This window comes from Bradyrhizobium sp. SZCCHNR1017 (assembly GCF_032381375.1).
In the GTDB taxonomy this organism is placed as follows: Bacteria; Pseudomonadota; Alphaproteobacteria; order Rhizobiales; family Xanthobacteraceae; genus Bradyrhizobium.
The window spans coordinates 283,725-325,287 of sequence record NZ_JAUHIR010000009.1 but is presented as its reverse complement, the minus strand read 5'-3'; the positions used below and the strand labels follow the sequence as shown (position 1 = coordinate 325,287).

Here is a 41,563-nt window from a genome sequence, read left to right as displayed (position 1 = left end):
CCGGCATTCCCTGCGCGACGGTCTTCACGCTTATACGCAGTCTCCCTGGTGCGCCGGGCTTGTTGGCCACCATTGCGCATGACGCTTGCGCATCAGCGCGTGATACCAGCGTCGGGGTATCAGGACGCTGCGACTTCACGTCCGCAAGCGATCGTTCGTCCGCGCCTTCGTGAGAAGACGCTGCGATCTCTCGCGGCCATCGCATCCCCGCCTCGCGTGTCGTGACGATCGCGCGCTACGCCCCTCTGCGGTGAGGCGGGATGCGGGGAGATAATCATGATTTCCGATAAATCGCAAGCTTTTTTTATTTTTCGGAACATGCGCAACCCCTCTCCCGTTGTCGGGCAGGCTATCTGGTGGCATGACGAGCAACTGGTTGAGGGCTATGCGCGTCGCAAAGTAGATGATCGTCGTCCTCGATGGCCGGCCTAACCGGGAGCGGACGCAGCAAGAAATTCCTCCGCCTTGGCTCGGCTCGAAAACCGCCCGAGCTCTTCATAGGCAGGCTGGTCCTCTGCGTCATCAGGCGAGCGCAAGACGACGAAGCAATCCTCGTTGCTCAGGATCAGCTCTGTCAGGTCCTCGCTCCGGGATGGAGACATGTCGCGGGCGCCGCAATGAGGACACTCGTCGTCGCACATGCACGACCATTCATCGCTCCAGGCCTGCGCGCAACGTTCACAGCGATAGAAGTTCAAGAACCAGGCCATTGCCGGACCTCATGTCTTCAAACGATAGCGGCCGCGCGCTACGAACTCCAGGAATCCCTGATCGCGCAGGAACTGGAGCTGCTGGCGGATTTTCGGCCGAACGTTCTGGTTGCCGGGATAGAGCAGGCTGAGATGGCGGTCGAAAGCGTAGACATCGTCGAGCGTGAATTCCGGCTTGCCGAGCGACTCGACGCATTTCAAGACCTCGATCAGCCATCCGCGTGCATCCAGGGATTCCTTGCGGAGGAAGAGCGTCCTGCTCCACTCCTGCAGCACGACCTCCTTCGCGCGGACGACGCGATTCCGGACGATGTGAATCTTGCCCGACTCGGGAACGCGATCGAGAAGAATGTTCGAGCCGACCCACCCTGCACGGCGCGCGGTCGCCGCGAGCGGCTTGCGCTGCTCGATGATGTCGCGAACAAAGAAATGCTTCGGCACGACGAAGAGGTTGATGACCGACCGGGTGTCACGGTCATAGTTCATCAGCAGGAGATTGGGATTGTTGCTGGCGGCCAGCCGCTCGCACTTCGTCCCATAGGCGCCGTCGGCGACCTTGGCGCCGAATGCCTTCTTCTGGCTCTTCAGCTCGAATTCTTCGCTGCAGGCTTTACAGAGAAAATCCGCCAGCGGGCTGTTGTTGGGAAACTGCGTCATGTTCGACTGGCCGCAGTTCGGACAATAGGCTTGCGAGCCAACCCACGCCTCGGTCCACGCCCGCGCCTTCTGCGCGCCGCTGGTGTAGGCCGTCTGGGGTTCTTCGAAGCCGAGTTTCATGTGAGCAGAGTAGCTCAACATGATTTGTTTTCCAGTCGAGATCGCGGGGCCGGAGGTCATTGCGAGCGAAGCGGCGAAGCGAAGCAATCCAGATCAGGCCAAGTGCATGGACTGGATTGCTTCGTCGTTGTCGCTCCTCGCAATGAGGCGGCGAGAAGGTTTACACCTCACCGCTTCTTCCACCCGCCGCGCTTTCCCGGCGCGCCACCCGTCGAGCGTGGCGCCGGACCGAACTCCGGGCCGGACTCGCGGGAGTTGGTGGGCTGGATGATCTTGCTGCTGCTGCCGAAGGGCTTTGGCGGCAGCTTGGCGTTGGGGCGGTAGGGCAGGGACTCCGGGCCGTGCATCTCGTCGAGATGCGGCTTGTGGACCTTGGAGGTGGAGGGAGTCCCCGTGGGGCGCCCCTCACCGCGACCCTCTCCCCGTGAAGAATGGGGAGAGGCACCGTCCTCGCGGCGCGAGCCGCCGCTGATGATGTCGTCGAGGGACGGCGCGAGCGGGGCGCGGGGCTTCACCCCACCCCGGCCGCCTTTGGCGGCCGACCCTCCCCCTCCAGGGGAGGGTGAAGAGGAGCCGCCAGCGCGTGCCGCAGCGCCACGGCCCTTCATCGCCGTGGTCGGGAGATTGGCGGCGTCGCCGTATTTCTTGGCGCCGGCGTAGCTGCCCGCCTTGCTCTGCACGGTGCGCTGCTTGGCGGTGGGGTCGTCGACCACGGCAAGCTCGGTGGCGCGGAGGCGCTTGACCTCGTCGCGGAGGCGCGCGGCCTCCTCGAAGTTCAAATCGGCGGCGGCCTCGCGCATGCGGGTTTCGAGGTCGGCCAGCACGGCCTCGAAATTGTGGCCGATCGAGATGACGTCGTCGGTGGTGGTGCCGCCGCCGGTCTCGATCAGCACGTGGTCGCGCTCGTAGACCGAGTTGAGGATGTCGCCGATCGACTTCTTGACGCTCTCCGGCGTGATGCCGTGGGCCGTGTTGTACTCGACCTGCTTCTCGCGGCGGCGGTTGGTCTCGGCGATGGCGCGCTCCATCGAGCCGGTCATCTGATCGGCGTAGAGGATCACCTTGCCGTCGACGTTGCGCGCGGCGCGGCCGATGGTCTGGATCAGCGACGTCTCGCTGCGCAGAAAACCTTCCTTGTCGGCGTCGAGGATCGCGACCAGCGCGCATTCGGGAATGTCGAGGCCCTCGCGCAGCAGGTTGATGCCGACCAGCGCGTCGAACGCGCCGAGGCGCAAGTCACGGATGATCTCGATGCGCTCGATGGTGTCGATGTCCGAATGCATGTAGCGGACGCGGATGCCCTGCTCGTGCAGATATTCGGTGAGGTCCTCGGCCATGCGCTTGGTCAGCACCGTGATCAGCGAACGATAGCCGGCCTGCGCGGTGGCGCGGACCTCGCCGAGGAGATCGTCGACCTGGGTGCGGGCGGGGCGAATGTCGACGGGGGGATCAATAAGCCCGGTCGGGCGGATGACCTGCTCGACGAACACGCCGCCGGCCTCGTTGAGCTCCCAGCCGCCGGGGGTCGCCGACACCGCCACCGTCTGCGGCCGCATCATGTCCCACTCCTCGAAGCGCAGCGGACGGTTGTCCATGCAGGAGGGCAGGCGGAAGCCGTATTCGGCCAAGGTCGCCTTGCGGCGGAAGTCGCCGCGGAACATGCCGCCGATCTGCGGCACCGTGACGTGGCTCTCGTCGGCGAACACCAGCGCATTGTCGGGGACGTATTCGAACAAGGTCGGCGGCGGCTCGCCGGGCAGCCGGCCGGTGAGATAGCGCGAGTAGTTCTCGATGCCGGCGCAACTGCCGGTCGCCTCCATCATCTCCAGATCGAAGGTGGTGCGCTGCTCCAGCCGCTGCGCCTCGAGCAGGCGGCCCTGCGCATGCAGCTGGTCGAGCCGCATCTTCAACTCGGATTTGATCGACTTCATCGCCTGCACCAAAGTCGGGCGCGGCGTTACATAGTGCGAATTGGCGTAGACCTTGATGAACTCCAGTTCGTCCTGCTTGTGGCCGGTGAGCGGATCGAACTCCTCGATGTTCTCCACGGTGTCGCCGAACAGGTTCACGCGCCAGGCGCGGTCCTCATAGTGCGCTGGGAAGATGTCGATGACGTCGCCCCGCACGCGAAAGGTGCCGCGGGTGAAATCGTGTTGGGTGCGCTTGTATTGCAAAGCGACGAGGTCGGCGATGAGCTGGCGCTGGTCGATGCGCTCGCCCTTCTTCAGCGCGAAGGTCATCGCGGTGTAGGTCTCGACCGAGCCGATACCGTAGATGCACGACACCGAGGCGACGATGATGACGTCGTCGCGCTCCAGGAGCGCGCGCGTCGCGGCGTGGCGCATCCGGTCGATCTGCTCGTTGATCGAGGAGTCCTTCTCGATATAGGTGTCGGTCCTGGGGACGTAGGCCTCGGGCTGGTAGTAGTCGTAATAGGAGACGAAATACTCGACCGCGTTGTCGGGGAAGAAGCTCTTGAACTCGCCATAGAGCTGCGCGGCGAGCGTCTTGTTCGGCGCCAGGATGATGGCCGGGCGCTGCGTCGCCTCGATCACCTTCGCCATGGTGTAGGTCTTGCCGGAGCCGGTGACGCCGAGCAGCACCTGGGTGCGGTCGTTGCGCGCGATGCCCTCGACCAGCTCCTTGATCGCCTGCGGCTGGTCGCCCTTCGGCTCATAGGCCGACTTGATCTCGAAGCGGACGCCGCCTTCGGACTTCTCGGGGCGCGGCGGCCGGTGCGGCGTCCACACTTTGAGCGAGCCGTCGTCCTTGCGGAACTCGGGACGGCCCTCGCGGATCAGCGACTCCAGCGCTTCCGCCGTGGCCTTGACGCCGAGCGCCTCCATCTTGTTGCGCGGTGGCCGGGCGAGCGCCTCCTCGTCGTCCTCGGCGGTGGGCAGGCCGAGCTGCCGCGCCAGTTCCGGATCGAGCGTCGGGATGGTGGCGGCGGTGCCGTAATTGGCTTGCGGCGCTTCGGCGAGTCCGGAGGCTGAGGCGGCGTCATCCGCCCCGAGGGGGTGATGCTGCGGAGGGAGGCCCCCACCCTGGCCCTCCCCCGCACGCGGGGGAGGGGACGCTAGCGGCGCAGTCTCGGCATCATCGCTGGCGCCGGCACGCGGCGCCTGCCGCCTGGAGCCCTCCCCCGCGTGCGGGGGAGGGTTGGGTGGGGGCGGGCCATGCGACGGATCGTTGTTTGACGATGAACGTCCACCCACCGGCTGCGGATTTGGCCGCAGCGGGATCGGGCGATCGGACGTGTCGCGGGCCGCAACCTCAGCGCTCTTGCCGCGCGTCGACGCCCGCGCGCGGTGCGCGGCGGCCTCGCCGCCGCTGCGGCGGTCCCAGGAATTGTCCGGCGGCGGCTTCAGTCCCGTTGAGGAACCGATGCCGCTCTCGCCCCGGTTGATGGCGGGATTGAGCAGCTCGGCGAGCGCGGGCGCGATCGGCTGCACGTCGGGCCGGTGCGCTTTCGATTTCGGGGTTCGGCCTGGCTTCTTGGGAGTGTCGGGGGTCTTCGCCATGGCCCGAATATGGGACGGATGGCGCCGACTTGAAAGAGTGATCGGGCGCCGCGCACCAGCCTTGCTGACAGCATGGTGGCAGCAGCAGGCATCGAGACGCACGTGCTCCCGAAAGGCCACACGAGATCAGCGGGCGACTCGCGAGCCATGACGCGCGCGATGGCGTTGCCGCGACGCCACGCTGCCGTTCAATGCCGCGTCGGCTGCTCGACGATGTCGAGATGCACGCCGTGGCAGGCGACGCATTGCAGGGCCCAGTACTCGGAACCGCCGCGGCCGTTGATGACGCTCAGGACGCTCAGCTCCGCATCGCAGTCCGGGCATCGCGTACGCACCGAAAAAGCGAGGTGTTTGACGGCAGGCTCAGCCATGAATTGCAGTCCGCATTACGAATACACTCGGCATTTCGAATTGGCGTTTGATGTTGGCTTGGAACCGTCTGGCCGCGCGGGGGGACTCTCGGGGACTTCACTCTCGGAGATTGTTCCACGTCGCGCTATCCGTCTTTTCCCGGGGGTCGGTCGATATCCTCCGTCGCGTGCTTCAAAGTGCTGCGATTCGGTCTGCAGGTGTCAGCGCCACCGCTTGCGAAAGCGGTCGATATGGCTTTTCGCGTCGGCAATCGCCATGTCCGCATCGGACCAGGCGAAGCCGACTTCGAGCGAGGGGAACGAAACGCCATTGATCACCACCGGGGTCATGTCCGCGCGGCGGATCCGCGCGTGCCACAAGCCGCGTCCTGCTTCGAACGGCTCGATGGCGAAGTCCTCGTACAAATACGTCATTGCGCAGTCCTGATGTCCCGAACGGCAACGACAGCATGAATTGGTCCGGGCATTTGTGAACAGGTTCACACGTCAGCGTCTTTTTTGATGGCGTCCCTGCGCTGGGAATTCCGGGTCGCGGGCTGTGACGCCGCGCGCATGATCCAGCGTCGGAACGCGGCGAAATCACGTTGGCCGGCCTGGAAATGGCGGTAGACAAGATACCAGCGCTCGCCTTTTGGGACGGTCAATGCGAACGGTGCAACCAGGCGTCCCGCCGCGAGGTCGTCGTCGATATAGGGACGGATGCCCATGGCGACGCCGAGCCCGTCGATCGCAGCCTGCAGCGCATGTCCATAGTACTGGAACTCGGTGCCGCGCGCGCTGACGCGCGTGATGCCCGCGGCCTTCAGCCACAACGCCCAGTCCTCGGCGGCATGCGACACCCGCAGCAGGCTCGAGCCCTTGAGATCGGCAGGCTTCTTCAAGGTCGCGGCGAGCCGCGGCGTGCACACCGGCACGAGATCCGCGGCGAACAGCGGCTCGGCGACGAGGCCCGGCCAGGCGCCGTGGCCGAGCTTGATGCCGCAGCTCCAGTCGTCGCCGAACGGCACCGCCGCCCCGCCGGTGGTGATGCGGACCTCGATGTCCGGCTGCTCGGTGCTGAAATCGGCCAGACGCGGGATCAGCCATTTCATCGCGAACGTCGGCCCGACGCCGAGCGTCAGCACCCGCATCGATGACGGCGCCATGATCTGCGCGGTCAGGCTCGACAGCGCATCGAAGATCGGCGTCAGTCCGCTCTGATAGGCGCGGCCGGCGGCGGTGAGCGCCAGGCGGTTGGCCTTGCGCTCGAACAGCACGACGCCCAGCCGCTGCTCGAGCAGGTTGACCATGCGGCTGATCGCGGCCGCGGAGACGTTGAGCTCGCTGCCTGCCGCGGCGAAGCTGCCGGTGCGCGCCGCCGCCTCGAACGCCTTGATGCCGTTGAGGAACAGCAGCCGTCTCATCGCGCCCTCAGGAAAACTGATGGAGGGCAAGATAACTCGGTTTGTGCGGATATCGCCAGTGCGACAAATTGCATGGCGAGGAGATCAGCCATGACACCCGCCCTGATTGCAGCGCTCGGATTGCTGATGGTGGCGACGGCGTTCCTGTCGGGCCTGTTTGGCATGGCGGGCGGGCTGATCCTGATCGGCGTGCTGCTGGCGATCATGCCGCTGCCGGCGGCGATGGTGCTGCACGCGGCGACGCAGATGGCGTCCAATGGCTGGCGTGCGGTGCTGTGGCGCCGGCACATCCGCTGGCGGCCGGTCGCGGTGTATCTCGTCGGCTGCGCGCTGGCGCTCGGCCTGTGGGCGCTGGTGCGCTACGTACCGGACAAGCCGGCGGCGCTCTTGCTGCTCGGCGTCACCCCGTTCATGGCGCGGCTGATGCCGGCCGGCCTCAAGCCCGATCCAGACAGCGTCTGGCAGGGCGCGATCTACGGCACGATCTGCATGGGGCTGATGCTGATGACCGGCGTGTCGGGGCCGCTGCTCGACACGTTCTTTCTCGGCGCGCGGTTCGACCGCCGCTCGATCGTCGCCACCAAGGCGACGTGTCAGGTCGCGAGCCACCTCACCAAGCTGATCTATTTCGGCGGCATCATCGATCAGGCCGCGAGCCTCGATCCGGTGCTCGCGCTCGTCGCCGTCGGAGCGTCGATGCTCGGCACGAGCCTGGCGCGGCGGCTGCTCGAGGCGATGAGCGAGCAGCAGTTCCGCACCTGGGCCAACCGCATCATCACGGCGGTGGCGAGCTACTACATCCTCTATGGCGGCTGGCTGCTGCTGGCCGCGCAGAGCTCGGCGGCGGCAGAGTGAGGCGAGCATGGCCGGATCGGCAGACCCCCTGGTGCTGGACTTCGTCGAATGGGTCGCGCGCGCGCCGCGCAGCCATGCCGAAGTGGTCGCGACCTGGCGGACGAGCTGCCCGCGGCTGACGGTGTGGGAGGACGCCGCCGATCTGGGCTATGTCACGCGCGAGGCGATCGCGGGCGCCGGCCTCTTCATCATCGTCACCGATGCCGGTGCGCGGCTGCTGCGCGACAACGGCCGCGTCGTGCGCTAGAACGGTCCGGACTTGGAGGAAGGACCGGGAATGGCCGTGAAGCTGTATGAACTCGTCGGGACCGATGCGGGCCGCCCGTTCAGCCCCTTTTGCTGGCGCACGCGGATGGCGCTGGCGCACAAGGGGCTGAGCGCTGATACGATTCCGTGGCGCTTCACCGAGAAGAGCGCGATCGCGCCGCATGGATCGGAGAAGGTGCCGGTCATGCTCGACGGCGACCGCGCGGTGGCCGATTCCTGGGCGATCGCCAACTACCTCGAGGACACCTATCCGGATCGGCCCTCGCTGTTCGGCGGCGCCGGCGGCCGCGCGATGGCGCGCTTCCTCAATGCCTGGGGCGATATCGCCATCGTCGGCGGCATCTTTCCGCTGATCATCGCCGACATTCCGAAGAACCTCGCCGCCGAGGATGCCGACTATTTCCGCAAGTCGCGCGAGGCGCGGTTCGGCAAGAGCCTCGAAGAGGTCATGGCCTCGCGCGACCAGGCGGTCATCGGCTTCCGCAGATCGCTGGAGCCGCTGCGGCAGACCCTGAAGACGCAGGCCTTCATCGGCGGCGACGCGCCCGACTATGCCGACTACATCGTGTTCGGCGGCTTCCAATGGGCGCGCGTGGTGAGCCCGTTCCGGCTGCTCGAGGAGAACGACAGCGTCCATGCCTGGCGCGAGCGGCTGCTCGATGCATTCGACGGGCTGGCGCGCAAGTCGCCGGGCCATCCGGTCTAGCAACGCGGCGGCCGGCGCTCGCGCCAGGCCGCCAGCCCGTCCGCGAGATCGCGGCTGCCGACGAGGCTCGCGAACTGTTCACTCTCGACCTGCAGCCCTTCGCCGATCGCCATGTTGAGCCCGCGCGTCGCGGCGGTGATGATGCCGGCGACGGTGTCCGGCCCGTGGCGGATGATGCGCTGGGCCAGCGCGCGCGCCGCCGGCAACAGCTCGTCATGCGGCACGACGGCGTTCACGAGGCCGATCTCCAGCGCGCGCGGCGCCGGGAAAGAATCGCCGGTCAGCAGCAGTTCGAGTCCGCGCTTGCGGCCGACCAGCCGCGGCAGCCGTTGCGTGCCGCCGAAGGTCGGCGGCATGCCGAGCCTGATCTCGGGCTTGGCGAAGCTGGCGCGCTCGCTCGCGACCGCAAGATGCACGGCCTCGGTGATCTCGCAGCCGCCGCCGAAGGCGAGCCCGTTGACGGCGGCGATGACCGGCTTGCGGAACGCCTCCAGCCGCGCCGTCATCGCCTGGCCGCGCCGGACGAAGTCGCGCAGCGCGGCAGCGCGCCCCTGGCGGACGCTTGCGGTGAATTCGTCGATGTCGGCGCCGGCCGAGAAGGCGCGTTGTCCCGCACCGGTGAGGATCACGGCCCTGACGCCGGCATCGGTCTCGATGCGGTCGAGCGCGCCCATCAATCGATCGATCAGCGCGTAGCTGAGCGCGTTCAGCCGCTGCGGCCGGTTCAGCGTGATCACGGCGATGCGGTCGGAGATGTCGAGCAGGAGGAGGTCGGTCATGGCGTCTCGCAGGCTGGCGGTTGGAGCAGGCGAAGACTAGGCGTCGCGGCAGCTAAGGTATATTCACTGGTCAGTATACATTGACCGAGACCGAGCGCCGCCATGCCCCGATCCTCCGATCCCACGCCCGCCCGCATCATCGCCGCCGCGAGCAGGCTGTTCTATGCCGAGGGCATCCGCGCCGTCAGCGTCGACGCGGTGGCGGAGAAGGCGGGGGTCACCAAGAAGACGCTGTACTATCATTTCCGCAGCAAGGACGATCTGGTCGCGGCCTATCTTGCCGCGCGCGACCAGCCGAACCTGACGCTGTTCAAGCGCTGGTTCGACGAGACCGAGGGCGGGCTGCCCGACAAGATCGCCGGGATCTTCAACCAGCTCGCGCGCGCTGCGCGACATCCGAAATGGCGCGGCTGCGGCTTCCTGCGCACCACCGCGGAGCTCGCCAATCTGCCCGGCCATCCCGCGATCAGGATCGGCGCCGCCCACAAGAAGAAGTTCGAGGCCTGGCTGCAGGCGGTCTTCGAGGAGCAGGGAATTGCCGAAGCAGGCGGGCTCGCGCGGCAGATGCTGTTGCTGCTCGACGGCGCGTTCGCGGTCGTGCTGCTGCATCGGGACGCCAGCTACATGGAAACCGCGGGCGCGGCGGCACGGACGCTGGTCGCAGCGGCGCTGCCAAAGGGAAGGCGATATGCTTCCCGCAGCACCGTCAGCCGGCGCAGCCGCGTCCCCTGACCTGCTCGCCGCGAACGATCGTCGCGACCATCCGGCTCGCCATGCCGTCGAAATCGGATGGCTTGATGTAGCCGGCGGCGTAGGCTTCCTGGGTGAGCCGTTCGATCCTTCGATCCTCGGCGGTGGTCCATACGCCGGCGATATAGGCGGCGCCGGCCGGACCATAGGTCTCGGGATAGCGCTCGTTCTGGTTCTGCCGGTGATAGTAGTAGTGGTTGAGGCCGCTGATGAAGCTGTCGCGCTTGGCGCCGCAGCGGTCGCTCCAGGCGAGGTCGAGCGACTTCAGCGCGTCTTCGCGCTGCGAACGCCGGGCGTCCTCGGTGTATTTCTCGTGGTCCTGAAACTCCGCGCCGGTGACGGGCGGAAACGCCGCCGCGGTCGGCGCTTCGGTCAGGAACAGGCGTCCGCCAACCTGCCAGACGACGATGGCCGCAATGATGAAGATCAGCCGGTTCATGGCAGCGCTCGTTTGCTATCGCCGGTCCCGTTGCGCCTGCCGCGTCCGGCACACCGCCGACTCGTCGGACCAGAAAGCGGGTCCGGCGAATTGCGGGACCTCCTCGCGCACATCGGCCGGAAAGTCCGCCTTGGTGATCCCCTTCTCCTCGAAGGCTTCGAACAACGCCTCCTTCACGCGCTGATCGAGCGGCGTGCCGACGCTGTCGGCCGCCTCCTGGAGCGATTTGTCGGTGCAGATCTTTGCGCCCCAGAACTGCCGCTTGCAATCCAGCTTGGCAACATAGGCGCGGGTGTAGGCCGTCAGTGCGTCCACCAGGTTCTGCTTCATGGTCTTGTCGCACGGCGACAGCTTGTAGGCCGTGGCGGCCTGCAACGCGTCCATCCGCAACGCGTCGAGCTTGGGATTCTTGTCGCTCTGCGAGGTGTGCTGCGCGAGCCACGCCTTGCGGTCGAACTCCTTTGCCTCCGGGCCGCCGAAGGTCATGTCGACCGTGGGGGATAGGGGAGCCACGACAGCCACGCCCCCCGGCGCCGGCGCAGCAAGGTTCGAGACCGTTTCAATCGAAGCTGTCCGCATCATGCCCCGCCACGGTCCATCCGGAAGCGGAAATCCCCTGGCCGCCCAACTCACACCTGCGAACGCAGCCAAAAATGCCGCACCCGCGGCGCCAATGAATCGCAACATGAAATGAGCCCATCCGCCAACGCCCAGCAAAGTAGTGCGTGCGGGTTAATGCATCCGATAGGACTGCGGACGGCGCGCAACGACGTGAACCTATCGTGACCGTGTTCGGCCGCGTTTGAAGAAAATGGCTCATGAGAAGGCTGCACGGCGATTCACGGCCTGCCGAGGTGACGTCACGTCCTGACGGGCAACACCGAACGGCGCGCGAGCAGCGCGATGGCGGCATCGAGATCCGGCAGCACGGCCGCCGCATTCGCCCGCGAATGATCGTTCGGCGGCACGATGTCCGGCACCATCAGGGTGATCGCGCCGGCGGCGTGCGCCGAGGCGACGCCGGGATTGGAATCCTCGATCGCGACGCAGGCCGGCGCGTGCGTCCGCAGCCGTTCCGCGGCGAGCAGATAGAGGTCCGGATGCGGTTTGGCGCGGGCCACGTCGTCGCGTGTCAGGACCGCATCGAAGCGGTGATCGATGCGGGCGAGGCGGAGATGCTCCGCGGCCGTGCGGCGCGAGGACGAGGTGACGACCGCCTTGGGCAGGCCGACCGCGTCGATCGCATCGAGCAGCGCGATGACGCCGGGCTTCAGCGGCATGCCCGCCTGCAGGATCTCGACCGTCTTGGCCGCGAACAGGCGGTTGACTTCGGCCAGCGGAAAATCGTCGCCGAAATGGTCGCGCAGGGTCTGCTCGTTGTCGGGTCCGGGAATGCCGATCATCGCGTGACAGAGCTCGACGACGCCATCGCTGTAGCCGAGCGCATTCAGCGCCGCGATCGCAGCTTCGAGATAGACCTTCTCGGTGTCGAGCAGCGTGCCATCCATGTCGAGCAGGACGGCTTCGACGTGCCAGCGCGTCACGAGCCCGGCTCCGGTTTGCCCGCCAGTCTCTTGAGGCAGTTGGCGCACAGGCAGTCCTTGAAATTGCTTTGTCCGGTCTTGGGCAGCGGCAGGCGCACGGTCTCGTCGAAGCACCAGCAGGAGCCGCCCGGATCGCAGCTGAACGCCGTGCCGCACGACTCGCAGATGAGTTGCCGCGCGGTCATGTCCGCTAAACGATTTGTCACCTTCGGAACCACGTCCGACCAGCCCCTTTTCATGTCCGGTTCATCTGCCGGGGCAAGTATAGTGCGTGACAATCTGCCGCGCCATCGCAGTCTGCGGCCGCGGCAACACAGCGTTTCGGGAGCTCCCGCGATGACGGGCTCGAGGATGTGGCATGGCGCGTGATGCTCGAGCGGCTCTTGTCGCATTGAATCGCTTCGGCTTCGGCGCGCGTGGCGGTGCCTCGGGCGATCTCGTCAATGCGGCGTCGGACCCGCGCGGCTTCGTCAAGGCCGAGCTCGGCCGTCCCGATGGAGCGCTGCTGGAGGCCCCGGGTCTGCAGCCGACGGCAGCACTCGCCGCTGCCGTCTTCGCCTATCAGGACGAGGTCAAGCGGGCCCGCGAGGCCGCGAAGTCGGAGGCTGCGCCGCAGGAGCAGTCCAGCCCCACGCGCGGCCTGTCCACGAACGGCGCGGACAAAGCCATGGCCGCAACGCCCTCGGCGGCCCCAGCGGCCGGTGCCGACCCCGCACCCGCGATGCAGGGAGCGCCGGCAAAGCCCGCGCAAGCCCAGCAGCCGCCCAACGTCGTCCAGAAGACGTTCCGTGCCGAAGCGCTGGCGCGGCTGCAGCGCGCGGTGCTCGCCGACTGCGGCTTCACCGAGCGGCTGGTGGCGTTCTGGTCGAATCATTTCTGCATCTCCGCCGGCAAGGGCGAGTTGGCGCGGATGTGGGCCGGTGCGTTCGAGCGCGAGGCGATCCGGCCGCACGTGCTCGGGCGCTTCGTCGACATGCTGAAGGCGGTCGAGCAGCATCCGGCGATGCTGTTCTTTCTCGACAACCAGGAATCGCTCGGACCGGACTCACGTGCCGGCCAGAACCGCAAGCGCGGCCTCAACGAGAATCTCGCGCGCGAGATCATGGAGCTGCACACGCTGGGTGTCGGCGGCGGCTACAGCCAGGAGGACGTGACCTCGCTGGCGCGCATCATCACCGGCTGGAGCTTCGCCGGCCGCAACGCCCGCAACGCGGCGCCCGGCAGCTTCGTGTTCAATGCCAATGCGCATCAGCCGGGGCCGCAGACGTTGCTCGGCAAGGTCTATGCGGATGATGGCCTCGCCCAGGGCGAAGCTGCGCTGGCGGACATCGCGCGGCATCCGTCGACCGCGAAGTTCATCGCCGCCAAGCTCGCACGCCATTTCATTGCCGACGATCCGCCGCCCGCGCTCGTCGCGCGACTCGAAGCCGTGTTCAGGAGGAGCGATGGCGACCTCAAGGCGCTGACCTTGGCGCTGGTGGACTCCGACGATGCCTGGTCGGCGCCGCTCACCAAGATCCGCTCGCCCTATGAGTTCCTGGTCGCCGGCGGCCGGCTGCTGGCGCGCGTGCCGGAGGATCCCGGCTTCTATCTCACTTCCCTGAACACGCTGGGCCAGCCGTTGTGGACGCCCGCGGGACCAAACGGATTCGCTGATACCAATGCGGTGTGGGCCGCGCCGGAGGGCATGAAGCTGCGGCTGGACATCTCGTCGCAGCTCGGCGGCCGACTAGGCAACAATCTCGATCCGCGCGAGCTGCTCGAGCTCGTCGCCGGCGATGCTGCGTCGACTGAGACACGCCGCACCATCGAGCGCGCGGAGTCGCGCCAGCAGGCGCTGGCGCTGCTGCTGATGTCGCCGGAATTCCAGAGGAGATGACGATGGACCGGATCGCGACCTCGCTGTCGACCTCGCGACGCCACTTGCTGCTGGCAGGCGCGTCATTCGCCGCGTGGGGCTATTTGCCGAAATTCGCCCGCGCCGCCGACCAGCGCGATCCGCGGCTGATCGTCGTAATCCTGCGCGGCGCGCTCGATGGTCTCGCCACCGTCGCGCCGGTCGGCGATCCCGACTACGCCGGACTGCATGGCGCGATCGCGCTGACGACGACGGGACCAACTCCGGCGCTGCCGCTCGACTCGTTCTTTGCGCTGCATCCGTCGATGCCGGAATTCGCGCGCATGTATCGTGACAAGCAGGCTGCCGTGGTTCACGCGGTCGCGACACCATATCGCGAGCGCTCGCATTTCGATGGCCAGGACGTGCTCGAAAGCGGCTTCGCCGGTCCCGGCCGCGTGCAATCGGGCTGGCTGAACCGCGCAGTCGAGGCGCTGCCGCGCGGCCCCCGCGTCACGGGCGCGCTCGCGGTCGGTCCGACGGCACCGCTGGTGCTGCGCGGCGCAGCGCCCACCGTCGGCTGGGCGCCGGTAACCTTGCCGCAGGCCGATGACGACACCGCGACGCGGCTGGTCGACCTCTATGCGCATCGCGATCCCGCATTGGCGGCTGCGCTGTCGCAAGGGCTGAAGCTCGAGAAGGTCGCGTTCGGTGACGACATGAAGCCCAAGCCGGGCGGCAACCAGATCGCGGCGATGCGCCAGGTCGCGCGCGGCGCGGCGAAGCTGATCGCGGCGGATGATGGTCCGCGCATCGCGGCGCTGGCCTTCGACGGCTGGGATACGCATGCCAATGAAGGCGGCGCAATCGGCCGGCTGGCGCAGCTCCTGTCGGGCCTCGACGGCGCGCTCGCCGAGTTCGAGAGCGGTCTTGGCCCGCGCTGGCGGGATACGGTCGTGGTGGTCGCAACCGAGTTCGGGCGCACGGCGAAGATCAACGGCACCCAGGGGACCGATCATGGCACCGGGACGATTGCGCTGCTCGCCGGCGGCGCGGTGAAGGGCGGGCGGGTGATCGCCGACTGGCCGACGCTGAAGATGGCGAGCCTCTACCAGGGACGCGATCTTGCGCCGACGACGGATCTGCGCGCGGTGTTCAAGGGCGTACTCGCCGATCATCTCGGCATCGGCGAGCACGCGCTCGGCGGCGCGGTGTTTCCGGACAGCGCGGCCGTGAAGCCGATCAAGGGGCTCGTGGCCTAGGGCTCGCTCGCGCCCTGTCCTGATCGGGGCTCTGAAGCATTCCACATCGCGGCATCAGCGGCCACCGCCGCTGGCGCATTGCACCGCGAAGTCTGCTACTCCTCGACCTGCGGCATTCACCCCTCAGGAGATCAGCATGTTCATCGCCATGAATCGTTTTCGCGTCGCCAAGGGCTCGGAGGCCGCTTTCGAGCAGGTCTGGCTGTCGCGCGACAGCCATCTCGACAAGGTGCCGGGCTTCGTCGAGTTTCACTTGTTGAAGGGACCGGAAGCGGAGGACCATACGCTGTATGCCTCGCACACGATCTGGGCGTCGAAAGCTGCGTTCGAGGACTGGACCAGGTCCGAAGCCTTCCGCGCCGCGCACCATCGGGCCGGCGACACCAAGGTGCACTATCTCGGCCCGCCGCAGTTCGAGGGGTTCGAGGTCCGCCAAACGGTGGGCAGCAAGACGTAGGACAAGGACAGAGTCCACCATTCAGACGAGATCCGTCTCCGCGGCCCGTCTTGGCTGAGCACGGCCGAGCGGACGCTTGATTTGCGCTGAACGACACGGCGGCCGACAGGACCCGGACGGTCGCCGGTCGTGCGCCCTCGGAAGCTGCTCGCGCCGGGCCTCGCCGGGCAAGCCGTACCGCCGAACCTGCTGACATCAACAAGGACGACGCCCCAGTGAAGCTCCGGCTGAGTCGCGGAGATGCGACGGTGTGCCGACGCTGACCAGTCGTCGCCGTCGGCAGACGCGCATGCGAACTCAGGCGCTCTCGGGAACTGGAGCCTCACGAGGCTGTTATCGCGTGTCTGAAACAGGAAGCCGAATGTCCGGCAGGGCGGGCAGCGCCAGCCAGCGCCCTCGGTCGTTCTGTTCTAGCGAAGGCCCGGATGGTTGCTCGGATCGAGGACGAACCTTCCGGCATATGACCACCGGCGCCGGCGACATCGTCAGAAGCTTCCCTCCGTTGCAACGCGCCACCTTCGTCGACGTTGACAGCCTGACCCCTTGAGCGACGCGCGCCGCCCTTCCTCGTTCGGAGAGAGATTCGATGATCATCAGACAGCCGCTCAAGGTCCGCACCCCAGAGGAAGTTCTCGGGCTGATCAGCGCGCTGGCCGTCGCCATTTTTGCGGTCATCATCATCGCGCTGCTGTATTTCGGTCGCGATATCCTGGTCCCCGTGGCCCTGGCCATCCTGCTCAGCTTCGTATTGGCGCCATTGGTCGCGCAACTGCAGCGGCTTCGTGCCCCGCGCGGACTGGCCGTCGTCAGCGTGGTCGTTCTCGCATTCGTCGTGATCTTTACACTGGGCAGCCTGCTCGCCACCCAGCTCACCCAGCTTGCCAGTGAGCTGCCGAACTATCAATCGACGATGAGCAACAAGATCCAGTCGTTCCGCGACACCAAAGCCGGCAGAGGGACGCTCGAGCGTGCATCGGACATGCTCAAGGATCTGGGCAAGGAACTCGACAAACCGAATGAGCCGGAAGCGGCTCGGCCGCCGAGCGGACTGCGAACGAATTCCTCAGTCCCTGTGACCCCGATCCCGGTGGAGGTCCGGCAGCCCGATCCCGGAGCGCTAGACAGTCTCCGCACGCTGATTTCGCCGCTCATTCATCCGCTGGCGACGACCGGCATCATCATCATCTTCGTGATCTTCATATTGCTTCAACGCGAGGACCTGCGGAATCGGCTCATTCGCCTTGCGGGCTCATCCGACCTGCAGCGCACCACGGCGGCGCTCGATGATGCGGCTTACAGGCTCAGCCGGCTGTTCCTCACCCAGCTCGCCCTGAACGGCGGATTCGGCGTCGTGATCGGCGTCGGCTTGTGGTTCATCGGCATCCCCAGCGCCCTCCTTTGGGGGATCCTCGCCGCAGCGCTTCGGTTCGTGCCCTATATCGGCGCCGTCATCGCCGCGGCGTTTCCGCTTGCTCTGGCGGCAGCGGTCGACCCTGGCTGGTCGATGCTGATTTGGACCTTGGCCCTGTTTCTCGTGGTCGAGCCGTTGCTCGGCCACGTCATCGAACCGATGGTCTATGGGCGCAGCACGGGCCTGTCCCCCGTGGCGGTGGTCGTTTCAGCCGCGTTCTGGACCGCGCTGTGGGGCCCAATCGGGTTGGTGCTCGCGACGCCGCTGACGGTCTGCCTAGTCGTCATCGGACGACATGTGGAGCGCCTGGAGTTCCTCGACGTCATGTTCGGTGATCGTCCAGCGCTGTCTCCTCCCGAGATCTTCTACCAGCGCATGCTTGCGAACGATCCGACGGAAGCGGCCGAGAAGGCAGAGGAGTTCTTGAAGGAGCGCTCGTTGATTGCCTATTGCGACGAGGTCGCGGTGAAGGGACTGCAATTGGCCCAAGCCGACGCCGACCGAGGGGCGCTCGCCTATGATCGCCTTGCAACGATCCGTGACGCCGTCGCCGAGTTGACCGCCGATCTTTCCGATCAAAATGATGGTCCGCTGGCGAAACGCGAGACCACCAGCGATCCGGAAGCTGCATCGGCCGTCGACAGCTCGGCCAGCAGTGGGGCAATCGACACGATACCCATCCTCAGCAAGGACAATCTCGCCGAAGGATGGCGGAGCGAGCAGCCGGTCCTGTGCGTGGCCGGGCGAACCCCGATCGACGAAGCGGCGGCGGTGATTCTCGCGCAACTGTCGTCGGTGCACGGGTTGGGCGCGAAGGTCTCAGGAGCGGAGGCGCTCTCGACGGCGAACGTCATCAAGCTCGAGCCCGCAGGTGTTGCGATTGCCTGCCTGATCTATATCGGCAATTCCGGCGTTGCACATATGCGCTACTCCGTTCGTCGCTTGAAGCGACGACTCCCCAAGGCAAGAGTGATGTTGGTCTGCTGCGCGGCCGACGTCGATCAGGAGGCCGCGAACGTGCTGCAGGAAGCCACCAAGGCCGATCTGGTCGCGGCGAGCATGGGTGAGGCTGTCAGAATGTGCGTCGAAGTCGCGCAGGCGAAGGCTTCTCAGCAGGTCCCATTGAAGCAGCAGAACACGACGACCAACGTGGCGTGAGACGCGCCACGTCCAACGACCAAGGCCAGACAAAAAAATGCGGCCCCGGTCAGAGACGGCGACTGACGGGGACCGCTGAAACGCGTGACCGGTGACGGGGGATGATCAGGCGCTCGATGGAGCGTAGGCCTGCCCCGTGACGGCGGCGTGACACCACCCGTTCACAGCGCCTTGCGGTAGACGATGAAGCCCGAGCGCTCGGCGATCTTGTCGTAGAGCGCCTGTGCCGTGGTGTTGGTCTCGTGCGTCTGCCAATAGACCCGCGGCGCACCGGCCTGACGCGCTTCGCGGTAGACCGCCTCGATCAGCGCCCGTCCGACGCCCTTGCCGCGGGCGGCCTCGCTCGTGAACAGGTCGTTGAGATAGCAGAGCGGCCCGATCGTGGTGGTGGCGCGATGAAACAGGTAGTGCGCCAGGCCGATCAACTCGCCACCGCTCTCGGCGACCAGGGCATGGACCGGCTCGTCGGCATCGAAGAAGCGCGACCATGTCATCGCGGTCACCTCGGCCGGCAGCGCCGTCGGCCCCGAACGGCCGTAGAAGGCATTGTAGCCGTCCCAGAGCGGCAGCCAGCGATCATGGTCGTCGCGCGCGATGGCGCGCACAGTGAGTGCTTCGTGCATGAAGGCTTCGCCGTCCGTTTGAATCTCGACGGACCTTCGATACGCGCAGCCGCGTTGGCGATCAATCCGGGACGGGCTGCACCGGTTCGGCGGCGGGCGGCCGTACCAGCTCGACATAGACGGACCGATCTTCCTCGGTCAGCGGCGAGAGCGAGAGCTCGCCCCGCCGCTCGATCAGGATCAGCAGTGACGCCGCCAGCAGGATCGCGAGTGCCAGGGTCACGGCAACGATTACGACCGTTGATTTCATCGCCATTTTGTGCGCGAGACAATCATCGCCTGTTGTCGCGAAAACCGCGAAGGGTTGTCAAAATGGCTTCCTGTTAAGCGGGCATCGACAAGACGGCGCGGATCGACACCACCGCGATGGTGACGCTGACACCCAACGAGAGCGTGCTGGCCGCGATCGTTGCGACCACGGCGGTGGTCAGGCTGGGCGAAAGGGTGAGCGTTGCGTGGTCGTGAAAGCCGCTGACGGGCGTACGGAGCCCTCTACGGTGGTTCGACTCCTGCGGCGACGCATGGCCGCGGACCCAACTGAACCTCGGAACGGAAGCAAGACGCCACCCGGACATGAAGTCGAAATCCCTTACCCATACATCCGCGAGCGAATCACTCGCAGAGGTAAATTCTAAGGTCGCGCTGGGCAGGATTGCGGCGGCAAATCGGAAAAAAAGGCAGGAACATGGCGCTGGCGGTGTTTGTTCCCGCCGATGCGTGTATTTTCCCCGCTGTTCTACGGACAGCCAGTAGTTTTACGGTGAATGCCTCACCCGTAGTCGGCGGCGATGCCGGCTGAATCGATCAGTGCCGGCTGCCAATCCATCGCGACGAAACCGGGTGTCTGTTCGACGCGGCGCAGCCAGTTGCGGATCTTCGGGAAGGTCGACAGATCGAAGTCGCAGCGATCGGCGACGTGGGTGTAGCCGTAGAGCGCGATGTCTGCGACCGTCAGCTGCTTCGCGGCAAAGTAGTCGTTGCTCTTGAGATGATTCTCCATCACCTGGAGCGCGGCGTAGCCGCGCTCCATCCAGTCCTCGAGCGCATGTGTCTGCAGGTCGCGCCCGCCCTTGACCAGCAGCAGCCAGAAATAGGCGGCGCCGATGTTCGGCTCCAGCGCATGCTGCTCGAAGAACATCCACTGCAGCGCTTCGGCGCGCTCGATGCGCTGCTCCGGCACCAGCGGCGTGCCGCCGGCGACATACCAGAGGATCGCGTTCGATTCGGCGATGAAGCGGTCCTCGCCGACCTCCAGCAGCGGCACCTGGCCGCTGGGATTCTTGGCGAGAAAATCCGGCGTGCGGCTCTCGCCGCGCAGGATGTCGATCTCGATCGCCTGATAGGGCGCGTTCAGAAGCGCGAGCGCAAGGCGGACCTTGTAGCTGTTGCCTGACCGCTGCATCGAATAGAGCTTGTACATCCGGCCGATTTCGAGTTCGAGGAATCAAAGGTTGGACGCATCGCACATCCAGACGCCAGATCGTCCCGCAATGCGGCCAGACAATGATGCCGATGGGCGCAGGCTGCAAGAGCCGGCGGATGGAAAAAGTCGAAATGCGCTACTGCACTGCACTCTCGAATAACAACTTTCCAATAGATTCAAACAATCGAGATCACGCCTGCGCGATGCGTGCGTGTCCACCGATCTCGACGGCGCGATCGGTGAGAGCGCGGCGCAGGGTCAGCGTGAACAGGGCCATCAGAACGATGAGGCCCAACGGTATCGTCGTCAGCCCGGCGACGCTGCGCGAGAGTAGCGGCACGATCCAGGCGGCCGCGAGCACGCTGAGCTCGTAGTCGCGAAAGCCGTTCGCGAGGCCGTGCCGGACGAAGAAGATGATCGCGACCGCGACGACGACGAGGTCGTAGTCGAGCACGTAGGGCGTCGCCAGCAGGCTCGCGCTCGCCAGTGCCGAAGCCTTGAGATCGAACGCGGCCTCGCTCTGCCACAGCCATGCAAGTCCGGCCGCGAGCGACAGCGCCAGCAGGCTCTGCAGCGCATAGGCGGACCTGATATCGGCGCCCCAATGACGCGCGGCCGAGAACACCGACTGGATCTTCTCCCAGCCGGTGCCGCCTTGCTCAAGCACGACGCTCTGTGTGAAGGTCATCGACTGGAAGAAAGCGTGCCAGACGTCGCTGCCGAGCGCGGCGAAGCTGATCGCGACCAGCGCGGCCACCGTGGCGGCTGCCGCAGCAATCGTCGGCCAGCGCGTGCCTGCGAGCAGCGCCACGGGAATGAGCACGCCGAATTGCGGCTTGTAGGCGAGCAGGCCGATCAGGAAGCCGGCCGCCCACGGCCGGCCGCGCTCCATCAGCAACAGCGCGCCGCCGAGCAGCGCCGCGGTGAAAAACGCGTTCTGGCCGTGACCGATGTTGACGAACACGGCGGGAAAGGCGGTCGCGACCAGCAGGGTCCCGGAACGCGGCAGGATTGCGCGCATGACCGCGAGGTATGCGAGCAGGCTCGACACGACCCAGAGCGCGAGCCCTCCGGCATAGGGCAGCAGGGCGGTGATGGCGGCGATCGCGAAGAAGAAGGGCGGGTAGTGCCAGCCGAAGAACGGCACGTCGCGGCCGTCGAATACGGCCTTTTCCGTCGCATGCTGCAGCGGCGGATCATAGGCATCGGCCGCCTTGCCCTGAAGGGTCAGCACGCCTGCCGCATAGACATTGGAGAAGTCGGTGCCGATCGGCTTGCCGTTGCGGTCGACCAGGCCATCGGACAGCGCGATCCAGCCGGCGATTGCCGCGATCGTGACCGCGAGCAGAATCCAGCTGTAGGACTTGATCCGCGTGGCCGTCAGCCAGTCGCCGGATCGCAGGGCGTACCCGATAGTGGTCATTTCGGCCTGAGACTCTGGATAATCGTCGGTCCACGCTAACGGGGCGGCTTTAACGTTCTCTAAAGTCTTGGGAGCCATGTGCCCAAGCTTCTTGCGATGCAGCGCTGGGGGCCCTACAAATGGGCGTTTCCCTGACATGACTGGTCGTGGCCCCGAGGGGGTGATCCACGACGCCTGCATAGGAGCTGATGATGTCCTTTCTCGCCGCTGCGCTCGACCGTGTGAAGCCGTCCGCGACCATCGCGGTCACGGATAAAGCGCGCGTCCTCAAAGCGGCGGGCCGCAACGTCATCGGCCTCGGCGCCGGCGAGCCGGATTTCGATACGCCCGACAACATCAAGCAGGCCGCGATCAAGGCGATCCAGGACGGCAAGACCAAGTATACCGCGGTCGACGGCATCCCCGAGCTGAAGGAAGCCATCATCGGCAAGTTCCAGCGCGAGAACGGCCTCACCTATAAGCCGAACCAGGTGATCGTCGGCGTCGGCGGCAAGCAGGTGCTGTACAATGCGCTGATGGCGACCATCAATCCCGGCGACCAGGTGATCATCCCGGCGCCGTACTGGGTCAGCTATCCCGAGATGGTCGCGCTCGCCGGCGGCGAGCCGGTGCCGGTGGTCTGCACCGCCGCCCACGGCTTCAAGCTGCAGCCGGAGGCGCTGGAGAAGGCGATCACGCCGAAGACCAAGTGGCTGATCCTGTGCTCGCCGTCGAACCCGACCGGCGCGGCCTACACCAAGGCCGAGCTGAAGGCGCTCACCGAGGTGCTGGTCAAGCATCCGCATGTCTGGATCATGACCGACGACATGTACGAGCACCTCGTCTATGACGACTTCGTGTTCACCACGCCGGCGCAGGTCGAGCCCTCGCTGTTCGACCGCACGCTGACCGTGAACGGCGTCTCCAAGGCCTATTGCATGACCGGCTGGCGCATCGGCTATGCCGGCGGTCCGGCGCACCTGATCAAGGCGATGGCGACGATCCAGTCGCAGTCGACCTCGAACCCGTGCTCGATCGCGCAATGGGCGGCGGTGGAGGCCCTGAACGGTCCGCAGGACTTCATCCCGGCCAACAACAAGGTGTTCAAGGAGCGCCGCGACCTCGTGGTGTCGATGCTGAACCAGGCGAATGGCATCGAATGCCCGCGGCCGGAAGGCGCGTTCTACGTCTATCCGTCCTGCGCCGGGACGATCGGCAAGACCGCGCCGTCGGGCAAGGTGATCGACAATGACGAGGCCTTCGTCACCGAGCTGCTGGAGACGGAGGGCGTCGCCGTGGTGCAGGGCTCGGCCTTCGGCCTCGGCCCGGCCTTCCGCATCTCCTACGCGACCAAGACCTCCGACCTCGAGGACGCCTGCAAGCGAATCCAGCGCTTCTGCGGCAATCTGAGGTAATCGGGCAACATCCTTCTCGAAACACCAGAAGCCAATTTCCAGGCCGAAAGGCGCCATGTTTTGAACATGGCGCCTTTCTTTTGTCGGCCGACAAGTCTGGTGGCGTAGGGTTGGAGTTCGATGCGGCTGCTTCTGCTGTCGATCGCGTTGATGGTGATGATCGTGCCGCTCGCGCAGGCCCATCAGGGGCGGCCGATGCGCGCCGGCGTGCTCGAATGCGAGGGACGAAAGACCTCCGGCAGGCTCGTGATGTCCCAGTCCCGCCTGCGCTGCGTGTTTCGCAGTCAGGGCCGCCAGCCGGAGCGCTATGTCGCCAAGGTCCGGCGTTACGGCCTCGATCTCGGCCTGACGGATGTGACCAGGATGGCGTGGGCGGTCAGCGCACCGGTCAACGATTTCGGCCGCAGCGAGCTGCGCGGGCGCTATGGCGGATTGTCCGCCAACGCTGCCGCTCTGGTCGGCTTCGGCGGCAGCTTCCTGGTGCGCGACACCGATCGCGCCGCGGCGCTGCAGCCGATCAGCCTGCAGGGGCAGACCGGCTTGAACCTCGCTGCCGGAATCACCGAGGTCGAGCTGGTGCCGCTGCTGCCGATCCACCCGAGCCCGAGCCGTTCATCGTCCTACTTCTCGCGTTTCTATCGCTGAGGCGCTCGATCGGAGAGACTCGGACACGTTCAGGCGAACGCGTCGCAATCGCTGCCTGCGTCGGCGCGCCGGCTCGTGCCGACGGCGCGCCGAATCTGGTGCGACTGTAAGGCTTGTGGCATAGACGTGGTGCCCTGTGATCGTGCGTCCGATCGACGGGTCTGCATCACACGTTCATTTCAGCCGGAGTTTTATTCATGCGCTCGACCATCCTCGCCGGGCTCGCCGCTGCGGTCGTCCTCTGCACCGGCACCGGCGCTGCCCAGGCGCAAGATCGCGTGCGGGTCGGTGTCCTCGAATGCCGCGGCGGCGCCAGTGTCGGCTTCATCGTCGGCTCGGTGACCCATCTCGGCTGCGTGCTGCGCGCCGACGGCCTGCCCGAGGACCGCTACGTCGCGACCATCCGCAAGGTCGGCCTCGATCTCGGCATCACCCAGGAATCGCTGCTGGCCTGGGTGGTCTATGCACCGGTCGCGCGGCTCGGGCCGGGCGATCTCTCCGGCGACTATGCCGGCGCCCAGGGCTCGGCCGCGGTCGGCGTCGGTGTCGGCGGCAACGTGCTGGTCGGCGGCTCCGCCAACTCGATCGCGCTGCAGCCGCTCAGCGTCCAGGGCCAGGTCGGCCTCAGCGTCTCGGCGGGGCTGCAAAGCCTCGAATTGCGCCCGGGGCGGTGATCTTCCCTTTGCCGTGAACAGCGCTCTTCCCGCCATCGTGCGGGAAGACGGCGCGATCCCCCGCACTGCAGCAACGTTTTTCGCAGGCCGCCTGCTTGCCAAAGCGGCAGCCGAGGCAGAGCATTCGGCTTTGCCGACCCAATCAAGGGCCGAGCTCCACAACGAGGAGGCGGCGAATGGGACAAGACCTGAGAAGTCCCCGAGGTCCACGGTGCATCGCGCTGGTGGGCCCTTTCCAAAGCGGTAAAACCACTCTCTTGGAGGCGATCCTGGCGCGGACCGGCGCGATCCCGCGCGCGGGCAGCGTCGACGCCGGCACCTCCGTCGGCGATGCCAGCCCGGAGGCGCGTCAGCACAAGATGAGCGTCGCCATGACGGCGGCGACCACGACCTTCATGGGCGACAGCTACACCTTCCTCGACTGTCCTGGCTCGATCGAATTCATCCACGACATGCGCGCCGCGCTGCCGGCGGTCGATGCCGCCATCGTGGTCTGCGAGGCGGACGAGAAGAAGCTGCCGCAATTGCAGATCATCCTGCGCGAGCTCGAGGAGCTGCGCATTCCGCGCTTCCTGTTTCTCAACAAGATCGACCGCGCCAATGCGCGGATCAGGGAGACGCTTGCCACATTGCAGCCGGCCTCGCGCGTGCCCCTGGTGCTGCGCCAGATCCCGATCTGGAACGGCGAATTGATCGAAGGGTTCGTCGACCTCGCGCTGGAGCGCGCCTTCATCTATCGCGAGCATAAGGCCTCCGAGGTGATCGCGCTCGAAGGCGGCGATCTCGACCGCGAGAAGGAGGCGCGCTTCTCGATGCTGGAGAAGCTCGCCGATCACGACGATTCGCTGATGGAGCAGCTGCTGGAGGACATCCCGCCGCCGCGCGACGCCGTGTTCGACGATCTGGCGCGCGAATTGCGCGAGGGATTGATCTGCCCGGTGCTGCTCGGATCGGCGTTGCGCGAGAACGGCGTGCTGCGGCTGATGAAGGCGCTGCGCCACGAGGCGCCCGGAATCGCCGAGACCGCGCAGCGGCTCGGTGTGAAGGACACCAAGGAGGCGCTCGGCTATGTCTTCAAGACGCTGCATCTGCAGCATGGCGGCAAGCTGTCATTGACGCGGGTGCTGTCCGGCCATCTCGACGACGGCGCGACGCTGCATGCCGCCTCGGGCGAGGCGGCGCGCGTGTCCGGCATCCTGGCTGCCACCGGCGCCTACGACAGCAAGCGCGCGGGCGCCCAGGCCGGGGACACGGTGGCGCTCGGCAAGCTCGATGCGGTCAAGACCGGCGATACGGTTGCGACCGGCAAGACGGCACCACCGCCGCTGGCAAAGGTGGAGGCGTACCCGCCGGTGCTGGCGCTCTCGATCGCCGCCGTGGACCGCAAGGATGACGTCAAGCTCGGCCAGGCCTTGCAGCGGCTCCACGAGGAGGATCCGTCGCTGACCATGGTGCAGAACCCGCGCACCCACGACACCGTGCTGTGGGGGCAGGGCGAGATGCATCTGCGCGTCGCGCTGGAGCGGCTGCGCGACCGCTTCGGCGTCAACGTCAAATCGCACCAGCCCGCGATCGGCTACCAGGAGACCATCCGCAAGCCGATCACGCAGCGCGGCCGCCACAAGAAGCAGTCCGGCGGCCACGGCCAGTTCGGCGACGTGGTGCTCGACATCAGGCCGCTGCCGCGCGGCGAAGGCTTCCGCTTTGCCGAGAAGGTGGTCGGCGGCGCGGTGCCGCGCAACTATATCCCGGCGGTGGAGGAGGGCGTCGTCGACGCAATGGCCCGCGGCCCCCTGGGCTTTCCGGTGATCGACGTCGAGGTGACGCTCACCGACGGCTCCTATCACAGCGTGGATTCGTCCGACCTCGCGTTCCGCACCGCGGCGCGGGTCGGCGTCGGCGAGGGGCTGCCGCAATGCCAGCCGGTGCTGCTGGAGCCGATTCACACCGTCGAGATCGTCTGCCCGACGGAGGCGACCGCCAGGATCAATGCGATCCTCTCGGCGCGGCGCGGCCAGATCCTGTCCTTCGATACCCGTGACGGCTGGCCGGGCTGGGACTGCGTCCGGGCGATGATGCCGGAGGCGGAGATCGGCGAGTTGATCGTCGAATTGCGTTCGGCGACGGCCGGCGCCGGCAGCTTCACCCGCCAATTCGACCACATGGCCGAGGTGACCGGCCGCGCCGCCGACCACATCATCGCCTCCCATCGCGACGCCGCCTGAGCCGAACGCTCCGCGCCGAACAGCGCCGGCCCGTCATCCTCTCTCGGGATGGCGGGCCGGATCGCGTCGGGACCTTTGCTCGCGCGCGCAGGGAACAAACGGCGAGGGCCGGGTTCCAGCTTGCGTCCGAGATCAGTTTGTGATGTATTTTACATCATTGTCTTTGTCTCAGACATCATTTATGGTGTCTGCCACGTGAGGCCAGCGTGATCACGTCGTTCCAGATGCGGGCAGCGCGAGCGCTGCTCGGGATAGATCAGAGAACCTTGGCCGAGCTGGCCGGCGTGTCGCTGCCGACGATCCAGCGGATGGAAGCCTCCACGGGCAACGTCCGCGGCGTGGTGGACTCGCTGACCAAGGTCGTCGATGCGCTCAATCGCGCGGGCGTGGATCTGATCGGTGAGCATTCCCGCAGCGAGAACGGCGGGCGTGGTGTTCGCCTGAAGGACCCGGGGCCGCCCCGCCGCATGGGCCGTCAAACTGACATCGCGCGCGATGACGCAAGCTAGGCTCATCGCGCGGGCACGGGGCCCCTGGGCGCTTCGTGTGGGACGCATCGTCGGCTGCGCCGCGGCCCGATGAGGCGACGGGAGCGTGATGGGCATGAGCATCGCAAACGAACACCGTTCGCACGGGCGGGTCGGACATCATGAGCCGACCTTCGCCGAGCTTTATTCCCCCAAACTCCTGACGGTCTTGCGCGAGGGCTACGGCCTCAGCGACTTTCGCGCCGACGCGCTGGCGGGCCTGACGGTGGCGATCGTGGCGCTGCCGCTGTCGATGGCGATCGCGATCGCCTCCGGTGTCTCGCCGGGGCGTGGTCTCTACACCGCCGTGATCGGCGGCTTCCTGGTCTCGCTGCTCGGCGGCAGCCGCTTTCAGATCGGCGGTCCCGCGGGTGCCTTCATCGTGCTGGTCGCTGCGACGGTCGATCGCCAGGGTCTCGATGGCCTGCTGATCGCGACGATGATGTCCGGCGTGATGCTGGTGATCGCCGGATATCTGCGGCTCGGCACCTACATCAAGTTCATTCCCTATCCGGTCACAGTCGGCTTCACCGCGGGCATCGCCGTCATCATCTTTGCCAGCCAGCTGAAGGATCTGTTCGGTATCACGCTTGCGGGCAAGGAGCCGGGCGAGCTGCTTCCGAAGCTCACGGCGCTCGCGCATGGCGCGCCGACCGCGAGCATGTCTGCGGTCGTGACGGCCGCGCTGTCGATCGCGATCATCATCGGCCTCAAGCATCTGCGGCCGACCTGGCCCGGCATCCTGATCGCGGTGGTGGTCGCGGCCATCATCACCTTCGCGCTGCAGCTTCCGGTCGAGACCATTGGGACGAAATTCGGCGGTATCCCGCGCGAGCTGCCGGCGCCGGCGTTGCCGGCGTTCTCGCTCGCCAAGGTCCAGGCGGTGTTCCCCGACGCGATCGCCTTCGCACTGCTCGGAGCCATCGAATCGCTGCTGTCGGCCGTCGTCGCCGACGGCATGACCGGCCGTCGCCATCGCTCCAACTGCGAGCTGGTGGCGCAGGGCTTTGCCAATGTCGGCTCGGCCTTGTTCGGCGGCATCTGCGTCACCGGCACCATCGCGCGCACCGCCACCAATGTTCGCGCCGGCGCCCGCGGACCGGTGTCGGGCATGCTGCATTCGCTGTTTCTTTTGGTGTTCATGCTGATCGCGGCGCCGCTGGCGAGCTACATCCCGCTGTCGGCGCTCGCCGCGGTGCTCGTCGTTGTCGCCTGGAACATGGCCGAGAAGCACGAGTTCGCCACCCTGATCCGATCGTCCTGGGGCGATGCCACGGTGTTGCTCGCGACCTTCGGGCTGACGGTCTTCCGCGATCTCACCGAGGGCATCCTGGTCGGCTTCGCGCTCGGCGCCGTGCTGTTCATCAACCGCATGGCGCAGATGACCGGCGTCGAGGACGGGTCGCCTCTGGTCGCAAAGGACCGCGCCGACTTCGAGGATGAGGCGCGGGTGCCGTACAATCCGAAGCTCAGCGCCGACAAGGACGTGCTGGTCTATCGCATCACCGGTGCGTTCTTCTTCGGCGCCGCCTCGACCGTCGGCACCGTGCTCGACTCGATCGCCGACCGCCGCAAGGCCTTCGTGGTCGATTTCGCAGCGGTGCCGTTCCTGGATTCGACGGCCGCCAACGCCATGAGCCGCGTTGCCGCCAAGGCCAAGCGCCAGGGCATCCGCCTGTTCATCACCGGCGCCTCGCCGACCGTGCGCCGGGCGCTGCTGACCCATGGCGTGCGGCCGCCGCTGGTGCGCTACCGCGAGACCATCGAGCGCGCGGTGGCCGACATCAAGGGCAAGGAGACGGCACCGGCGGACGTCGCCGATGGGCTCGCCGCGAGCTGACACGCGGCCCCAACGCCGCGTCGCCGTTTGGGCCATGGCGCCTGGGGGCGACTGCCGCGCCCCAGCATTGACTCCAGCCGGGGCTTGTCCGATGTCACGGCCATGACCCTTGCCGCCAAACCCCGCGCTGCGTGCCTGATCGGCTGGCCTGCCGCGCATTCGCGCTCGCCCTTGATCCATCATCATTGGCTGCACGAGCTCGGCATTGCCGGCGGCTACACCATCGAGGCGGTGCCGCCGGAAGAGCTGGCGGACTTCGTCATGCATCTCGACCGTCGCGGCTTCGTCGGCGCCAACGTCACGATCCCGCACAAGGAGCGCGTGCTGGAGCTGAGCGAGCCGGACGCGCGTGCCCGCGCCGTCGGCGCGGCCAACACGCTCTGGTACGAGGACCGCATCCTGCGGGCCACCAACACCGACGTCGAAGGCTTCATCGGCAATCTGGACGCCGCTGCCCCAGGCTGGGACCGCACCGACGAGGCGCTGGTGCTCGGCTCCGGCGGCTCGGCGCGGGCCGTCGTGTTCGGCCTGCTCGAGCGCGGCATCGGCCGCGTCCACATCATCAACCGCACCGCGGCGCGCGCACAAGCCCTGGCTGATCAGTTCGGCAGCCATGTCGTTGCCGAAGGCTGGGACCGCGTCGGCGCGCTGCTGCCGCGCGCGGGCCTGTTCGTGAACACCACCTCGCTCGGCATGCACGGTCAGCCGCCGCTCGAGCTCGACGTCGAGCTGTTGCCGCAGCAGGCCGTCGTCGCCGACATCGTCTACGTGCCGCTGGAGACGCAGTTGCTCGCGGCGGCGCGGGCGAGGGGGCTGCGCACTGCCGATGGACTCGGCATGCTGCTGCACCAGGCCGTGCGTGGCTTCGAATTGTGGTTCGGCCGCCGTCCGCAGGTCACGCCCGAGTTGCGCGCGCTGGTCGAGGCCGATCTCACAAGGGCTTGAGCGCGGAATAAGCGCAGATGGTCGGCGTCTCATTGATCGAGCGTCCGCGTAGCCCCGCATTGGACGCGGATGATCTTCTCTCGCCCTCGGAGCCATGCATGTCCCCTCGTCTCATCCTGTTCCGTTCCGTCGCTTCACTCGCCATGGTTGCGGCTGTATCCGCGCTCGCCATCGCCCAGCAGGCCCCCGTGCCGACGCGCGTGCGCGGCGCCATCGAAAGCGTCGACGCCAATACGATGACGGTGAAAGCCCGCAGCGGCGAGATCTTCAAGCTGCGCATGGCCGGTGATCTGCGCGTCTCGGGTGTCGTCAAGGCGCAGCTTTCCGACATCAAGCTGGGCTCGTTCATCGGCGCCACCACGGTGCCCGGCCCGGATGGCGCGCCGAAGGCGGTCGAGATCCACATATTTCCCGAGGACATGCGCGGAACGGGTGAAGGCTCGCGGTCGTGGGACCTGAAGCCGAATTCGAGCATGACCAACGCCACCGTGTCCGAAAGCTCGGTCTCGACCGACGGTCACTCGCTGCTCGTCAAGTACAAGGGGGGCGAAAAGCGCGTCGACATTACGCCGGACACGCCGATCGTCACCTTCGTGCCCGGCGACAAGTCCGAGCTGAAAGCCGGCGCCAAGGTGATCGCCACCGTCAAGCAATTGCCTGACGGTTCGCTCGAGACCAGCCGCGTCAGCATCGGCCGCGATGGGCTGACGCCGCCGATGTGACCTGCCTTTCTCTGTGTGCTCAACTGCGTCTCCGTTGCCGGTGTCGTCCCTGCGAACGCAGGGACCATACCCCCAGGGAGGAGTTTAGGGCGCAGTGGCAATTGGGCTTTTGCCCAACACGACGGCCACGGAGTATGGGTCCCGGATCAGCGCCGCGCCGCGCTGACGCGCGTCACGGCTTGTCCGGGACGACAGCTTTTGCATGGTGGAAGTCGGGGGCGCGTAAGCTGATTAGTCCGAGCACCTTGCTCGCCGATTCTCGAGCTAATCCGCCAGCACCTTCCGGTCGATCTCGGCCACCGTGTTGACGCCGCACAGGCCCATCGTCGTCAAGAGCTCGTTGCGGATGATGTCGATGGCCTTGGCGACGCCGGCCTGGCCGCCGGCGCCGAGGCCGTAGGCATAGGCGCGGCCGAGCATGCAGGATTTGGCACCGAGCGCGAGCGCACGCATCACGTCCTGGCCGGAGCGGATGCCGCCATCGAACATGATCTCGATCTTGTCGCCGACCGCCTCGGCGATGCCGGGCAGGACGTGGATCGAGGACGGCGCGCCGTCGAGCTGGCGGCCGCCGTGGTTGGAGACGACCATCGCCTGCGCGCCGGTCTCGACCGCGAGCTTGGCGTCCTCGATGTCGTGGATGCCCTTGATGATCAGCTTGCCCGGCCAGATCGAGCGGATCCAGTCGACGTCCTTCCAGTTCAGCGAGGTGTCGAACTGCGCGGCGGTCCAGGCCGAGAGCTTGGTGAGATCCTCGGTGTTCTTCACGTGGCCGGCGATGTTGCCGAAGGTGCGGCGCTTGCCCTGCAGCACGCCCTGCACCCAGGCCGGCTTGGTGGCGAAGTCGAACAGCTTCGACAGCGTCCATTCCGGCGGCACGCTCATGCCGTTCTTGATGTCCTGGTGGCGCTGGCCGATCACCTGCAGGTCGACGGTCAAGCATAGTGCGCTGCACTTCGCAGCGATCGCGCGCTCGACCAGGGCCTTGATGAAGCCGCGGTCCTTCATGACGTAGAGCTGGAACCAGAACGGCTTCTCGACGCTGCCCGCGATGTCCTCGATCGAGCAGATCGACATCGTGCTCTGCGTGAACGGGATGCCGGCGGCCTGCGCCGCGCGGCAGGCGTGAATCTCGCCGTCGCCGTGCTGCATGCCCAGGAGGCCGACCGGCGCCAGGATCAGCGGCATCGACGAGGGCTCGCCGAGGATCGTTGTCGACAGATCGCGCTTGGAGACGTCGACCAGGATGCGCTGGCGGAACTTGATCTTCTGCAGATCCTCGCGATTGGCGCGCAGCGTCTCCTCGGCATAGGAGCCACGATCGGCGTAGTCGAAGAAGGCTTTGGGCACGCGGCGCTTGTGCAGCAGGCGCAGGTCTTCAATGCAGGTGACGTGTTTCATCGCGGTCTTCGGCTCCCCACCGGCGTCTCGTTTCTTAGGGCTGGGGCAGTCCTCTAGCATCTTTGCGGCGCCTGCCAAATCCAACTTGGGAACCGCCACGGCGGCCGGGCAAGACACGCAAACTGCGAGCGTGCCGCAACAACACGACGTCAGGGCTGCCGGAGCGAGCACCTTCCTGCTGCGGCGGGGCTCCGACGGGTGAGCCCTCCAGAGCCGTCAGGTCGAATGAAAAATTAGTCTTAACAACGGCTTACAGAGGTCATGGCGGTTTCGTGGTAATGATTCATCACATTTTTTGAAGCCATCTTAGCCTTAAGGCGACTATAACCCGCGGGCTGACCGGCAGGGCGGGTCCTGTGATTCGCGCCCGCCGGTAACGAAATCCAGAAGCCGTTGCTGGGGGTCATATGAGCCGTAACTATTTCGGGACCGATGGGATTCGTGGCCGCGCCAACGGCCTGATCACGCCGGAACTCGCGCTCAAGGTCGGGCAGGCCGCAGGTCTTCTGTTCCAGCGCGGCGAGCATCGCCACCGGGTGGTGATCGGCAAGGATACACGCCTTTCCGGGTACATGATCGAATACGCCATGGTGGCCGGCTTCACCTCGGTCGGCATGGACGTGCTGCTGGTCGGCCCGATGCCGACGCCCGCGGTCGCCATGCTCACCAAGTCGATGCGCGCCGATCTCGGCGTCATGATCTCGGCCTCACACAATCTGTTCGAGGACAACGGCATCAAGCTGTTCGGGCCGCAGGGTTTCAAGCTGTCCGACGATGTCGAGAGGCAGATCGAGCAACTGCTCGATGAATCGCTCGACAAGAAGCTGGCGCAGAGCGCGAGCCTCGGCCGCGCCCGCCGCATCGACGGCGTGCACGATCGCTACATCGAATTCGCCAAGCGCACCCTGCCGCGCGATCTCTCGCTCGACGGTCTTCGCGTCGTGGTCGATTGCGCCAACGGCGCGGCCTACAAGGTCGTGCCCGAGGCGCTGTGGGAGCTCGGCGCCGATGTGATCTCGATCGGCGTGGAGCCGGACGGCTTCAACATCAACAAGGAATGCGGCTCGACCTCGCCGGAGGCACTGTGCCGGAAGGTACGGGAAATGCGCGCCGACATCGGCATCGCGCTCGACGGCGACGCGGATCGCGTGATCCTGGTCGACGAGCGCGGCCACATCGTCGATGGCGATCAGCTGCTCGCGGTCATCGCGCAGAGCTGGAAGGAAGACGGCCGCTTGGCGCGCGCCGGTATCGTCGCGACGGTGATGTCCAATCTCGGCCTCGAGCGCTTCCTGCAGGGGCTGGGGCTCGAGCTGGTGCGTACGCCGGTCGGCGACCGCTATGTGCTCGAGCGCATGCTGGCCGACGGCTACAATCTCGGCGGTGAGCAGTCGGGCCATATCATTCTCTCGGATTACGCGACGACGGGCGACGGCTTCGTCGCGGCGCTGCAGGTGCTGGCGACGGTGCAGAGGCTGCGCCGTCCGGTCTCCGAGGTCTGCCATCGCTTCGACCCGCTGCCGCAGATTCTCAAGAACGTCCGCTATCGCAGCGGCAAGCCGCTCGACGCGGACGAGGTGAAGTCGGCGATCGACACCGGACAGAAGCGCCTCAACGGCCATGGCCGACTGCTCGTACGCTCCTCCGGAACCGAGCCGGTGATCCGCGTGATGGGCGAGGGTGACGACCGCGATCTGGTCGAAGAGGTCGTCGACGAGATCGTCGCTGCCGTCGGCAACGCTGCGGCTGCTGCTTGATCGCGGACGGGAATATATCAATCTCTGCGGCCTGCCATCGACGTCGGATGGCAGGCCTTTTTGTTGGTCCCTTCTCTGCTCGCAAGCTGATGGGAGCGGATGTGCCTGAGCGAGCAGGGCGCGTCGGACTGCCGGACGCGATCGCCTGCGCGCCAGCGCCTTGGCTGCGACCGATTGAGATGGGACTCAACTAATTAGTTGTTCTTCATCCTGCGGTCAAAATTGTCGCTAACGAATTGTTAGGAGGGGTTGCTTGGCCGTTAACGACTCCGCGCGCTCATGAAAAATCAACCTTAATTATTAGGGTTAAGCGCTGCTTAAGCATTTGGCGTGATAGTGTGGCATCAGCGTGATGTGGAAGCAATTCTCCGATTGCTTCACCGGCCAAAGGGACGAAAAAATGCGTAGCGTTAAGTTTCTGATCGCCGCCGGAGCGGCCACTCTGTTTTCCACTTCGATCTTCGCTGCCGACATGCCCATCATGCCCCCTCCGGTCTACGCGCCGCCGCCGGCGGCCGATTTCGGTGGCTGGTATCTGCGCGGCGACATCGGTTTCAGCAATCAGAAGGTCAAGGACGTCCATTACTCGCGCGAATCCGCCTATACGCCGATGACGTCGTTCAACCAGACCTCGGCGTTCGATACCGCGGGCATCTACGGCGTCGGCGTCGGCTATCGCTTCAACAGCTGGTTCCGCGCCGACGTCACCGGCCAGTATCGCGGCAATGCGAACTTCAAGGCCACCGACCGCTTCAATGCAACGGCGGGCGGCGTGCCCTACAGCGGCATCGACAATTACAGCGGCAGCAAGTCCGAATGGCTGGTGCTCGCCAACGCCTATGTCGATCTCGGCACCTGGTGGTGCGTGACGCCGTTCATCGGCGCGGGTGTCGGTGGTGCGCGGGTGACGATTTCGAATTTCACCGACACGGGCATCAACAACCTGCCGTTCACGACCACGAGCTTCGCGACGGCGCCGACCTCCTCGAAATGGAATTTCGCATGGGCGGCCCATGCCGGTCTGGCTTACAACGTCAATCCGAACCTGGTGCTGGAGCTGGCCTACAGCTACGTCGATCTCGGTCACGGGCAGACCGGTGTTCTGTCCGACTACGTCGGCAACACCACCGGCAACGTCTTCAAGTTCAAGGACATCACCTCGCACGACCTGAAGCTCGGCGTGCGCTGGAATTTCGACAATCCTCCGCCGCCGCCGATGCCGGCGCTGATCCGCAAGGGCTGAATCGAGCGCTCGCCCTCACTGCAAATCGAACGAACGGCGCGGGCCTCCCGCGCCGTTTCGCGTTTCTGATCGGGCGAAGCGCGCGCTCTCGCTGAAAGAATTTCCGTGCAGAGCGCTGCGACAACGAATGATTAAGGTTAACGCGCGATGATCGGAACAGAGAGTCAAGTGCTGATTGGAGCGTTGCGATGCGTAGCCTGGTGGTGGCGGTTTCGGTGTGCGGCATGGTCTCCGCGGCCCAGGCCGCGGACTTGTCCGACCTTCCGATCCTGCGCGGCGGCCTGACCGAGGGCCTGAACAATTCGCGGGTCATCTGGGACGGTTACTATGTGGGCGTCCAGGGCGGCTACGGCTCGTCCGATGAGAATTTCAACGGCTCGACCAAGAACATGACGGCGGCGGTGTTGGCCAACACGCTGATCGAGAGCCAGATGCAGGTATCGTCCTGGAACCCGAATCTCGGCAAGCAATCCTCGCGCGCATCGGGCTTCGGCGCCTTCGTCGGCTACAACAGTCAGTGGGACGACGTCGTGCTCGGCGTCGAGGCGAGCTATCTGCACGGCAAATACGGCGGCATGGCCTCTTCGAGCCGCACGCTCGTCAGCACGGCTGCACTGACCGACGGCAACTTCCACGCCGTGACGTCGACGCAGTCCTCGCAGATCTCGATCACCGACATGGCGACGATCCGCGGTCGTGCCGGCTATGCGATGGGTTGCTTCCTGCCCTACGCATTTTTCGGCCTTGCACTCGGCAACGCAGATATCGGCCAGTCCGTGACGGTTCAGGACCGGGTCAGCACGACATTTCTCGGCACCTACACGCCGCTTGCGCCGCTCAGCGCCAACAACCTTCAGCACAATCACCTGATCTACGGCTACAGCGCCGGTCTCGGCGTCGACGTCAATCTGGTCGGCGGCCTGTTTGCGCGGGCCGAATACGAATACGTCCGCTTCACCTCGACGGTCGACACCAGCATCAATACGGTGCGCGCGGGCCTCGGCTACAAGTTCTGAGCTGATTGCAAGCCTGTCCTGTATGCCGATGTCCGTCAGCATCCGTCCTGCGCAGCGCGACGACGTCGCTGCCATTGTCGCCATGCTCGCCGACGATCATCTCGGCCGGGCGCGCGAGCGCCTCGAGCAGCCGTTGCCGCAGTCCTACTACGACGCGTTCGAGACGATCGCGCGGGATGGGAACATCACCCTGATCGTTGCCGAGGAGGCGGGCCGGGTGGTCGGCTGCCTGCAACTCTGCATCCTGCCCGGGCTCAGCTCGCAAGGCGCGTCGCGCGCGCTGGTCGAGGATGTTCGGGTCGCCACCGACCGCCGCAGCCGCGGCATCGGCGAGCAGCTGCTGCAATGGGCGATCGCCGAGGCGCGCAAGCAGCGCTGCAATCTGGTCGAGCTGATGACGCATCAAAGCCGCACCGACGCGCAACGCTTCTACGGGCGGCTCGGCTTCGCCAAGAGCCATTTCGGCATGGTGATGCGGTTCTGATCAGCGCGGCAGGCGGTAGGCCGCGACGGCGTTCGGGCCGAACGCCTTGTCGCGGATGTCCGAGCCGAGCTGTGTCAGGCAGCGCTCGAGCGCCTGCTTGATTTCACGGTAGCTGCCGGCGAGCAGGCAGACCGGCCAGTCCGAGCCGAAGATCAGCCTGTCGGCGCCGAAGCAGCGCGCCACATGTGTCACGTACGGCTGCAGCCGCTCCGCGTCCCAGTCGGTCCAGACGGCTTCCGTGGCGAGCCCCGACACCTTGCACCAGACATTGCTGCAAGCCGCGAGCTCGGCGATGCGATCGGCCCAGTCCTGATCGAAGCCGGTTGCGATCGGCGGCTTGGCGGCGTGGTCCAGCACGAAGCGCGCTCTTGGAAAGGCGCGCACCGTCGCAATCGCCGCTGGCAGCTCTCGCGTGCGCACCAGCAGATCGTACGTCAGGTCGTGCGCGAACACGCTGTCGAGGCCGCGCCTGACGTCGCCGCGAAAGATCCACGCCGGATCGGCCTCGTCATGGACCTGGTGGCGGATGCCGACCAGCCTGTCGCCGCCGGGCAGGCCGCGCAGCCGGTCGATCGTCGACCCTACCGACGGATCGCTCAGGTCGACCCAGCCGACGACCCCGCCGACGAATGGCGTCGCATGGGCGATGCGCAGGAATTCCTCGGTCTCGTCGAGCGACGAGCGGGTCTGCACCAGGATGCTGGCGTCGAGAGCGTTCTCGGCCAGCAGCGGGGCGAGGTCGGCGGGACCGAACGGACGGCGGATCGGCGCCAGCGCGTCGCCGGCCATCCACGGATAGTCGGCGCGACCGGGATCCCAGAAGTGCTGATGCGCATCGATGACACGGCTCATGGCGCGTCTCCCGGCAGCGGCGCCCGGGCATCGACGAGATTGCTGGCACGCAGGTCGCGCCAGAAGGCGGGCGGGATCGGAGCTTGCGCCATCGCGATGTTATCGGCCGCCTCCTGCGCATTGCGGGCGCCCTGCAGGCCGACGGTCACGGCGGGATGGGCCAGGCAGAACTGGATCGCGGCAGCCTTGAGCTCGGTGCCGTGCTGTCTGCACAGCGCATCGAGCTGGCGCGCCCGCGCCACCAGCGCGGCATCGGCATCTTCGTAGTTGAACTTCGCCGGCCCGTGAGGGTTGGCGAGAATGCCGCTGTTGTAGATGCCGCCGAGAATGATGGCGATGTTGTTCTCGCGGCAGATCGGAAAGAGCGTCGTCAGCGCGCCCTGGTCGAGCAGCGTGTAACGGCCCGCCAGGAGAAAGCAGTCGACCGGAACGGCCTGCGCAAAGCGCGTCAGCATCTCCGACTGGTTCATGCCGGCGCCGATCGCCCGGATGCTGCCGTCGTCGCGCAGCCGCTGCAGCGCGCGAAAGGCGCCGGCCACGGCCTCGTCATAGTGATCGTCGGGATCGTGCACGAGCAGGATGTCGATGCGATCGAGGCCGAGCCGGACCAGGCTCTCCTCGACCGAACGCATCACGCCGTCATAGGAGTAATCGAACCGCGGCCGCAGCGGCGGCGTGCCCTTGTAGTGCGGATCGTCGCCCGAGGCGGTCGGGTCCGGCCGCAGCAGCCGGCCGACCTTGGTCGAGATCACATAGCTGTCGCGCGGCTGCCGGCGCAGAAATGCACCGAGCCTCTGCTCGGCGAGGCCGAAGCCGTAGAGCGGCGCGGTGTCGTAGAAGCGCACGCCGCGCGCCCACGCCGCGGCGATCGTGGCTTCGGCATCGCCGTCGCTGACCGGTTCGAAAAGACCGCCGAGCGGCGCCGTCCCGAGACCGAGTCGGGTGATGTCGAGCGGGCTCCTCCCGAGACGGACGCGTTCCATTCTTCTATCCTTGTTGTTCGGCGCGTGCAGATCGCGTCATTGTGCATGGATGCGTTCGACGAAACAATGACGTCGCATGGTGCAGTACAACGAGGAGGAGGGGACGATGTCGGCGATCAATCCACTGACGGCCTTCGGTGTCGTGCTGGCGACGGCAGCCACCGACGCGGTCTACGTCATGTTCACGTCGGCGGTCGTTGCCAAGCGACGGCTGTCAGCGGCGACCTGGAGCTCGATCTGGTACATGCTGTCGTCATTCGCGGTGATCAGCTACACGGAGAACTGGATCTACGTCGCATTCGCGGCGGTCGGCTCCTGGATCGGCGCCTACGGCTCGATGACCTTCCTGCATCGTCCGCCGGCCGGTCAGGCACCGGTCGGCGCCGCGCCGGAATGAATTGCATTCGCTTGCATGCCAGCACGACCGCGTGAACGCAGACAGGCGGCGCGCGAAGTTCCTTGACGCGGAACGACCCTTCCCGTATTCACGCCAGCGGGACACCTCCCCCCAACGGGAGGCTTACTATCTGGAAGGATAGACGATGACTGCAGCGAAACCATCGCAGCGGCCTGCCGTGCCGCACTTCTCCTCCGGCCCCTGCGCCAAGCGCCCCGGATGGACCTCCGAAAACCTCAAAGACGCTCCCCTCGGCCGCTCGCATCGCGCGAAGATTGGCAAGGCGAAGCTCAAGCAGGCCATCGAGCTGACGCGCGACGTCCTCGAAGTGCCCGCCGACTACAAGATCGGCATCGTGCCCGCGTCCGACACCGGCGCGGTCGAGATGGCGCTGTGGTCGCTGCTCGGTGCGCGGCCTGTCACCACGATCGCCTGGGAATCCTTCGGTGAGGGCTGGGTCAGCGACATCGTCAAGGAGCTCAAGCTCAAGGATGTCACCAAGCTGCACGCCGGCTATGGCGAGATCCCGGATCTGTCCAAGGTCGATCCGGCCAGTGACGTCGTCTTCACCTGGAACGGCACCACGTCAGGCGTGCGCGTGCCGAATGCCGACTGGATCAGCGCGAGCCGGGAAGGCCTGACGATCTGCGACGCCACCTCGGCCGCATTCGCGCAAGCCCTCGATTGGCCGAAGCTCGACGTCGTCACGTTCTCCTGGCAGAAGGCGCTCGGCGGCGAGGCCGCGCATGGCATGCTCATCCTCTCGCCGCGCGCGGTGGCGCGTCTCGAGACCTACAAGCCAGCCTGGCCGCTGCCGAAGATCTTCCGCCTCACCAAGGGCGGCAAGCTCAACGCCGGCATTTTCGAGGGCGAGACCATCAACACGCCCTCGATGCTGTGCGTCGAGGACTATCTGGACGCGCTGAACTGGGGCAAGTCGATCGGCGGCCTCAGGGCGCTGATCGCCCGCGCCGACGCCAACACCAAGGTCCTCGCCGACTGGAAGGCGCGGACGCCGTGGATCGACTTTCTCGCCCAGGATCCCGCCATCCGCTCCAACACCTCGGTGTGCCTCAAGGTCGTCGATCCCGCGATCACATCGCTTTCGGCCGATGCCCAGGCGGAGTTCGCCAAGAAGCTGGTGTCGCTGGTCGAGAAGGAGAACGCCGGCTTCGACTTCGCGCACTATCGTGATGCACCGGCGGGGCTGCGCATCTGGTGCGGCGCGACGGTGGAAGCCAACGACGTCGCGCTGCTGACGCAGTGGATCGACTGGGCGTTCGCCGAAGCCAAGGCCGCGCTGCCGAAGGCGGCGTGACGCACGCTCTTCGTGCCGTCATTGCGAGCGCAGCGAAGCAATCCAGGGCCACGAAGAAAGTCTGGATTGCTTCGTCGCTCCGCTCCTCGCAATGACGAAATTCAAGACGCGTAGGGTGGGCAAAGGCGCGAAGCGCCGTGCCCACCATCAACGTCAACCGACGCGAAAGACCGGTGGGCACGCTGCGCTTGGCCCACCCTACGATTCGATTGCTTCCACCCATTCCGGCGCCGATGCGCTGTCCCTCTCTCGCGAGAGGCGTGAAGGAACATCGTCATGTCCAAACCCAAAGTTCTCATTTCCGACGCACTTTCCCCGGCTGCCGTGCAGATCTTCAAGGATCGCGGCATCGAGGTCGACTTCCAGCCCAATCTCGGCAAGGACAAGGACAAGCTCGCCGACATCATCGGCGACTATGACGGCCTTGCGATCCGCTCCGCGACCAAGGCCACGGCCAAGATCATCGAGCGTGCCAAGCGGCTCAAGGTGATCGGCCGCGCCGGCATCGGGGTCGACAATGTCGAAATCCCCGCGGCGACCGCCAAGGGCATCATCGTGATGAATACGCCGTTCGGCAATTCGATCACGACCGCCGAGCACGCGATCACGATGATGCTGTCGCTGGCGCGCGAGATTCCGCAGGCGGACGCCTCGACCCAGGCCGGCAAGTGGGAGAAGAACCGCTTCATGGGCGTCGAGATCACCGGCAAGACGCTGGGCGTGATCGGCTGCGGCAATATCGGCTCGATCGTCTGCGACCGCGCGCAGGGCCTGCGCATGAAGGTGATCGGCTTCGATCCGTTCCTCACCGAGGAGCGCGCCCTCGATCTCGGCGTCGAGAAGGTCGAGCTCGAGGAGCTGCTGAAGCGCGCCGACTTCATCACGTTGCATACGCCGCTCACCGACAAGACCCGCAACATCATCGATGCCGCGGCGATCGCCAAGATGAAGCAGGGCGTGCGCATCATCAATTGCGCGCGCGGCGGCCTGATCGACGAGCAGGCGCTGCTGGAGGCGCTCAACTCCAAGCATGTCGCGGGCGCGGCCCTCGACGTGTTCGCCGAGGAGCCGGCGACCAGCAATCCGCTGTTCGGTCATGCCAACGTGATCTGCACGCCGCATCTCGGCGCCTCGACCACGGAAGCGCAGGAGAACGTCGCGCTGCAGATCGCCGAGCAGATGTCGGACTACCTGCTCACCGGCGCGATCTCGAACGCGATCAACTTCCCGTCGATCACCGCGGAAGAAGCGCCCAAGCTGAAGCCGTTCATCGCACTCGCGGAGAAACTCGGCTCGTTCGCGGGCCAGCTCACCGAAAGCAGCATCACCAAGATCCAGATCACCTATGAAGGCCACGTCGCCGAGATGAAGACCAGGGCGCTGACCTCGGCGGTGCTGGCCGGGCTGCTGCGGCCGATGCTGGG

At 66.2% G+C, this 41,563-nt stretch carries 40 protein-coding genes (1 of these 40 running past the window's edge); 23 read left to right on the top strand and 17 right to left on the bottom strand.

Going from position 1 to position 41,563, the window contains the following annotated elements:
- Positions 1-719: 719 nt before the first annotated feature.
- The 5 genes from QW863_RS23210 to QW863_RS23190 all read right to left on the bottom strand — a co-directional run bounded on the left by QW863_RS23210 (position 720) and on the right by QW863_RS23190 (position 6,782).
- Positions 720-1,508 carry a DpnI domain-containing protein gene (locus tag QW863_RS23210; protein WP_315768696.1) on the bottom strand — a complete coding sequence of 263 codons (789 nt, stop codon included), beginning with the start codon at positions 1,506-1,508 and terminating at the stop codon, positions 720-722.
- A 146-nt stretch (positions 1,509-1,654) separates the two neighbouring features.
- Complete coding sequence (gene uvrB / locus QW863_RS23205; protein WP_315768695.1) at positions 1,655-5,008, bottom strand: excinuclease ABC subunit UvrB; 3,354 nt, start codon at positions 5,006-5,008, stop codon at positions 1,655-1,657.
- A 188-nt stretch (positions 5,009-5,196) separates the two neighbouring features.
- Positions 5,197-5,379 (bottom strand): hypothetical protein, encoded by a 183-nt coding sequence (locus tag QW863_RS23200; RefSeq protein ID WP_315714095.1) that lies wholly within the window; start codon positions 5,377-5,379, stop codon positions 5,197-5,199.
- A gap of 201 nt (positions 5,380-5,580) precedes the next feature.
- Positions 5,581-5,793 (bottom strand): hypothetical protein, encoded by a 213-nt coding sequence (locus QW863_RS23195; RefSeq protein ID WP_035655128.1) that lies wholly within the window; start codon positions 5,791-5,793, stop codon positions 5,581-5,583.
- A gap of 65 nt (positions 5,794-5,858) precedes the next feature.
- Positions 5,859-6,782 carry a LysR substrate-binding domain-containing protein gene (locus tag QW863_RS23190; protein WP_315768693.1) on the bottom strand — a complete coding sequence of 308 codons (924 nt, stop codon included), beginning with the start codon at positions 6,780-6,782 and terminating at the stop codon, positions 5,859-5,861.
- A gap of 90 nt (positions 6,783-6,872) precedes the next feature.
- Here QW863_RS23190 and QW863_RS23185 point away from each other — a divergent pair, with 90 nt between their 5' ends.
- The 3 genes from QW863_RS23185 to QW863_RS23175 are packed head-to-tail and all read left to right on the top strand — an operon-like array spanning position 6,873 to position 8,610.
- Positions 6,873-7,637, top strand: a complete 765-nt coding sequence (locus tag QW863_RS23185) for a sulfite exporter TauE/SafE family protein (RefSeq protein WP_315768691.1) — start codon at positions 6,873-6,875, stop codon at positions 7,635-7,637.
- A 7-nt stretch (positions 7,638-7,644) separates the two neighbouring features.
- The gene (locus QW863_RS23180) at positions 7,645-7,884 is read left to right on the top strand and encodes a hypothetical protein (protein WP_315750053.1); all 240 of its coding nucleotides are present in this window, start codon (positions 7,645-7,647) and stop codon (positions 7,882-7,884) included.
- Between the two features lie 30 nt (positions 7,885-7,914).
- Positions 7,915-8,610, top strand: a complete 696-nt coding sequence (locus tag QW863_RS23175; protein WP_315768689.1) for a glutathione S-transferase family protein — start codon at positions 7,915-7,917, stop codon at positions 8,608-8,610.
- Here QW863_RS23175 and QW863_RS23170 read toward each other — a convergent pair.
- Positions 8,607-9,389: a crotonase/enoyl-CoA hydratase family protein gene (locus QW863_RS23170; RefSeq protein ID WP_315768687.1), complete on the bottom strand. Its 783-nt coding sequence runs from the start codon at positions 9,387-9,389 to the stop codon at positions 8,607-8,609. The genes QW863_RS23175 and QW863_RS23170 overlap by 4 nt on opposite strands.
- A gap of 102 nt (positions 9,390-9,491) precedes the next feature.
- On the opposite strand from QW863_RS23170, the gene QW863_RS23165 reads away from it, so the two are divergent.
- Positions 9,492-10,121, top strand: a complete 630-nt coding sequence (locus tag QW863_RS23165) for a helix-turn-helix domain-containing protein (RefSeq protein ID WP_315768685.1) — start codon at positions 9,492-9,494, stop codon at positions 10,119-10,121.
- Here QW863_RS23165 and QW863_RS23160 read toward each other — a convergent pair.
- From QW863_RS23160 to QW863_RS23145, 4 genes are all read right to left on the bottom strand, one after another.
- The gene (locus QW863_RS23160) at positions 10,096-10,578 is read right to left on the bottom strand and encodes a hypothetical protein (RefSeq protein ID WP_315750057.1); all 483 of its coding nucleotides are present in this window, start codon (positions 10,576-10,578) and stop codon (positions 10,096-10,098) included. The two genes, QW863_RS23165 and QW863_RS23160, sit on opposite strands and share 26 nt — an antisense overlap.
- Positions 10,579-10,593: 15 nt before the next feature.
- Positions 10,594-11,091, bottom strand: coding sequence for a hypothetical protein (locus QW863_RS23155; protein ID WP_315714103.1), 498 nt, complete (start codon positions 11,089-11,091; stop codon positions 10,594-10,596).
- Positions 11,092-11,438: 347 nt separating this feature from the next.
- Entirely contained in the window at positions 11,439-12,122 is a 684-nt protein-coding gene (locus QW863_RS23150; protein ID WP_315714104.1) for an HAD family phosphatase, read from the bottom strand.
- Positions 12,119-12,340 carry a cysteine-rich CWC family protein gene (locus tag QW863_RS23145; protein WP_315714381.1) on the bottom strand — a complete coding sequence of 74 codons (222 nt, stop codon included), beginning with the start codon at positions 12,338-12,340 and terminating at the stop codon, positions 12,119-12,121. The genes QW863_RS23150 and QW863_RS23145 overlap by 4 nt, the downstream gene beginning before the upstream one ends.
- A gap of 140 nt (positions 12,341-12,480) precedes the next feature.
- Here QW863_RS23145 and QW863_RS23140 point away from each other — a divergent pair, with 140 nt between their 5' ends.
- The 4 genes from QW863_RS23140 (at position 12,481) to QW863_RS23125 (ending at position 18,247) form a co-directional block, all read left to right on the top strand.
- Entirely contained in the window at positions 12,481-14,001 is a 1,521-nt protein-coding gene (locus QW863_RS23140) for a DUF1800 family protein (protein ID WP_315714105.1), read from the top strand.
- Positions 13,998-15,221, top strand: a complete 1,224-nt coding sequence (locus QW863_RS23135) for a DUF1501 domain-containing protein (protein ID WP_315714106.1) — start codon at positions 13,998-14,000, stop codon at positions 15,219-15,221. The genes QW863_RS23140 and QW863_RS23135 overlap by 4 nt, the downstream gene beginning before the upstream one ends.
- A gap of 136 nt (positions 15,222-15,357) precedes the next feature.
- Positions 15,358-15,678: an antibiotic biosynthesis monooxygenase gene (locus tag QW863_RS23130; RefSeq protein ID WP_315714107.1), complete on the top strand. Its 321-nt coding sequence runs from the start codon at positions 15,358-15,360 to the stop codon at positions 15,676-15,678.
- 586 nt (positions 15,679-16,264) lie between these two features.
- A complete protein-coding gene (locus QW863_RS23125) occupies positions 16,265-18,247 on the top strand; it encodes an AI-2E family transporter (RefSeq protein WP_315714108.1) in 1,983 nt (660 codons plus the stop codon).
- A 161-nt stretch (positions 18,248-18,408) separates the two neighbouring features.
- On the opposite strand, the gene QW863_RS23120 is transcribed toward QW863_RS23125, so the two are convergent.
- From QW863_RS23120 to QW863_RS23105, 4 genes are all read right to left on the bottom strand, one after another.
- Entirely contained in the window at positions 18,409-18,870 is a 462-nt protein-coding gene (locus QW863_RS23120) for a GNAT family N-acetyltransferase (RefSeq protein WP_315714109.1), read from the bottom strand.
- Between the two features lie 61 nt (positions 18,871-18,931).
- Positions 18,932-19,126, bottom strand: a complete 195-nt coding sequence (locus QW863_RS23115) for a hypothetical protein (protein WP_315714111.1) — start codon at positions 19,124-19,126, stop codon at positions 18,932-18,934.
- A gap of 513 nt (positions 19,127-19,639) precedes the next feature.
- Positions 19,640-20,290: a glutathione S-transferase family protein gene (locus QW863_RS23110; protein WP_315714112.1), complete on the bottom strand. Its 651-nt coding sequence runs from the start codon at positions 20,288-20,290 to the stop codon at positions 19,640-19,642.
- A gap of 193 nt (positions 20,291-20,483) precedes the next feature.
- The gene (locus tag QW863_RS23105; protein WP_315714113.1) at positions 20,484-21,716 is read right to left on the bottom strand and encodes a glycosyltransferase family 87 protein; all 1,233 of its coding nucleotides are present in this window, start codon (positions 21,714-21,716) and stop codon (positions 20,484-20,486) included.
- 191 nt (positions 21,717-21,907) lie between these two features.
- Here QW863_RS23105 and QW863_RS23100 point away from each other — a divergent pair, with 191 nt between their 5' ends.
- The 8 genes from QW863_RS23100 to QW863_RS23065 all read left to right on the top strand — a co-directional run bounded on the left by QW863_RS23100 (position 21,908) and on the right by QW863_RS23065 (position 30,688).
- Positions 21,908-23,110 (top strand): pyridoxal phosphate-dependent aminotransferase, encoded by a 1,203-nt coding sequence (locus QW863_RS23100; RefSeq protein WP_315714114.1) that lies wholly within the window; start codon positions 21,908-21,910, stop codon positions 23,108-23,110.
- 120 nt (positions 23,111-23,230) lie between these two features.
- Positions 23,231-23,755 (top strand): DUF992 domain-containing protein, encoded by a 525-nt coding sequence (locus tag QW863_RS23095; RefSeq protein WP_315714115.1) that lies wholly within the window; start codon positions 23,231-23,233, stop codon positions 23,753-23,755.
- Positions 23,756-23,952: 197 nt separating this feature from the next.
- Positions 23,953-24,429, top strand: a complete 477-nt coding sequence (locus QW863_RS23090) for a DUF992 domain-containing protein (RefSeq protein WP_315714116.1) — start codon at positions 23,953-23,955, stop codon at positions 24,427-24,429.
- Positions 24,430-24,605: 176 nt separating this feature from the next.
- Complete coding sequence (locus QW863_RS23085) at positions 24,606-26,654, top strand: elongation factor G (protein ID WP_315714117.1); 2,049 nt, start codon at positions 24,606-24,608, stop codon at positions 26,652-26,654.
- A 206-nt stretch (positions 26,655-26,860) separates the two neighbouring features.
- Entirely contained in the window at positions 26,861-27,163 is a 303-nt protein-coding gene (locus tag QW863_RS23080; RefSeq protein ID WP_315714118.1) for a helix-turn-helix transcriptional regulator, read from the top strand.
- 94 nt (positions 27,164-27,257) lie between these two features.
- Positions 27,258-29,021, top strand: a complete 1,764-nt coding sequence (locus QW863_RS23075; RefSeq protein ID WP_315714119.1) for a SulP family inorganic anion transporter — start codon at positions 27,258-27,260, stop codon at positions 29,019-29,021.
- 102 nt (positions 29,022-29,123) lie between these two features.
- Positions 29,124-29,966 carry a shikimate dehydrogenase gene (locus QW863_RS23070; RefSeq protein ID WP_315714120.1) on the top strand — a complete coding sequence of 281 codons (843 nt, stop codon included), beginning with the start codon at positions 29,124-29,126 and terminating at the stop codon, positions 29,964-29,966.
- Between the two features lie 143 nt (positions 29,967-30,109).
- Entirely contained in the window at positions 30,110-30,688 is a 579-nt protein-coding gene (locus tag QW863_RS23065) for a hypothetical protein (protein WP_315714382.1), read from the top strand.
- Positions 30,689-30,952: 264 nt separating this feature from the next.
- On the opposite strand, the gene QW863_RS23060 is transcribed toward QW863_RS23065, so the two are convergent.
- The gene (locus tag QW863_RS23060) at positions 30,953-32,089 is read right to left on the bottom strand and encodes an alpha-hydroxy acid oxidase (RefSeq protein WP_315714121.1); all 1,137 of its coding nucleotides are present in this window, start codon (positions 32,087-32,089) and stop codon (positions 30,953-30,955) included.
- 407 nt (positions 32,090-32,496) lie between these two features.
- Between QW863_RS23060 and glmM the strand changes: the two genes are divergently transcribed.
- The 4 genes from glmM (at position 32,497) to QW863_RS23040 (ending at position 36,589) form a co-directional block, all read left to right on the top strand.
- Positions 32,497-33,846 carry a phosphoglucosamine mutase gene (gene glmM, locus QW863_RS23055; RefSeq protein WP_315714122.1) on the top strand — a complete coding sequence of 450 codons (1,350 nt, stop codon included), beginning with the start codon at positions 32,497-32,499 and terminating at the stop codon, positions 33,844-33,846.
- A 400-nt stretch (positions 33,847-34,246) separates the two neighbouring features.
- Positions 34,247-35,089, top strand: coding sequence for an outer membrane protein (locus QW863_RS23050; RefSeq protein WP_315714123.1), 843 nt, complete (start codon positions 34,247-34,249; stop codon positions 35,087-35,089).
- Between the two features lie 188 nt (positions 35,090-35,277).
- On the top strand, positions 35,278-36,105 hold the full coding sequence (locus tag QW863_RS23045; protein ID WP_315714124.1) for an outer membrane protein: 828 nt from the start codon (positions 35,278-35,280) through the stop codon (positions 36,103-36,105).
- 28 nt (positions 36,106-36,133) lie between these two features.
- Positions 36,134-36,589, top strand: a complete 456-nt coding sequence (locus QW863_RS23040) for a GNAT family N-acetyltransferase (RefSeq protein ID WP_315714125.1) — start codon at positions 36,134-36,136, stop codon at positions 36,587-36,589.
- Here QW863_RS23040 and QW863_RS23035 read toward each other — a convergent pair whose 3' ends face one another.
- Entirely contained in the window at positions 36,590-37,441 is an 852-nt protein-coding gene (locus QW863_RS23035) for an amidohydrolase family protein (protein WP_315714126.1), read from the bottom strand. It lies immediately after the preceding gene.
- Positions 37,438-38,424: an aldo/keto reductase gene (locus QW863_RS23030; RefSeq protein ID WP_315714127.1), complete on the bottom strand. Its 987-nt coding sequence runs from the start codon at positions 38,422-38,424 to the stop codon at positions 37,438-37,440. Before QW863_RS23030 ends, QW863_RS23035 begins: the two co-directional genes overlap by 4 nt.
- 106 nt (positions 38,425-38,530) lie before the next feature.
- Here QW863_RS23030 and QW863_RS23025 point away from each other — a divergent pair, with 106 nt between their 5' ends.
- From QW863_RS23025 to serA, 3 genes are all read left to right on the top strand, one after another.
- A complete protein-coding gene (locus QW863_RS23025; protein ID WP_315714383.1) occupies positions 38,531-38,821 on the top strand; it encodes a hypothetical protein in 291 nt (96 codons plus the stop codon).
- Positions 38,822-38,966: 145 nt separating this feature from the next.
- Entirely contained in the window at positions 38,967-40,139 is a 1,173-nt protein-coding gene (locus QW863_RS23020) for a phosphoserine transaminase (RefSeq protein ID WP_315714128.1), read from the top strand.
- 276 nt (positions 40,140-40,415) lie between these two features.
- On the top strand, positions 40,416-41,563 hold the 5' portion of the coding sequence (serA, locus tag QW863_RS23015; RefSeq protein WP_315714129.1) for a phosphoglycerate dehydrogenase. The gene runs 442 nt beyond the window's last position; 1,148 of the gene's 1,590 nt are visible here — the first part of the coding sequence; the start codon lies at positions 40,416-40,418; its stop codon lies off the right edge, out of view.

Excerpts from the sequence above, each read along its gene's own strand:
- QW863_RS23210 (WP_315768696.1), bottom strand. The coding sequence starts at position 1,508 with ATGTTGAGCTACTCTGCTCACATGAAACTCGGCTTCGAAGAACCCCAG.
- uvrB (WP_315768695.1), bottom strand. The coding sequence starts at position 5,008 with ATGGCGAAGACCCCCGACACTCCCAAGAAGCCAGGCCGAACCCCGAAA.
- QW863_RS23200 (WP_315714095.1), bottom strand. The coding sequence starts at position 5,379 with ATGGCTGAGCCTGCCGTCAAACACCTCGCTTTTTCGGTGCGTACGCGA.
- QW863_RS23195 (WP_035655128.1), bottom strand. The coding sequence starts at position 5,793 with ATGACGTATTTGTACGAGGACTTCGCCATCGAGCCGTTCGAAGCAGGA.
- QW863_RS23190 (WP_315768693.1), bottom strand. The coding sequence starts at position 6,782 with ATGAGACGGCTGCTGTTCCTCAACGGCATCAAGGCGTTCGAGGCGGCG.
- QW863_RS23185 (WP_315768691.1), top strand. The coding sequence starts at position 6,873 with ATGACACCCGCCCTGATTGCAGCGCTCGGATTGCTGATGGTGGCGACG.
- QW863_RS23180 (WP_315750053.1), top strand. The coding sequence starts at position 7,645 with ATGGCCGGATCGGCAGACCCCCTGGTGCTGGACTTCGTCGAATGGGTC.
- QW863_RS23175 (WP_315768689.1), top strand. The coding sequence starts at position 7,915 with ATGGCCGTGAAGCTGTATGAACTCGTCGGGACCGATGCGGGCCGCCCG.
- QW863_RS23170 (WP_315768687.1), bottom strand. The coding sequence starts at position 9,389 with ATGACCGACCTCCTCCTGCTCGACATCTCCGACCGCATCGCCGTGATC.
- QW863_RS23165 (WP_315768685.1), top strand. The coding sequence starts at position 9,492 with ATGCCCCGATCCTCCGATCCCACGCCCGCCCGCATCATCGCCGCCGCG.
- QW863_RS23160 (WP_315750057.1), bottom strand. The coding sequence starts at position 10,578 with ATGAACCGGCTGATCTTCATCATTGCGGCCATCGTCGTCTGGCAGGTT.
- QW863_RS23140 (WP_315714105.1), top strand. The coding sequence starts at position 12,481 with ATGGCGCGTGATGCTCGAGCGGCTCTTGTCGCATTGAATCGCTTCGGC.
- QW863_RS23135 (WP_315714106.1), top strand. The coding sequence starts at position 13,998 with ATGACGATGGACCGGATCGCGACCTCGCTGTCGACCTCGCGACGCCAC.
- QW863_RS23130 (WP_315714107.1), top strand. The coding sequence starts at position 15,358 with ATGTTCATCGCCATGAATCGTTTTCGCGTCGCCAAGGGCTCGGAGGCC.
- QW863_RS23125 (WP_315714108.1), top strand. The coding sequence starts at position 16,265 with ATGATCATCAGACAGCCGCTCAAGGTCCGCACCCCAGAGGAAGTTCTC.
- QW863_RS23120 (WP_315714109.1), bottom strand. The coding sequence starts at position 18,870 with ATGCACGAAGCACTCACTGTGCGCGCCATCGCGCGCGACGACCATGAT.
- QW863_RS23115 (WP_315714111.1), bottom strand. The coding sequence starts at position 19,126 with ATGGCGATGAAATCAACGGTCGTAATCGTTGCCGTGACCCTGGCACTC.
- QW863_RS23110 (WP_315714112.1), bottom strand. The coding sequence starts at position 20,290 with ATGTACAAGCTCTATTCGATGCAGCGGTCAGGCAACAGCTACAAGGTC.
- QW863_RS23105 (WP_315714113.1), bottom strand. The coding sequence starts at position 21,716 with ATGACCACTATCGGGTACGCCCTGCGATCCGGCGACTGGCTGACGGCC.
- QW863_RS23100 (WP_315714114.1), top strand. The coding sequence starts at position 21,908 with ATGTCCTTTCTCGCCGCTGCGCTCGACCGTGTGAAGCCGTCCGCGACC.
- QW863_RS23095 (WP_315714115.1), top strand. The coding sequence starts at position 23,231 with ATGCGGCTGCTTCTGCTGTCGATCGCGTTGATGGTGATGATCGTGCCG.
- QW863_RS23090 (WP_315714116.1), top strand. The coding sequence starts at position 23,953 with ATGCGCTCGACCATCCTCGCCGGGCTCGCCGCTGCGGTCGTCCTCTGC.
- QW863_RS23085 (WP_315714117.1), top strand. The coding sequence starts at position 24,606 with ATGGGACAAGACCTGAGAAGTCCCCGAGGTCCACGGTGCATCGCGCTG.
- QW863_RS23075 (WP_315714119.1), top strand. The coding sequence starts at position 27,258 with ATGAGCATCGCAAACGAACACCGTTCGCACGGGCGGGTCGGACATCAT.
- QW863_RS23070 (WP_315714120.1), top strand. The coding sequence starts at position 29,124 with ATGACCCTTGCCGCCAAACCCCGCGCTGCGTGCCTGATCGGCTGGCCT.
- QW863_RS23065 (WP_315714382.1), top strand. The coding sequence starts at position 30,110 with ATGGTTGCGGCTGTATCCGCGCTCGCCATCGCCCAGCAGGCCCCCGTG.
- QW863_RS23060 (WP_315714121.1), bottom strand. The coding sequence starts at position 32,089 with ATGAAACACGTCACCTGCATTGAAGACCTGCGCCTGCTGCACAAGCGC.
- glmM (WP_315714122.1), top strand. The coding sequence starts at position 32,497 with ATGAGCCGTAACTATTTCGGGACCGATGGGATTCGTGGCCGCGCCAAC.
- QW863_RS23050 (WP_315714123.1), top strand. The coding sequence starts at position 34,247 with ATGCGTAGCGTTAAGTTTCTGATCGCCGCCGGAGCGGCCACTCTGTTT.
- QW863_RS23045 (WP_315714124.1), top strand. The coding sequence starts at position 35,278 with ATGCGTAGCCTGGTGGTGGCGGTTTCGGTGTGCGGCATGGTCTCCGCG.
- QW863_RS23040 (WP_315714125.1), top strand. The coding sequence starts at position 36,134 with ATGTCCGTCAGCATCCGTCCTGCGCAGCGCGACGACGTCGCTGCCATT.
- QW863_RS23035 (WP_315714126.1), bottom strand. The coding sequence starts at position 37,441 with ATGAGCCGTGTCATCGATGCGCATCAGCACTTCTGGGATCCCGGTCGC.
- QW863_RS23030 (WP_315714127.1), bottom strand. The coding sequence starts at position 38,424 with ATGGAACGCGTCCGTCTCGGGAGGAGCCCGCTCGACATCACCCGACTC.
- QW863_RS23025 (WP_315714383.1), top strand. The coding sequence starts at position 38,531 with ATGTCGGCGATCAATCCACTGACGGCCTTCGGTGTCGTGCTGGCGACG.
- QW863_RS23020 (WP_315714128.1), top strand. The coding sequence starts at position 38,967 with ATGACTGCAGCGAAACCATCGCAGCGGCCTGCCGTGCCGCACTTCTCC.